This window comes from Jannaschia pagri (assembly GCF_019655435.1).
GTDB lineage: Bacteria > Pseudomonadota > Alphaproteobacteria > Rhodobacterales > Rhodobacteraceae > Jannaschia > Jannaschia pagri.
In genome coordinates, this window is the sequence record NZ_BPFH01000001.1 from 394,221 (window position 1) to 449,670 (window position 55,450).

The following is a 55,450-nucleotide window of genomic DNA, read 5'->3' on the forward strand; positions in this document are numbered from 1 at the left end:
GTAGTCGATGTGCATAGAAGCCTCCCTGGGGCGTTTTCGCGGACCGTAGGCCCAGGGGGAACAAAGGGCAATCGGCGTCCCGCGCGTGGCCTGAGCCCCCAAACACCTTCGACCAAGGTGCCGCATGACGTAACAGTCCTATGACAGACGCTTGGCGGTTTGGCCAATGGGGTGCTAGGGCGGCGACATCCTGCCTGGCTGCGATTCGAAAGGTCTGCCCATGCCCAGCACCGATCCCAAGCTCATGTCCGGTAACGCGAACCGACCCTTGGCCCAGGGCATAGCCCGGCGCATGTCCATGCACCGTGGTATGCGCGTTGGCCTGGTCGATGCGCGGGTCGAGCGGTTCAACGACGGTGAGATCTTTGTGGAGGTCTTCGAAAATGTCCGTGGCGAGGACATGTTCATCATCCAACCGACCTCGAACCCGGCCAACGACAACCTGATGGAACTGCTGATCATGGCCGACGCCTTGCAACGCAGCTCAGCCGGTCGGATCACGGCCGTCATCCCCTACTTCGGCTATGCGCGTCAGGATCGACGTACAAAGAGCCGGTCGCCCATTTCGGCCAAACTTGTTGCAAACCTCATCGCAAATTCGGGCGTGGAACGGGTTTTGACGATGGATCTACACGCAGCTCAGATCCAAGGGTTCTTCGACATTCCCGTCGACAACCTCTATGCGTCCCCGATTTTTGAGTTGGACGTCCGCCACCACTTCCAAGGGTCCATGGACGATGTGATGGTCGTCTCACCCGATGTGGGTGGCGTGACCCGCGCGCGGGAATTGGCCAAACGGATCAATGCCCCGCTATCCATCGTGGACAAGCGCCGCGAGAAGGCCGGCGAAGTGTCAGAGATGACAGTGATCGGCGATGTGTCCGGTAAGAAATGTATCATCGTCGACGACATCTGCGACACGGCGGGAACACTCTGTAAGGCAGCAGACGTCTTGATCGACGCAGGTGCGACAGAAGTTCACGCCTACATCACCCACGGCGTCCTCTCCGGCCCAGCGGTTGGTCGCATCACGAATTCCCGCCTCAAAAGCCTGGTCGTCACCGACTCCATCGACCAGCCCCAGCCTGTCTTGGACTGCCCGAACATCCGGGTCGTTCCGACGGCGCCCATGCTAACCCAAGCGATCCTGAACATCTGGAATGGCACCAGCGTGTCGTCTCTGTTCGATACCGACACGCTGGAGCCACTGTATGAGCCGTTCTACCCAAGCCTCGCGCTCGGACAGACGGCCTAGGCCATCAGTCCCAGAGGCTGAGCACCAAGAGGATCGGGGCGATAAAGCTCGCCCAGATCAGGAAAAACATCGAAGCACGACCGCTTTTGAGGTAGAGCGCCATGCCGGGTGCCTCCGGGTCTCCGGCGGGCATCGACTTGGTCGACTCATTGGCGTGTTGCGTGTGCGCTTGAACCTGGGCGCGGGCGTGGGCCATGGTCTCGGCCAAGCGGTTGCGATGAAACGACGTCTCATACACAGCGGCAAACCGCGTGTCGGCGGGCGCCGGTGCGACAACCCGGTCGCTCTGGTCGAAGTCTCTCTCCTGTAAGGCGTTCATGCCACTCTCCGTCTGTTGAACCATGGGAGATGGCGCGGGCCTGCGACTTGTCCACTGTCTCTCGGTCGCACCTGGGGAAGAGTGTGTTAAAGCACGATTGATCAACCTCATGGCGCAAGGCGTTGGTCAGGCACGTTCTACTTCGGTCTAAATGCGGGCCCTGAGCAAGGGAGGAATGCGCCCGATTGAGGCCCAGTTGAGACGATCGGTTTACAGTCGATTGCGTGCGTCAGCTCCACCGCGGCACCTGGCGTATTCTTCGGGAAAACATCACCGACGTTATACGCTATATTGCCCTGTGGGTCATATGGACCATGCGGCCAGGTCTTATATGCGGCAATGTAGATCCGATGATAATACGGGGCTTTGTCAGGGAAGCGCGCAGGTTCCGTGAAGAAATTTCGCCATGCCCCTGAAACGTGGTCCGACAATCCATCTCCATAGGCCGAATTGGGTTGAGCGCTGTAGGCATGAACCCAGATTTGGGCAAGCTCGTAAGACTGGCTTGGAGTCATATTCTCCAGGCCGACATAACAGGTTCGCCCATCAATCAGCACAGACACGGCATCGTTCGGCGGCGAGACGACAACACGAAATGCTTCGCGTCCGTTCCTGAGAACAACGGGTTGCGTCGAATAGCCGAAGCCTGCCTGTCGAAAGCTCCGTTCGCGATTGGTGAATGATCTACAAGCTCTCACGGCTTGTTTTGCGACGGCAAAGCTCTTGGCATCGGCTGGTGTCGTGCTGATGAACGTCGTGTCGACGGGCGGAATTCTGCAGCCAACCAGACCAAGCAAACAGAGCATTAAAGACAACTTTGACAAGGACATAACAACTCTCATTCGCAATTGGCGTCTGGGGTCTGGACTCGTTGAATGCCATAGCCAGTAAATCACGCGAGCGGCAAGGGATGGCAGTCATAATGGCCATTGGACACCTGTCGTATCGTGTCGCAGCGCGGCGCCAATCCTTTAGTCTGCCGAATAGTACTTCGATCACTGCCCAGCAGGGAGGGCGCAGCACTGACCCGAGAGGGACGGTTGCGGCGTTTATGGCGCCGCTTGTCGCATTTGACGGGCTACTTGCACTGCTTCGGCTCGGGATACAGGCGGGTATCCTTCTGTCTGTCCGTGCTTCTCCGAACCAATTGGCGCCGTAGCAACGGCCCCCGAGCAGCCGGAAACGATCGGACATGTTCACCGCTCGGTCTGCAAAGACTGACCCACGCCATCAGACGGAAATCAATGGGTCCTGACCCTAGTCAACGGCGTTCTCCTACGGTTTGTGCGATTTCAGTACCGGGGCGGCCTGGAACCGGCTAAGGCGCCGGGATGGACCCGTTTGAGATCTTTTTGATGGCCCCGCCTGGCCTGGAACACATCCTCGCCCAAGAGGTATCCGCCGCGGGTTTCAACGCCCCCACCGTCCATCCTGGCGGCGTCACCATCCAGGGCGGCTGGCCGGATGTCTGGCGCGCGAACCTGACGCTGCGCGGCGCTGGTCGGGTGCAGGCGCGCCTGGGCGCCTTCCGCGCCTTCCACTTGGCCCAGCTCGACAAACGGGCGCGCAAGTTTCCCTGGGGCGACGTCTTGCGCCCCGAGGTGCCCGTGCGCGTCGAGGTCGCCACCAACCGCAAGTCCAAGATCTATCACGCGGGTGCCGCCCAACAGCGGATCGAAACCGCCATCACCGAGGAACTAGGCGCCCCCATCGATCCCAAGGCGCAGGTCGTGATCCGGGCGCGGATCGACGACAATCTGGTGATCCTCTCGGTGGATACCTCCGGCGCGCCCCTGCACAAGCGCGGACATAAGGCCGCCGTGGGCAAGGCCCCGCTGCGCGAGACGATGGCGGCCCTGCTCCTACGGGCGAGCGGATTTACTGGGACAGAGGCCGTCGTGGACCCCATGTGTGGCTCCGGGACCTTTGTGATCGAGGCCGCCGAGATTGCTGCGGGGGTCCTGCCCGGTCGGGACCGCGCCTTTGCCTTTGAGCAGCTTGCAACCTTTGACCCAGACGCCTGGGCTGCGCTGCGGTCACAGACGCCGCCACCCCTGCCCGATCTGGCCTTTCACGGATCAGACCGGGACGCGGGGGCCTTTGCCCGCGCCCGCGACAATGCGGAGCGGGCGGGCGTGGCGCCCATATGCACATTCACCAAAGCCGTCGTCAGCGAGGCCACACCGCCAGAGGGTGAACCCGGTTTGGTCATCGTCAATCCACCCTATGGCGCGCGGATCGGGGATCGGAAATCCTTGTTCGGCCTCTACGCCGCCTTTGGGGCGCGTATGACCGAGGCCTTTCAGGGCTGGCGTGTTGCCATGGTCACAAGCGATGGCGGCTTGGCCAAAGCCAGTGGCCTTCCCTTTGCTTCCGAAAGCGCCCCCATCGCCCACGGTGGACTGCGGGTGAAGCTGTACCAGACGGCGGCCTTGGGCGGCTGATACGGGAAACCGCCCGCTAAAGGCTTCAGGCGATCTGCTTCAATGGGGCAACGGCCGCCGTTTTGGGAAGCGTCACGAAGATGATGGCCGTATCCGTGATCCCGTGGCGTTCCAGGCATGTGGGCAGGGCGCGGGGTGTGCAGGTCACCACTTGCTGATGCTCGGTCTGGGCATTGGCCACAACGCAGATCTCGATCCGGTCAGCCTGGGGCGCCGAGGCCAGCAGGCGTGACACATCCCCCGCCGCGCGGACCGCCATATAGAGCGCAACCCGCGTGCCCGGAACCAGGCGATCAAACCATTCGGGCGCCTCTGGGCGGATTTCTGAATGACCGGTCGTCAGCACGAGCGTATCGACCTTGCCACGCTCCGTCAGGACCTCGCCCGCCGCCGCTGCGGCCCCACTGGCCGAGGTCACACCGGGCACGATTTCGACCGGAATGTCTGCACCCTTGAGGGCCTCCAACTCTTCCGCCGCACGCCCGAACACGCCGGGATCACCGCTCTTGAGACGCACGACACGCTTTCCCTGGCGCGCCGTCGCCACGAGCATCGCCGTGATCCGCTCTTGCGGCCAAGCATGGCAGCCGGGGGCCTTGCCCACATAGACGCGCTCCGCGTCCCGGCGGGCAAGTTCCAGCACCTCGGGGTCGACCAAGCGATCGTAGAATATCACATCCGCTTCTTGCAGGCGCTGGACCGCGCGCAGCGTGATCAGATCCGCCGCCCCCGGTCCCGCACCGACGAGCGCGACACTGCCGCCCGCTTTCGCGCCAAAGTCTCCGGTGCGGATCGCATCTTTGATGAGCTGGGCGGCTTCCCGCTCGGCGCCACCGGCGTGGACCGCGCGGGGCGCGTCATTGAACACCCAACGCCACAGGTCGCGGCGCGCGCGCGGGCCCAAACGTTGCGCCGCCGAGGACCGAAGCCGCCCGGCCAGCGCAGCCAAGTCACCCAGGCGCGGCTCCAGTGCTTGTTCCATCCGGGTCTTGATTTGACGGGCCAGGACAGGTGCCGTGCCTTCCGTGCCAATGGCCACCACCACCGGGTCGCGGTCGACGATGGAGGGCGTGATCGCGTCGCATAGGTCGGGGCGGTCCACCACGTTGACCGTCGTCCCCGCCGCCTTGGCCAAGGCATGCAGCGCCCCATCGGCCCCCGCACAGCCAGTGGCCACGAACACGAGTGACGTGTCCGCGAAATGCGCGGCGGAGATCGGTCCAGCGTCGTGATGGACCCGACCAGCCGCCGCCAGATCGGCAAGTTCCTCTTCCAAACTGGGGGCGAGCACATCGATCCGTGCTTCGGTCTTCAGGATCAGTCGTGCCTTTTGCGCCGCCTGTTCGCCACCGCCAACAATAACCACACGGCGCCCGGCCATTTGCAGAAACATGGGAAACGTCTTCATGCGGTCATTCCTTCGGTGTCGTGGCGACGGCTCCAGAGGTCGCGGGCCAGGGTTTCGCAGGCGGCCATCGTGGGCTGAGCCTTTAGCGTCCAAAGGGCCAGCGCGGCCGTCCCCTGGATCGTGGCAATGGCGTAGTCGTCCGCTTCTGCTCCGTACCAAAGCGCCGACAAGTCGAGGGCGCGATCTGGGTCATGCAAGCGCCGCGCCTCATCCATCAATGGCGCCACGGGGTGTTCGATATGTTGGCCGTCGCGCAGGCCAAACAGGGTGCAAGGCTTGCCTGGGTTCCGTTCGAACTCACCACCGCCCCCCTTGATGACGGTCAAGTCGCTGTCACCCAACAGCTCCGCCGCGCAAGCCTGAAGGCTACGGTAAGACGGATGGAACACACCCTGAACCGTGGCGGGCGCGCCGCTGGGGTTCCACATGCGCAGGACCGTGTTGACACAAGACCGCAGACCCAGATCGTCGCGCAACCGCAACAGCCGGAAGGCGGGCGGGCACAGATCTTCCAACGGGGTATAGGTGACGCCGGGCCCAGCCATCGGCAATGCCGCGCGGAGATCGGCGGCATCCACTTGGTGCGAGTTCCAACCGTGCATTGAGACGGAGTAGCCCGCCAAGCTCACCACCCGCGCCGCCAAGAGGAACAGGGGCGCCCCCCGTGTGCGACCAGCCGCATAGGCGGGCCAATCCAGATCGGCGGGTGACAGGTCGCCCGTCACATGGGCGCGCAGGGCGGCGGTGAAGCCCGCTATCTCCTCCGGGACTTCACCGCGCAGACGCAGAACCATCAGAAGGCCGCCAACCGCCTCGGGCGCGGCGCGGCCTTCGAGGATCAACGCCATGGCCTCCTGCGCCTCCTCCCGCGTCAGGGGGCGGGCGCGGCCCTGGCCCCGCGCCACAATACGGACGTAGGGCCCCAGGCTCATTCCGCGGCCATTGGCACGCGGGCGGCGGCGATCAGAGCCGCCAGTTCCGGCTTGCAGGATCCGCAGTTGGTGCCCGCGCAGGTCTTGGCCCCAAGCGCCTCGACCGTGGTCGCGCCTTCGGCGACAGCCGCAAGCAAGGTGTTCCGTCCCACCTCGAAACAGGCGCAAACAGTCGCGCCAGGATCAGGACGGTCGCTGGGCACGCGGCCTGCCAGCGCTTGCAGCGGCGGCGTCTCGGTGCCGACTAGCGCGATCGCGTGGCTGCGGGCGACCTCCACCGGCGTGGGGGCGGCGAAAAACAAAGCAACGATGACCCCATCGCGGGACAGAGCAACGCGGACCCCACCGGTGGCCGGATCTTGCACCATGGAGACTTCGCCGTCGCTGATACCGGTTGCGGCGCGGGCCTCTGCCTCCCAATCCGAGGGCGCCTCGGTCCCGGCAAGTTCCACCTGCCACCCCGTGCGGGTGCGCGCCACGGCGGCATAGGCTTGGCGCGGGGCGAGTGGCACCACACTGGCCGCGAACCCGTACCAGGCCGCTGTGAACCGCTCGATCACAACGCCAGCCCCCTTGAGGGCGGGTTGGCCCGAGATCGGATCGACCGTCGAGGTCACGAGGCTGTTGACGGTGCTGCGGCTTGTCAGTTGGCGCGTCCAATGCATGGGCGCAAAAGGCTGTCCCGGTGCCACACGGTCGGTCACCAAGACGCGCAGGATCGCATCGCCCCGCCCGCTGCTTACGCGCACGAGATCCCCCACCGTAACCTCGGCCCGCGCGGCATCGTCGGGATGCACCTCCAGGTAAGGTTCCGCCAGATGGGCGCCCAACCGCGGGGCCTTACCGGTGCGCGTCATCGTGTGCCACTGATCCCGGTTGCGTCCGGTATTGAGCCTCAGACCCTGATTGCGTGGCTGCGGCGCGACGACGGGCAACATCTTGGCCTTTCCGTCGGCGTGGTAAAACGCCCCGTCTGCAAAGAAGCGGCGGTCATTGGCGGGCCATTGGGTTGGTTCCAAACCGGCATAATCAACACCTTCGAAGACGCTCAGATCCAGGTCGCGCGCAAAAGGTTCTGCGGCTTTGGATAGGGCAACATATTCGGCGAAGACGGCCTCTGGCGTCTCGAAATCAAAGGCATCGGCCCATCCCATACGGGCGGCCACGTCACAGATGATCTTCCAATCGGGGCGCGCGTCGCCGGGCACAGGCAAGAAGGCCCGTTGCCGCGAAATCCGACGTTCCGAGTTGGTGACCGTGCCGTCCTTTTCACCCCAACCGGCGGCGGGCAGCAGCACATGGGCCAAATCGCCGGTATCCGTGTTCTCCATAATGTCGGTCACGGCGACGAAGGGTACTTTGGCGATGGCAGCAGCCACCCCATCCGAGTCCGGCAGGCTGACCGCCGGGTTCGTGGACATGACCCAAAGCGCCTTGATCCGACCATCGGCGCAGGCTTGGAACAGATCGACGGCCTTCAAGCCTGCGTGGTCGGCCATGGTCGGACTGTCCCACGCGGTCTGAACACAGGCGCGATGGTCCGCGTTTTCCAGATCCAAATGGTTAGCAAGCATGTTGGCCAAGCCGCCAACCTCGCGCCCGCCCATGGCGTTTGGCTGCCCGGTGACCGAGAAAGGACCACACCCGGGGGTGCCAATCCGCCCCGTGGCCAGATGGCAGTTCAGGATCGCGTTTACTTTGTCGGTGCCGCAAGAAGACTGGTTCACGCCCTGACTATAGACGGTGACGACCTTCTGCGTACCTGTCCATTCGGCGTAGAAGGCTGCAAGGTCTTCGGCGCTCAGCCCCGAGGCGGTCGGGTCTTCGGCCTGTGCCTGGGCCAGCGCGGCATCGAAGCCGTTCACATGGGCGTCCACATAGGCACGATCCACAGCCCCGGTGCTGTCCAGATGGGCCAGCAACCCGTTGAAGAGGGCCGCATCGCCATCGGGCAAGATCCGCAGATGGACATCGGCCAGATCGGTCGTTGCCGTGCGCCGTGGATCGACGTTTATCACCCGCATCTCGGGCCGCGCCGCTTTCGCCGCCGCGATCCGCTGGTGCAGCACCGGATGGCACCACGCCAGGTTAGAGCCGACGAGTACGATCAGATCCGCCTCTTCCAGGTCCTCATAGGTGCCGGGCACGGTATCTGTGCCAAAGGCCCGCTTATGCCCCGCCACCGACGACGCCATGCAAAGCCGGGAGTTCGTATCGATGTTCGCCGAGCCGATGTAGCCCTTCATCAGCTTGTTGGCGACGTAGTAGTCCTCGGTCAGGATCTGGCCGGACACGTAGAAGGCCACGCTGTCGGGCCCGTGTTCGGCAATCGCATCGGAAAACGCGCGCGCCACCCGGTCCAAGGCGGTGTCCCAGTCGGTGGTCTGGCCATCTACCTTAGGCGACAGTAGCCGCCCGCTCAGGTCGATGGTTTCGCCCAAGGCCGAGCCTTTGGAACACAGGCGACCGAAATTCGCAGGGTGCTTCGGATCACCCTGGATGGTGCCGTCAGCGCCCGCGAGGACGCCGCAGCCAACGCCGCAATAGGGACAGGTGGTGCGTGTTAGAGTCATTCGGCGGCCACACGCGCGCGCAGGAACGCCGCTTCCAGCAGAATGCGCCCGTCTTCGACCCGCGCCGGGTAGGTGTTGACCCGGCCTTCGTCGGCACCCTGGGCCTCACCGGTTTCCAGCGAAAAGACCCAGTTGTGCAGCGGGCAGGTCACCGACGTGCCGTGGACGATCCCCTCGGCCAGAGGCCCGCCCTTGTGGGGGCAGGCATTGTCCAAGGCGTGGACCGTGTCGGCCCCCGTGCGGAAGACCGCGACACAGCCCAGGGCCGTCTTCACCACCCGCGCGCCCCGGACGGGAACGTCTTCGAGCGCACTCACATCGATCCAATCGGTCATTCGGCAGCCTCCAGCGACAGGTTTGCAAGGGGTTGATAGCTCTGGGGCTTTTCAGCAGCGTGCTGCGCCCAAGGATCATGGCGATAGACGGATTGACTAATCTCAAAGCGATCAACCAGCGCGGCGCGCGTGGCTTCGTCTTCGATCTGTTCCTTCACCCAATCCATGCCAACCTTGGCCAACCACTTATAGATCCGGTCCAAGTACTTGCCGTTTTCACGGTACAGCTGGGTCACGGCGCAGACGACGGCGATGGCCTCGTCTTCGGTCGGGACCTGGATCAATAGCTCCGTCTCTTTGACGTCCATACCGGCGGCACCACCGATGGAGACTTGGTAGCCCGAGTCCACGCAAATGATCCCGATGTCCTTGCAGGTCGCCTCGGCACAGTTCCGAGGGCAGCCCGACACCGCCAGCTTCAACTTGTGGGGCGTCCAGGCGCCGTGGAGGATCTTTTCAAGCTTGATGCCCAAGCCCGTGGAATCCTGGGTGCCAAACCGGCAGTGGTCGGTGCCCACACAGGTCTTCACCGTCCGCAGCCCCTTGGAATAGGCATAGCCGGAAACCATGCCCGCGTCGTTGAGGTCCTTCCAGATGGCTGGCAGATCCTCGCCCTTGACGCCCAACAGGTCGATACGCTGACCGCCCGTCACCTTGACGGTTGGCACGTCGTATTTCTCGGCGGCATCGGCTATGGCGCGCAGTTCAGACGGCGTGGTCACACCGCCCCACATGCGCGGCACGACACTGAAGGTGCCGTCCTTTTGGATGTTGGCGTGCTTCCGCTCGTTGATGAACCGGCTCTGCGGGTCGTCGGCGTACTCCAGCGGCCAATCGGCCAACAGGTAGTAGTTCAGCGCCGGGCGGCAGACATGGCACCCGTCAGGCGTTTTCCAGTCGCAGGCTTGCCAGACGGCGGGCATCGAGGTCAGCTTTTGCGATTTGATCATGCGCCGCACGTCTTCGTGGGTCATGTCGGTGCAGCCACACATCGTCTGGGCCGCTGGCATAACGAAATCGTCGCCCAGCGTGACGGCCAGAACCTGTTCCACAAGACCGGTGCAGGTCCCACAGGAAGCGGAGGCCTTGGTGGTCGCCTTGATGGCGCCTAGGTCCGTGGCTCCGGCCGCGATGGCGTCTTCGATCTGTCCTTTGCAAATGCCGTTGCAGCCACAGATCTCCGCGTCACGCGGTAAGGCTGCAACGGCCGCCAAAGGGTCCAGGGGGGCACCCCCCTGGTAGGCAGGCCCAAAGATGACAGTATCGCGCATCTCGGCGATGTTTTCCTTGTCCTTGATGAGGCCAAAGAACCAATTGCTGTCGGCGGTATCGCCATACATCACCGCGCCGACGATCACGTCGCTCTCGATCACCAGACGGCGATAAACACCCCGCGCCGGGTCACGGAAAACGATGTCCTCGCGCCCCTCGCCCTCAGCAAAGTCACCGGCGGAGAACAGATCACAACCCGTCACCTTCAGCTTGGTGGACAGTTCTTTCTGCACGAAGGCCGCGTCTTCGCCCAACAGGGTCTGGGCCGCGACCTTGGCTTGATCATAGAGCGGGGCCACCAGACCGAAGACCGCGCCGTTGTGTTCGACGCATTCGCCGACTGCCAGAACGTCCGGGTCCGAGGTGACCATCTGGTCATCCACGTGGATCCCGCGTCCGACGGCCAGACCGGCCTCTTTGCCCAGGGCGACGTTCGGGCGGATGCCCACCGCCATGACCAGCAGGTCGCAGGGCAACTCCGTTCCGTCATCCAGCAGCAGCGCGCGGACCTTGCCGTTTTCGCCCAGGATCTCCTTGGAGTTCGCCTGACACTTGACCGTGATGCCCTTGTCTTCCAGCGCCCGGCGCAGCAGGAAACCTGCGCTTTCGTCCAACTGACGCTCCATCAGGTGGCCCATGATGTGGATGACCGTGACGTCGACACCGCGCGCGGCCATGCCAGCGGCGGCTTCCAACCCCAGCAGACCCCCACCGATGACGACGACCTTATGGCCCGCGCCCATCTCCATCATCTTTTCGGTGTCTTCCAGATCGCGGTAGGCGATCACACCTTCCAGATCATGGCCCGGCAGCGGGATCATGAAGGGATTGGACCCGGTGCCCAACACCAGCTTGTCGTAGGAGAGCACCTCACCGCCCGGCGCGGTGACCGTTTTGGCGGCTGTGTCGATCCCCTCGACCCGCTGACCGAAGCGGCAATCGACACCATGCTCGGCGTACCAAGCGTCGTCATGGGTGACGATCTCTTCGTAGGTCTTGTCGCCCGCCAGAACGGGGCTGAGCATGATGCGGTTATAGTTTCCGCGCGGCTCCGAGTTGAAGAGAGTGATGTCATAGGCATCCGGGGCCTGCTCGACCAAGTGCTCCAGCACTCGGCCCGAGGCCATGCCGGCCCCGATCACGATCAGTTTCTGTGTCATGCTTGGGCCTCTTGCGTGCCATAGGCGGCGTCGATCATGACCGCCGAAAGGGTTCCATAAGCGGTGAGCCAGGCCTGCTTCACGTCGTCGGTGAAATCATCCTCAAGGCCTTGGGACAGCGCATAGATCAAGGCTGCCCCCACCGGTTGATAGTGCTCTGCCGTGACCCCGTAGCTCACGTGCTTGCGGGCCAGATCCTGCGCGACGGGGACAATCGGTCCCAGGTCGCGCAGGCCATTCACCACTACCGACAGCGTCGCCATCAGCTTGGCGCCCTGTTCGGTCATGTCGCCTTTGAACAGGGGACGGACCTCGGGGGCGATGGCGAACAGCCGGTCGTAGAAGATCGCCGCCGCCGCGTCCTGAATGGGGCGCACCTTGGCGAAACTGTCCTGCACGAGCGTGATCTGCTGCGGGGTCATGGCCGTTACTCCGCCGCGATGGCCGAGGGCTTGGCCTTCGGCTTGGGCTTCGCGCCGTGCTCATATTCCTCCAGGAAGTCGAGCACATCTTGGCGATAGGCGTAGTAGTCGGGATGCTCCAACAGGGCCTTACGGGTCCGCGGGCGCGGCAGGTCCACATCGACGATCTTGCCGATGGTGGCCTGCGGGCCGTTGGTCATCATGACCACCCGGTCAGCGAGCAGGATCGCTTCGTCCACGTCGTGGGTGACGCAGATCGCGGTGACCTTGGTCCGCGACCAGACCTCCATCAGAACTTCCTGCAGTTCCCAACGCGTCAAGCTGTCCAGCATCCCGAAGGGCTCATCCAGCAGCAGCAACTTGGGCGACAGGGCGAAGGCGCGGGCAATTCCGACCCGTTGCTTCATGCCGTTCGACAGATCAGCGGCCCCCTTGTCCATGCTGTCGGCCAGACCAACGCGTTCCAGGTAGTATTCCACCACGTCCTGGCGTTCGGCCTGGGACGCGCGCGGATAGACCTTGTCCACACCGATGGCCACGTTCTCCTTGGCGGTCAGCCAGGGGAAGAGGTTCGGCGACTGGAACACCACGGCGCGCTCTGGGTCGGCGCCCTCTACGTGGCGCCCATCCAGCTTGATGGCGCCCTTGGAGATGTCGTTGAGACCGGCGGCCATGGTCAGAACCGTGGACTTGCCGCAGCCCGAATGCCCGATCAGCGAGATGAACTCCCCCCGGTTGATCTTGAGGTCAAAGTCCTCGACCACCGTGAGCGGGCCCTTGGGCGTCGGATAGACCTTGTGCAACTGGCTGAAGTCCAGGAAGCGATCTTCGATCATCCCCTTCTGCGCATCGGCCACTGCGGACGGCAGTTCAGGATCAGCCGTCCCATGGATCGGCGTCACGTCGGGCAGAATGCGGGTGCCTTCAACCTTGGCCTCGATGCCCACGTCCATCAGATACTTCGTGACCTCAGCGCGGAGGGTCTTGAAGGTCTCGTTGTGGTTCATCTCCATCCGGTCGCGCGGACGCGGCAGGCTGACACGGAACTCCGCACCCAAGGTGCCGTCTGGGTTCAGGGCCACGATGCGGTCAGCTAGGATGATGGCTTCGTCCACATCGTTGGTGATCAGAACACAGGTCTTCTTGTCGGTCTGCCAGATCCCTTCGATCTCGTCGGCCAGGTTCGCACGTGTCAACGCGTCAAGCGCCGACAGCGGCTCATCCAGCAAAAGGACCTCGGGGTTCATGGCCAGCGCCCGGGCGACGTTCACCCGTTGACGCATCCCACCCGACAACTCCGCAGGACGGCGGGTGGTGGCATGGCCCAGACCAACCATTTTGACGTAATGGTCCACCTTCTCGGCCCGTTCCGCCTTGGACAGGCCCGGGAACATCGTGTCCACGGCCAGCGAGACGTTTCCGTTGACCGTCAACCAGGGCATCAAGGAATAGCTCTGGAAGATCACGCCCCGCTCGGGCCCCGGTCCGGTGATGGGCTGGCCCTTGCACAGGACCTCGCCCTTCGTTGGATGCTCCAGCCCAGCCATCAGGTTGATCAAGGTGGTCTTCCCCGTGCCGGAGAACCCCAGGAGGACGAGGAACTCGCCCTCCTCTACGCTCAGACTGATGTCCTTGAGGACCTCGGTCTTGCTGTCGCCTTCGCCGAAGCTCTTGGAGACGTTTTTGAACTCAATCATCGCCATGGCGCTCACCGATTGTTCGTGAAGGTGAACATGGACTGGAGGGCGTACATCACGCGGTCCAGCAGGAAGCCGATGATCCCGATGGTGAAGACGGCCACCATGATCTTGGCCAGCGACTGCGAGGAGCCGTTCTGGAACTCATCCCAGACGAATTTGCCCAGGCCGGGGTTCTGCGCCAGCATCTCGGCGGCGATCAGCACCATCCAGCCAACACCCAAGCTCAGGCGCAGACCGGTGAAGATCAGCGGCAGGGCCGAGGGCAGCACCAGCTTGGTGATCTTGGTCCAGGTACCCATTTTCAGCACGCGGCTGACCGACACGAGGTCCTTGTCGATGCTGCTCACACCCAGTGCGGTGTTGATCAGCGTCGGCCACAGCGAACAGAGCGTCACCGTGATGGCCGAGATGAGGAACGACTTGGAGAAGAGCCCGTCGTTGGACGCATAGACCGCCGAGACGATCATCGTCACAATGGGCAACCACGCCAAGGGCGAGACCGGCTTGAAGATCTGGATCAGCGGGTTCAACGCGGCGTTGGCCGTCTTTGACAGTCCCGCGGCGATGCCCAGCGGAATGGCCACGACCGACGCGATCAGAAAGCCAAAGAACACCGTCTTAATCGACGTCCAGATCTGATTGTAGTAGGTCGGCTTGCCCGTGTAGGCGCGCTCGCGCACCCGCTCAGGCTGTCCGTTGGCAATGAATTCAGCATTGCGCGCCTCTTGGCGCTCAAAGAAGGCGGCTTCCTTCTCGCGCTCGCGCACGGCGTCCGCATGCAGGTTTCCGACCTGCTCCCACACTTGAGCGGGTCCGGGCACGGCGCCCAGCGATGTCTGCACCTTGGGTGCCAGCACGGCCCAAGCGGTCAGGAACAGCGCGATGGCCAGCAGTGGCACACCCAGCAGCTGCCAGATGTCTTTCATCTGCGCCTTGGGGTTATCGCCTGCGAGGGCCTTGAGAACCGGCGTCAGCCAGGCCAGGCCCAGAACCTGAAACCAGCTGTCGGCCTTGTTGATGCGGGAAAACAGCCGCTCCTTGCGGGCTTCCCGGCTGAGGGTATCGGGGTCGATGGCGGTCATAACGTCTGTCCTCGGAGAGAGATGGGAGGGTGGGCGGGGCGAGGCTGCCAACAGGCAGCGAGCGTCGTCCCGCCCGACCCGGATCAGCCTTGGATCTCGTTGCCGACGATGATCTGCTCACCCTTCAGGCCGATCGGCAGGCTTTCGAGGTAGGCGTTGGGCGCGCGGCCGTCATAGGCGATGCCGTCGATGATATCTTCGGCAGGGGTCGGCGCCTTGAAGCCATCGCTGTCCCAGGGGAAGTCAGCTTCATTGGCGAGGCCTTCGTCCACCAGCAAGCGAGCGGCTTCCAGATAGATCTCGGGCTTGTAGACTTCCTTGGCGGTTTCGATGAACCACTCGTCGGACTTCGGCTCGGCGATCTGGCCCCAGCGGCGCATCTGGGTCAGGTACCAAATGGCGTCCGAATAGAAGGGGTAGGTCGCGTTGTAGCGGAAGAACACGTTGAAGTCGGGGATGTCCCGCTTGTCGCCCTTCTCGAACTCGAAGAAGCCGGTCATCGAGTTCGCGATCACATCGTAGTCGGCGCCGACGTACTCGGACCGCGACAAGATCTCCACCGCTTCGGGGCGGTTGGCGTTGTCGTTCTCGTCCAGCCAGATCGCAGCCCGGATCAGCGCCTTCGTCACGGCGAGGGTCGTGTTGGGGTTCTCAGCCGCGAACTCAGCGGACAGGCCAAAGACCTTCTCGGGGTTGTTCTTCCAAAGCTGGTAGTCGGTGATGACCGGAACGCCGATGCCTTTGAACACGGCCTGCTGGTTCCAGGGCTCACCCACACAGTAGCCAAAGATGGTGCCGGCTTCCATGGTGGCGGGCATCTGGGGCGGAGGCGTCACGGACAGCAGCACATCGGCGCCGATCTGACCGGAGATATCCTCGGGCGAGTAGTAGCCAGGCTCCAACCCACCAGCGGCCAACCAGTAGCGCAGCTCATAGTTGTGGGTCGAAACGGGGAACACCATGCCCATGTTGAAGGGGATGCCCTGATCTTTGTAGTCCTCAACCACCGGGGCCAGGGCCGAGGCGCTGATCGGGTGCTGGGGACGACCGTCATCCATCTTAGGGATATTCGGCTTCATCTGCTCCCAGATCTCGTTCGACACGGTGATGCCGTTGCCGTTCAGGTCCATCGAGAAGGGGGTGATGATGTGGGCTTCAGTGCCGTAGCCGATGGTCGCCGCGAGGGGCTGACCGGCCAGCATGTGCGCGCCGTCCAATTGGCCGCCGATGACGCCGTCCAGCAGAACCTTCCAGTTGGCCTGGGCCTCCAGGGTCACGAACAGGCCTTCGTCCTCGAAGTAGCCGTTCTCGTAAGCCACGGCCAGCGGCGCCATGTCGGTCAGCTTGATGAAGCCGAAGGTCAGCTCGTCTTTCTCAAGTTCCAGGTAGGCGGCGGCGGGCAAGGCCGTCAGGCAGGTCGTCGCCAGCGCGAGTGTCGCGAGAGTTTTCATGGAGGAGGTCCTTCACTTGCGGCCCACAAAGAGGCCTGGAAACGAAAAAACGCCGCGCGCAGTCACCGAGAGAGGGAGGGATCCCGGTGGATGCGAGCGGCGTTGCTCTGAAGAGGTAGATGTCGGCAGTGACACCTTGGTGCGGGCTGCGATGCCCTTAACGCTGTTGTGTCAGACCGCCTTTGAAGGGTCAAAATGGTGTTCCCGACAGAGGCCCGAAAAATGCCGCAATGCCGCGGCTGCCTATTTTTTGGTCAGGTTTTCGGGTGTCTGTCGAAAGTCCCGCCATCGAAAAAGGCATCTGGCCCCAGAATCATATGGCCTCGGCTAGAGGCAACGGCGGTCGCATGGCGCATGGCGCCTTCGACCTTTTCCGAGGCGCCTGGCAGATCCACACCGATCGGCCCGAGACTGTCGCGATATATGTCCGAGCGATAGAAATCGCGCGCACGCTCCTGCTCGGCGGCGTCGGCGCCCAGGCGCGCTGCGATCCACGCGGCTTGGCTGCGCCACGGGAATGTCGCCGTATTGCGATGGAACATCAGGAACCGATCCACGGGCACCGGGGCATGTCCCAACGCTGGGCTGAGTTGTCCCGAGAGGGCGGGGTCAATCGTTTCACGCGGCAAATCCAAATGCTCACTGCGCGCGAGGATCTCAACCGCCAACGATGTGTTACGCGGCGTGTCCAGCCAATGGGCCGCCGTATGGACCGCACGGATCAGCGCGCTGACGGTCTCCGGGTTCTCCGCAATCCACCCATGCCGCGCGGCTAGGACCTTTTCAGGCGCAAAGGCCCAGATCGCCCGGCCAGGCAGGACCAGATCAGCCACGCCCCGCGCAACAGCAGCAGACCCCCACGGCTCGCCCACCCAAAAGGCATCGAGCGTGCCTTGGGCCACGGCATCGGCCATGCGCGGCGGCGGAACGGTGACAATCTCAAACTGGCTGGCATCCAACTCCGGCGAGAACTCCACCCAATAGTCCAGCAACAGGCGGTGCATGGAATAAGGAAACGGCACGCCCACACGGATGGGGCTATCCTGGGCCTGGGCCAAGGCGCGGGCGGCAGCGACCGGATCGCCAAAGCCTGGATGGCTTGGCAGACGGGCCGCAAAGTCACGGGACAGGCCAAAAACGGTCCCGTTCACCGACAGAACCATCAACGCATCGACCTGGGCCGCCAACCCTCCCCACCCGAGCGACATGGCCACAGGCATGGGCGACAGCATCTGGGCGGCGTCCAGATGGCCCAGGGCCAGCATATCCCGCAGCGCTGACCATGACGGCTGTGGCAGCAAGGTCAGGGCAAGGCCCTCATCCTCGGCAAACCCCAGTTCCCGCGCAATCACCAAGGGTGCGCAGTCGATCAGCGGAACAAATCCGAGCGTGAGAGGAAGACTGCTCATGACAAGAGATCCGCTGCCGTGACGAGGGCCTGGGCCACCTCGATCACCTTGCGGCCCTGATCCATGGCGGTCCGGCGCAGCAGGCCATAGGCTTCTTCCTCGCCAATGCCGCGCTGTCGCATCAGGATGCCCTTCGCGCGGTCGATGGTCTTGCGATCCTCTAGCGCCCGCTTCGCCGCATCCAGTTCCGACTGCATTTGCCGCATGACGTGGAACCGCGCGATGGCGGTTTCGAGGACCGACTTAATCCGCGTCGGCGTCAGCCCGTCGACGACATAGGCGCTGACCCCAGCGTTCAGGGCAGCGCGAGTTAACTCGTCATCGGTTTGATCCACGAACATGGCCACCGGGCGCGCCTTGGGGTCACTGACCAGGCTGAGGTGCTCCAGCGTATCGCGATCCGGGTTTGCGATGTCGATCAGAACGATATCGGGCGAGATGGTCCGGATCGCCCGATCTAGCCCCGACACCTGTGCCAACGCATGGACATCGGACCACCCCGCTTCGACGAGGGCGTCTATGATTTGCCGGGCCCGATCCTCATCGGCCTCGACCACCAAAATACGGAGGCTTGTTTGCATAGGGGTTCTTTGGGTCCGTCTTCAGGGGCTCGCCAGCGGCAACCGCAACGGGCACGGAGGTGTCCGCGACACGTGCCATCAATTGAGGCGCAGGCGCCCGCGCTGCCTAGGGTTTCATCACTCTGAGGATGCCACCGTCCCATACGGTCGTGCAGATGCCCAAACGACGCGCCACGTCACGCCGCGCAGAGGGCCAGTGATCACCCCCGCCGCGCGCCACGGCGCCCTACACCCGTCGCGAGGGTCACGGCAAGGAAACAGGCGGCGGCCACACAAACGATGGACGGGCCCGCGGGCGTGTCGAACACATAAGCCGCACGCAGCCCCGCCACAGTCGAGAAACTGCCAATGGCTCCTGCAAGAATGGCCATCACTTCGGGTGTGCGAGACAGGCCCCGCGCCGCGGCGGCGGGGACGATCAGCATAGCTGCAATCAACAGAACGCCCACGACTTTGATCGCCACGGCGACCGTGATCGCCAAGGCAACCGTCAGAAACATCTCCTCCCGCCGGGGGTCGATGTCGCTCGCCCGGGCCAGTTCTTCGTTCAACGTCGACAGAAGCAGCGCCGACCATCGCCACGCCAGCAAGACCACAACCAGGGCCGCCCCGCCCCAGATCACCGCCAGATCCAGGCGGCCTACGGCCAGCAGATCGCCAAACAGATAGGCCATCAGATCAAGGCGGACGCCCGATAGAAAAGACACGGCCACAAGGCCCGCCGCCAGCGCGGAATGGGCCAACACGCCTAACAGCGTATCCATGCCATAGCCCCGGCCCGACAGAACCGTCACAGTGACCGCCATGGCCAGGGCAACAGCCACGGTCCCGACAAACACGGAGGTTTGCAGGGCCAAGGACAACGCCACGCCGAGCATGGCCGCGTGGGCCGTTGCATCTCCGAAATAGGCCATGCGGCGCCAAACCACGAAGCACCCCAGCGGCGCCGCTGCGCAGGCCACACCGACACCGGCCAGCGTCGCGCGAACCATGAAATCGTCCAACATTACTCAGCGGCCTCTCGCGCGTGAGCCGCAGCACCATGGCCGCACCCATCGTCGTGTTTGTGGTCATGGTCATGCCGGTAGAGCGCCAGCGCCCCGCCCGTGCCCGTTCCGAACAAGGCGCGGTATTCGGGCGCCGAGGCGACGACCTCGGGCGTGCCCTCGCAACATACATGGCCGTTCAAGCAGATGACGCGATCCGAGGTGCTCATGACCACGTGCAGTTCGTGACTGATCATCAAAACGGCACATCCGGTTTCGTGGCGGACCTGTTCGATCCGTTGATAGAACGCGGCGGACCCCGCCTGATCCAACCCCTGCGTGGCCTCGTCCAGCAGCAAAAGATCGGGTTTTCGGATCAAGGCCCGCGCCAGCAGCACCCTCTGAAACTGGCCGCCCGACAAATCCGCCATCTGACGGCGTTCCAGCGCCGCCACCCCGGCCGAGGCCAAGGCCGCGCGCACCGCCCCCGTCCCCCGACGCACCCCCGGCGCCAGGCGCATGAAGCGATCCACAGTCAACGGCAAGGTCGGGTCCACGTGCAGCTTTTGCGGCACATAACCAATGGTCAGCCCCGGAGCCCGCACGACCCGCCCGGACGCCGGGGTCAGGGCGCCAATTGCCGCCCGCAACAGACTGGTCTTGCCCGAGCCGTTCGGCCCAACAATGGTGACGATCTCACCCGGGGTCACGCTTAGGTTAACGTCGCGCAGGACCGTGTTACCGCCGTAGCGCAGCGTCAGATGCTGGAGGTCAATCAAGCTCATCGCGCGGCCTCGGCACATTTTGAGCAGACGCCGACGGTCTCGACCACCGTGCGTTCAATCTCAAATCCGGCAGCACTGGCAACGGAGCCAAGAACTTGGCGCAAGGGCTCCAACGGGGCTTCGGCCACCGCATCACAGACCTTGCAGATCATGAACGCCGGGTCCTGTCGGCACCCCGGATCAACGCAGGCCACAAACGCATTCAGACGCTCTATCTTATGGACAAAGCCATGGGCGGCCAAAAACTCTAGGGCCCGATAGGCAACTGGCGGTTGAGAGCCGAAGCCCGCAGCCCGCAACTCATCCAAGATCGCATAGGCGCCCATCGCCTTGTGCGCCCGCAACAGGACCTCCAGGGTTTTACGGCGCACCGGCGTCAGACGCAGCCCTTCGGCGGCGCTCCGACGATCAGCCGCCCCAAGGGCGGACGCAACGCAGATGGCGTGGTCATGGGAGGAAAACCCGATGGCTCCGCTCTCGGTCGTACCGGACCTGATCGCGTCCTTGGAATCGCTTGTCATGTTACTTTATATCATTTAAGGCGCCTTCGTGTTATAAAATAACAGGATCTCGAATGTCCAGAACGCTCCTCACGACCGTTGCCGCAGCTGCTTTGACCCCCCTGCCCGCCCTTGCGGAGGTGCCTCGCGTTGTCGTGGACATTGCGCCGGTTCATTCGCTTGTGGCGCAGGTGATGGAGGGCGTTGGCACCCCAGAGTTGCTGATCCCTGCGCTGGCCTCGCCACACGCCTATTCGCTGCGCCCGTCCGAGGCCCAAAGCCTTCAGGACGCGGAGGTCGTGTTCTGGATCGGCGAAGAGCTGTCGCCCTGGTTGGAGGGCGCCCTTGGGTCTTTGGCCGAAGATGCCGCCATCGTCGGTCTGCTGGACGCAGATGGCACCCGGACACTCCCGTTCCGCCAAGGCGCATCCTTCGACGCCCACGATCATGGTGACCACGACGACCACGGGCACGGGGATCACGCGGACGACGACCACCATGACCATGGTGAAGAAGACCACGCGGACCACGACGATCACGGTGACGAAGGCCATGCCGAACATGACGATCACCACCACGGCGACGAAGACCACGCCGAGCACGACGATCACCACCACGGCGAAGAAGATCACGCCGAGCATGACGAGCACGATCATGGCGAAGAAAAGCACGCCGAACATGACGATCACTACCACGGCGACGAAGACCACGCCGAGCACGACGATCACTACGAGGGCGAAGAAGATCACGCTGGCCATGAAGGCCATGACCACGATGGGACAGACCCGCACGCCTGGTTGTCCCCGGCAAATGCGGCGACCTGGCTGTCGCTGATCGCGAACGACCTGGCCGCGCGCGATCCGGAGAACGCCGAGACCTATCGTGCCAATGCCGCGACCGCCCAGACCGAGCTGAGCCAGTTGGTGGAGGAGATCAAGGTCGACCTCGCCCCCGTGGCCGATGTGCCGTTCATCGTCTTCCACGACGCCTACCAGTACCTTGAGGCAGACATCGGTCTTGCAGCAGCGGGCGCGATCTCGCTGGGGGATGCCAGTGACCCGAGCCCTGCGCGCCTGACGGAAATCCGTGACCGCCTCCGCGCGGACAACATCGCTTGCGTCTTGGCCGAGCCCCAGTTCAACCCCCGGTTGGTGGCTACGGTTGCCGAAGGATCGGATCTGAGCACGGGCATCATTGACCCGCTTGGCGCGGAACAAACGCCCGGGCCGGACCTCTATGCCGATCTGATGCGCGCCAATGCTGCGGCCCTGCTGGCCTGCCTGGGCGGCGAGGGATGACACGGTAGGGCATCTGCCCGCCCTGGATCAGGGCATCGGACGATGACGCGCCGCCAGCACCAAATCGGTGTGGGCGGCGTTTCTCTGTCAAGCCCACCGGACCGCGGCGCGAATCTAGGGTCGCGATGCCCACATGTGTTGGGGTTGTCGGAGGTCCCATGGGAAAAGAGATAACCGGTCTTTCGCCCGCTCGGGCTAAGCCCTTTCCCGGTCTGGCGGCTTGGGCGTGGTGGCCCATGGGTCGGAACGGTTTGCTTGGCGCCGCGTTGAACTCATCCGGGTTGACCTCACTGACCCGGAGACGACGAAACAACACGACAGGCGCACCCATGAAACTCCTGATGGTTCTCACGTCCCATGATCAACTGGGCGACACCGGTAAAAAGACGGGCTTCTGGCTCGAAGAATTTGCGGCCCCCTACTACGTGTTCAAAGATGCTGGCGTGGACATCACGCTCGCCTCGCCCAAGGGCGGACAGCCGCCACTGGACCCGTCCAGCGATGGCGATGACGCGCAAACGGAGGCCACGGAACGCTTCAAAGGGGATGCCGACGCCCAAGCCGCGCTGGCCCATACGACGCCCTTGGCGGACGTCTCGGCGGAGGGGTTCGACGCGATCTTTTATCCAGGCGGGCACGGCCCTCTGTGGGACCTGGCCGAGGATGCCGACAGCATCAAACTGATCGAGACCTTCGCCGCAACGGATCGTCCCATCGGCGCCGTGTGCCATGCCCCAGCCGTGTTCAAACACACAATGGGCCGGGACGGACGCCCCTTGGTCGCAGGCAAGTCGGTCACGGGCTTCACGAACACCGAAGAAGAGGCCGTTCAACTGACCAACGTAGTTCCGTTTTTGGTTGAAGACATGTTGAAGGACCGGGGCGCGACCTATCGGAAGGGCGAGGATTGGGCGTCCTTTGTCCGTGTTGATGGTAAGCTGGTCACGGGTCAGAACCCCGCTTCGTCAGAGGCTGCGGCCCGGGAACTGCTGGCATTGATCTGACGGGTCCTAGGGGCGGTACGCCAATCACCCCGTCGCTGTGGCCGAGGCGCGCTGAAGGCCTCGCCTTGTTCCGCTCCGGTCGTGATATGGCGCCTTGTTCAATGCCCTGAACGGAAGTCCACGGGATCACAGAAAAAGCGGTGACCAAGCCCTTGGAGCAAACAGAAGGCTTGGCGACCGGCCCTCATGCGAAAAGCTACGCCAAGGCGGCAACACCGTCTCCTTGGCGGTCGAACAAGCGACGATCTAAACAAGGACCCTACGCGATCCGACCGCTAGGTAACCGGCCCAAGCCCATCAACTGCGCCGTCACCCGTCCGTGGTGCCCGCTGGAACGGGGGCGGAGGCTCCCTGGGCGGCGGGTGCGCCACTTTGGGCTGCGTTGCCCGCCTCTGACGCCCCTTCCGGAGTCTTTTCGGCCAGAGCGCCAGCGTCCCAACGCCCCGTTTCCACCTCGCCGGTGGCATAGCGCATTGTGCCGGGACCCTGACGACGACCGGCGGCAAAGGCGCCCTCATAGACGTCGCCGTTGGCATAGGTTGCAACGCCTTCGCCTTCGATTTCGCCGTCGTTCCACCCGCCTTCGTACGTAAACCCGTCCGCCATGACGATCTTGCCCTGACCTTCGCGTTGGCCACGCACGAACTGTCCCTCGTAGACGGTTCCATCGGCATAGGTCGCTTTGCCCTGACCGTGGCGCAGGCCTTGGGCCCAATCGCCTTCGTAGCGGTAGCCGTCGGTAAAGGTCATTACGCCGGTGCCATGGTTCTGGGCGTTCACAAACTCACCCTCGTAGACCAGTCCATTGGGGTATTCGGCGCGCCCCATGCCGTTGATGACACCCGCCGTCCAACCGCCTTCATAGGTTGCCCCATCGACATAGGTGATCTTGCCTTCGCCATCCGCCAGGTCATCCGCGAAGGTGCCCACATAGACTGAGCCGTCTGGATAGGTTACCTCGCCCGTGCCCTCGATCCGGCCCTCGACCCAGGACCCGGTATAGACATAGCCATCCGTCCCTGTGAACGTGCCCTGACCGTGTCTGCGGTCTGCGGCAAAGTCCCCTTCGTAGGTATCGCCGTTCGCATAGGTAACACGGCCTTGCCCTTCGCGCTGACCGGCAACAAGAGTGCCCTCATAGATATCCCCATTGGGCTGGGTCAGCTTTCCTTCGCCATTGATCTGGCCGTCGAGCCATGCCCCGTCATAGATCAGCCCGTCGGGCGTCCGCAGAACACCCTGTCCCGCCCGCACGTTACCAGCCATCTCGCCTTCATAGGTCGACCCGTCCGGATAGGTTATGCGGCCCGTCCCTTCCTTGACGCCCGCGACCCAACCGCCCTCGTAGCGATAGCCGTTGGGCGCCTCCATCACGCCTTCACCGTCGTGTAACGCATTGACGAAGCTGCCGGTGTAGCGGGTCCCGTTGGCGTAGTCGGCCACGCCCTCGCCCTCGATCCGACCGTCAACCCAACCGCCCGTGTAGGTTCCGCCATCGGCGAAGGTAATCATCCCCTCGCCGTTCGGCTTGCCCGACGCAAAACTGCCTTCGTAAATCGAGCCGTCGGGAAACCGTGCGCGCCCCTGTCCGCGGATCTCGCCCGCGACCCATTCGCCGCTGTATTCATACCCCGATGGCAAGGTGTAAGTGCCGGTCCCGTCCTGCTTCCCGTCCTTGAAGGTCCCTTCGTAGACGCCACCGCCTTCGTACTGCTTGGTGACGACCTCCTGCGCGCTCGCCAGCCCCGTTGCCGCAATCAGCGCCAAGCCCAGCGTCCATACCTTCTGTCGCGCCATGAGGTCCCCACCTGCCACCCGGATCTATGTTGCGCGCAACGCTAGGCCGTCCCTGGCCCGGTCGCAACATCCCAGTTGGCAGACGTGACGCTTCGGCGCTTCCCCCCATCGGTCTGCCGCGCTAGGTCACGCCGCGTAGCTGTTTCCCGGAGGCCGCGATGCCCGACACCTTTCGCCTGACGCTGGCCCAATTGAACCCAACCATGGGGGACCTCGCGGGCAATGCCGCAAAGGCCCACGCCGCCTGGGAGCAGGCCAAGGCCGCAGGCGCCCAGATGGTGGCCCTGCCCGAGATGTTTCTGTCGGGCTATCAGCCCCAGGACCTCGTGCGGAAACCGGCGTTCGTTGCCGATGCCGCCAAACACCTGGCCCAACTCATTGCCGATTGTGCCGATGGGCCAGCCCTGGGGATCGGTACGCCCGTTTGGCCGGATGGGGCCGACAAACCGATGAACGCTTGGGTCGTTGCCCAGGGTGGCCGTGTGGTGGCCGAGGTCGTGAAACATCACCTGCCCAACTACAAAGTCTTTGACGAGAAAAGATATTTCGACAGCGGCGACGTCTCAGGGCCCTATGTGGTCGACGGCATCCGCATCGGAACCCCCATCTGCGAAGACGCCTGGTTCGACGATGTGACCGAGACCCTCGCCGAGACGGGGGCCGAGATCTTGGTGGTTCCGAACGGATCCCCCTATTTCCGTGGCAAGCAAGACGTGCGCTACGGCCATATGGTCGCGCGTGGGGTCGAGACGGGGCTGCCCGTTGTTTACCTCAACCTGACTGGTGGACAGGATGATCAGATTTTTGACGGCGCCTCCTTCGTGCTGAATCCCGGTGGCAAGCTGACCCACCACTTGCCCGCTTTCGAAGACGCCGTGGTGCATGTGGATTTCGACAGGACGCCCGACGGCTGGCGCGCGCGGGATGGCGACAAAGCGCCCCAGCCCGAGGGGCCCGGTGCCGACTACCGCGCCATGGTCGTCGCGCTGCGCGATTACATGACCAAGGCCGGGTTCTCCCAGGCGGTTCTGGGCCTGTCGGGGGGTGTCGACAGTGCCATCGTCGCGGCCATCGCCGCCGACGCCCTGGGGCCGGAGAACCTGCGCTGCGTCATGCTGCCGTCGCGCTACACTTCAGACCACTCGCTCGAGGACGCACGCGGTGTGACCGACCGACTGGGCTGTCGCCTCGACACCGTTCCCATAGCCCCCGCCGTAGAGGCCATGGGCGACATGCTGGCGCCCCTCTTCGAAGGCCGCGCGGCGAATCTGACCGAAGAAAACATCCAATCGCGCATTCGCGGCATGACCCTCATGGCCCTGTCCAACAAGTTTGGTGAGATGCTCCTGACCACAGGCAATAAGTCTGAGGTCGCGGTGGGATACGCCACGATCTACGGAGACATGTCAGGCGGCTACAACCCGGTGAAGGATCTCTACAAAACGGATCTCTTCGAGGTCTGCCGCTGGCGCAACGCCAACACTGTCGATTGGTTCAAGGGTCCCTCCGGAGAGGTCATGCCCCAACGCGTCATCGACAAGCCCCCGACAGCCGAGTTGCGCGCAGACCAGAAAGACGAAGACAGCCTGCCGCCCTATCCGGTGCTGGACGACATACTGAAACGGCTCATCGACGAGGAACACTCCGTTCCCGAGATCTGCGCCGCGGGCCACGACCATGCGACCGTCAAACACGTGGAGTGGCTGGTCTATCTGTCGGAATACAAGCGCTTCCAATCGGCCCCAGGCGCCCGGCTCTCCCAGCGCGCGTTCTGGCTTGATCGCCGCTATCCCATCGTAAACCGCTGGCGCGATCCAGGGTAAGGGACGCTGCGGCCTTCGGAGGGCTCAAGCCTGCGACAGGGTGGCCGTGGGCGACTTCTGCTAAGGCCGAGGCATCCCCGAAGAGGACCTCCTAGACGCTGGCCAAAGCCGATGTCTTGCGCCAGGACGGACTGGCCCTTCTAATCGTCCAGCCTCTTTTCCCGACTCCTGCTGTCCCGGCACTACCAATTCGCGCGGGCGTGACACAGCGGGATCGTGCGTCCTCCGTTCGCAGAAGCGACGCGGCACCCGGAAACGACGTGGCACGGGCTGGGCCGCCTCATCCGTCCGAAACCCCAATCCAGTCGCGCGCCTCCCAGCAACCCAACCCAATCAAAGACAGTGTCCACGTTGGCCTAGGTTCTACATCTTCTTGAGACGCGCTGGGCTCTAAAGCCTCCCCAGTTGCGTTCAAGGAAAGCCTAATCCATCCGACGGACCTCAGCGGAGCACCGGCCCCATCCACGCCCCACAAGCTCCCGTTAACCGGTCGCGTGCCCGCACCCCAGCATCCGTCAGCCCCTCGTACCGATCTTCGATTTCCAGCCCAACATCAGACCCTCCGTCACCGGACCCGTGCCGACACTCCGCGCAAAATAGTCTCACATACTAAATACCTAAGCTTCTTCTCGGCAAAATACCTCCGGGGGTCCGGGGGCTGGCCCCCGGTCCGACCGGCACCAGAGAGCAACCGGCAATGAAGCATGTCCCAAACGTGTTCACTCCACTACAAAAAGCCGGGGGCGCAGCCCCCGGCGGATCGGACCGCGTTAGCGGTCCGATGCAAGGGCCTTAGGCAGTGACCATGCCCTTGGCACGCGCCAGCTCGGTCACACGCTTTTGCAGTTTCTCGAAAGCCCGCACCTCGATCTGGCGGATGCGCTCCCGGCTGACGTCGTATTTGGCGGACAGATCTTCCAGAGTGACCGTCTCTTCCGAGAGCCGTCGTTGGGTCAAAATATCCCGCTCGCGCTCATTGAGGGCGTCCATTGCTTCGCCCATCAGCGCCACGCGGGAGTCGTACTCGTCCTTCTCAGCGTAATCGCCAGCCTGGTCGGCGTCGTCATCGGCGAGCCAGTCCTGCCACTGGGTCGAGGTATCCCCATCGGAGCCGACCATCACGTTGAGCGACGCATCCCCGCCCGACATGCGCCGGTTCATGGAGGTCACCTCTTCCTCTGTGACACCCAGATCGTTGGCGATGCGGGTCACGTTTTCGGGGCGCAAGTCACCGTCTTCCAAGGCGCCGATACGGTTCTTGGCCTTACGGAGGTTGAAGAACAGCTTCTTCTGCGCGCTCGTCGTGCCCAGCTTGACCATGGACCAGGACCGCAGGACGTATTCCTGAATGGCCGCGCGAATCCACCACATGGCGTAGGTCGCCAGTCGGAAGCCCTTCTCGGGGTCGAATTTCTTGACGGCCTGCATCAGACCCACATTGGCCTCGGAAATCACTTCGGCCTGGGGCAAGCCATACCCCCGGTACCCCATGGCGATTTTCGCGGCGAGGCGAAGGTGGGACGTTACTAGTTGATGGGCCGCAGCGGTATCTTCGTCTTCGACCCAGCGCTTGGCGAGCATGTATTCCTGCTCCGGCTCAAGCATGGGAAACTTGCGAATCTCTTGCAGATAACGGTTCAGCCCCTGTTCGGGTGAGGGGGCCGGAAGGTTGGCGTAGCTGGCCATGGGTAGGTTCTCCCTCATGTTAATGGGCTTAACACCCTCCTCGACGAAGTGGGGACAGCCCGTCCTTGTTTCAAGTTGTCGCAGACACATTGTTGGTTCGTCTGCCCATGTGATCGTATAATCTACGCACACACGGACTGATAGGTTCCATTTTCGCAGGTATACCTGCAAATTCGCACAAATCTGCATGGCCCTTCGCGGCGAACACTGAGCACCCGGCACAGTGCAAGGCCGGGCTTCCAAACCCTCTGACAGACCTCTGGCGGAAACGGTCGTGCATCGGAAATCCGTAAGTGGATCAAACAGAAACAATGCCGCAATCCGGTCTTGAAACGGTCGATCCGAGACCCTGCGCCTTCCTCAGTGACGAACAAATTCGATGCAAATTGACGTTAAGGGCAACGCATTGTTCCGCAGCGATCTTGCCATCGTGATGCGGACTTAGAAGGTATTACGAGGGCTTCTCATGGCATATTTGTGCTTTCCAGCGGCAATCATCACCGCAGCCACACTCCTCGCGGGGGCTGCGTCTGCGGCGACCGTTGTGTCGGGAAATGTCTGCGAGTTTGACGGAAATCCAACGCCGTTTGGCGGAACCTGTGACTACAGCTCGAAAGACTACAACACTTCCGTTTCAGCCGATTCCTTCACGCTGGCGGGCGAGACGTCCTTCTACGGCTACGTCGCCCACGTCAAAAACAAGGGCTACTCCGATGGGTGGACCGTCGACTTCGGCGCCAAGTCCTATCAGGTGGATTTCAACTGGCAGGCGATCACTCAGAACTTCGACGGCATCTTGAACGTTCAAGAGGTCTCCAACGGCACAACGTCGGCTTTGTCCTTCAGCACGGCCAACGGACCAACGGGATCCTTTGATCTGGGCCGCTTGAACGGCGTGTGGACGTTCGACTTCAACCCCGTCGCAGGGGTATTCAGCGGCAACCCGCGAGAGGAAGGCAACTGGGACCTGCAAGTGGCTGCGGTTCCGCTGCCTGCGGCTGGGGTCCTCCTCCTGGCAGCCTTCGCGGGACTCGGGGCCATGGGTGCCCGGCGCCGGACCGAAGCCGCCGCATAGCACCAGATGACTCCCGTAGATACCGCTGCCCGGGTCGATACCGGGGCGGCGGCTATCCTGCGAGCTATGCGCGGAGCGCTGCGACCAGCGCCTGGAAATCCGCAGGCGGCTCTGTCTCAAAATCAAGGCGGCGCCCGGTAACGGGGTGCTCAAACCCCAGGGTCGCCGCATGCAAGGCCTGCCGTGCAAACCCCGCAATGGCCGCGGCGGCCACCGGACGGGATCCCTTGACCTTCCGATGCCCGCCATACGTCGGATCCCCGATCAGCCCATGGCCCGCATGGGCCATGTGAACGCGGATCTGATGGGTGCGACCCGTTTCAAGCTGGCAATTCACCAAAGCCGCGATGTCGAAGGTTTCGACCATGCGAATGCGTGTCACGGCATGGCGCCCGCCCTCCCAGGTCACGGCCTGACGCTGACGGTCGGTCCGATGGCGGTCTAGCCGCGTGGTGATCTTGAGCGTGGCGCCGCCCTCCCAGCTCAACCCACGCAGCCCGCGCAGCCGCGGATCGGCCGGGTCCGGAACGCCGTAACAGACCGCCAAATAGCGGCGAGAGGCCGTGTGGTCCGCGAACTGGGCCGCAAGGCCGTGATGCGCCGCATCAGACTTCGCCACCACAAGCAGGCCAGACGTATCCTTGTCGATGCGGTGCACAATCCCAGGGCGACGCGCGCCACCGACCCCGGACAAGGCGCCCCCGAAGTGATGCAGCAGCGCGTTGACCAAGGTGCCGCCCGGCGCGCCGGGCGCCGGATGCACGACCATGCCAGCCGGTTTGTTCACCACGAGCAGATCCGCGTCCTCGTGCAGGATATCCAGCGGGATGGCCTCGGGCCGCGTCTCGATATCTTCAACAGGCGGGAGGCTGACATCAATGGTGTCGCCCGCGACCACGCGGGTCCGTGCCATCGCCGGAGCCCCGTTGACCCGCACCGCGCCCGCTTGCAGCAGTTTGGTCAAGCGCGACCGGCTCAGATGGGCCTCGGCTGGCACGTCACGCGCGATTGCCTTATCGAGGCGCGACGGCGGATCGGCCGCGATGACAAAGGTAACGGTATTGCCTGACGACATGGACGAAATCCCGGAACCGGCCAACCTGCGCTTTCTGCGACGGCTGGTGACCGTATTGACGGCGGTGATGATCATCGGGCTGGTAACGGTGATCGGCCTGCTTGTCCAACGCCTGCGCCTGCCCTCGGTCCCTGTGCCCGAGGCCCTGGCGCTGCCGGACGGCACAGAGATCCATGCCGTCACCCAAGGCCCCGGCTGGTGGGCCGTCGTCACGGGAGATGGGCGGATCCTGCTGTACGACGGAGCCGGCACGTTCCATCAGGAAATTGTCGTAACCCTGCCCCAGACGGCAGAGGAATGACCCCGCGCCTAGGGTGCCCGATGGCGTCGACGGGGCTCGACGTGGGACGCCCGTAACGCTCAGACGAGCAACGGACCGACACTTGGCCAGAGCGAGGCGACCAAAAGCCCGGCCATCGCCCAATTGAACGCCCGTAGGCGTCTGGGCGATGTGAGGATCCGCCGCATCCGAACCCCAAGGACCAACCAACAGCAGATGGACGGAAGGTTAATCACGGTGAAGACGACCGCGACGGGGAGCACAGCCAAGGCGCCCCCGCCGCTGTAGAGCGTCACCGCCGTCAGGGCCATTGTCCAAGCCTTTGGGTTTACCCACTGGAACAGCGCCGCCTGGAGAAACGTCATGGGGCGCCCCTTGGCACCGGCAACGTCCGGCGCACTGGCATGGGCAATCTTCCAGGCGAGCCACAAAAGGTAGACGACCGATATCGTCGCCAGGAGCGGGCGCAGCATCGGAACGGCCTCAAACGCCTGGGCAAGGCCCAGGCCGACCAGCACGATCATCGCGCCAAATCCACCAGAAATCCCAAGCGCATGGGGCCAAGATCGCGCCACCCCAAAATTGGCGCCCGAGGCCATGATCATCAGGTTATTCGGGCCGGGCGTGATGGACGACACGAAGGCGAATCCCGCGAGGCCAAGGAACAGGTCATAGGTCATAGCCGTCACGATGCCCTGTGGGGTGCGGAAGATGCTTGCAAAGATCGCGCGGCTTGCGAATACTTCACAAGAAATGACGCCTATTGATACGTATGACGACAAGATCTTGCGCGCTTTGTCGTGCGACGGCCGGATCACAAACCAAGCCTTGGCCGCGCGGATTGGACTCTCGCCCTCAGCGACGTTGAGACGCGTTCAGGCGCTGGAAGCGGCGGGGATCATAGCGGGATATCGCGCCGTCTTGAGCCCGGAAAAGCTGGGTGTGGGATTTACCGCCTATATCGCGGTCGGCCTGAACGACCACACCAAGGCCGGTCAGGAAGCCTTTGAACGTGGCGTCGCCCGCGCGCCAGAGGTCCGTGAATGCCATAACATCACCGGCTCGGTCGAATACTTGTTGCGCGTGGAGGCGACGGACCTGGCCGCGTATAAGCACTTCCATACGGATGTGCTGGGCGTCTTGCCACAGGTGGCATCGCTGACGACCTATGTCGTGATGGGATCGCCCAAGGATGAGCGCGCTTAGAGCTTGCCAGGTGTGATGACCGTTGCCGTTGCGTCGGCATATTTTTGGAACATCGATATGGGGGGTACGCGCCGGGCCGCAGGTGGCGCGCCCGTTCAGGCGTCAGGTTGGCCGAGCGCTTTCACGGGCCCGTGTCGATGGCATCCCACGACATGGTCGTTCACTATGCCAACGGCCTGCATCCAAGCATAAACGATTGTCGGCCCGCAGAATTTGAACCCCGCCCGTTTCAGGTCTTTTGAGATCTGCTCAGACAGGGGCGTCTTGGCAGGGACCTCTGCCAGGGAAGCACGGTCTGGTTGCAGGGGGACGCCCTCCACATAGGCCCAACACCAGGCGGAGAAGTCTTCGATGGCGAGGTATGCACGCGCATTGCCGATGGTTGCTTCGATCTTGCCGCGGTGGCGCACAATTCCGGGGTCTGCGACCAAGCGCTCAACATCGTCGGCACCCCACTTGGCGATGATCTCTGGCAGGAAGCCCTGGAAGGCCGCGCGAAACCCCTCTCGCTTACGCAAGATCGTGATCCAGGAGAGGCCCGCTTGGAAACCCTCCAGCATCAGCATTTCCCAAAGCATCCGGCTGTCACGCTGCGGCACGCCCCATTCGGTATCGTGGTAGGCCTCGTAAAGCGGGTCATCGCCGACCCAACCGCATCGTTCCATGGCGCCCTCGCTCGTTTCGGGGTGGTCTGCGCCATGGGAGAGAGCCGCGCAACAGGCAAGGGGCGCTTAACCGGACCGAAAGGAATGCCGTGCCATACCGCAAGGGTCTGGTCAGGAGGGGTCGGGGTGCGACACCGCTTTAATGAACCGGGGTCCGAGGATCCGCTTACCTTCGCGGTCTCGGAACGGGATCGCGGCACGCTTGAGATGGTGCGCGACGCGTTGGCGGCGGGCAACGTGATGCTCGCCTACCAGCCCGTCGTTGGGGTCGCGACCGGACAACCGGCCTTTTACGAAGGACTGATCCGGGTGTTGGATGACACCAACCGCATTATTCCGGCGGGTCAGTTTATGGGCGTCGTCGAGACCCAGGAGCTCGGGCGGGAAATCGACGTAGCAGCCCTGCGCTGCGGGCTGGGGGCCCTGTCGCGTCATACGAGCCTACGCCTGTCCATTAACATGTCGGCCCGATCCATCGGTTATCCGAAGTGGATACAGGTCCTCAAACGCTGGCTGACGCGGGACCCGACCATTGGCGAGCGCCTCATCCTCGAAATTACGGAAACCTCGGCGATGCTGGTGCCGGAGTTGGTGAAAACCTTCATGGCGGAACTTCAGGACAAAGGGATTACCTTTGCGCTGGACGACTTTGGCGCCGGGCAAACCTGCTTCCGCTCCCTGAAAGAGATGTATTTCGACATCGTCAAAATCGACGGCAGCTTCGTGCGTGGCTGTGACAAGACGCCTGACAATCAGTGCATCCTAGAGGCGCTGATTGCCGTTGGGCGAACCTTTGACATGTTCACCGTGGCAGAGTCGGTCGAATCACGTGCAGAGGCACAATTCCTTGCCCAGGCGGGCGTAGAGTGCCTGCAAGGGTACTACTATGGTGCTCCGGAGACCAAACCTGCTTGGATGACACCGGAGGGGCGTGGCACCCCGGTCGCCGCACAAAAACGGTCAGGATAGCGCAAACACCCCATGTTGGAGGTGTCCAAAGCGCTGCTGACGGCCAACAAGGGCGCAGCAGGGGGCGCAACGGCCCACCGCGCCAGGGAGACACCGTAAACTCTGCAACACCGCATACCTGTCCAGATCATTTGCGCGACAGAGTCCGACTTGCTAAGGCTCGGCCCGTATTCCCGTGCCGGGGGTCCTCTGCCAGCGAGGCCGACGCCCCGCCCCCCGCGCATGCAGAAAGGACGACCCTGAATGACTAACGTCGTGATCGCCTCCGCCGCCCGCACCGCCGTCGGCAGCTTCCTTGGCTCCTTTGCGAGCACGCCAGCCCATGAACTTGGCCGCGCCGTCATCGAAGAGGTCGTCGCCCGCGCCGGGGTCGACAAATCAGAAGTGTCCGAGACGATCCTCGGTCAGGTGTTGACGGCCGCACAGGGCCAGAACCCCGCGCGCCAGGCGCATATCAACGCGGGCCTGCCGCAGGAATCCGCCGCATGGGGCATCAACCAAGTCTGCGGGTCGGGCCTGCGCGCCGTGGCCCTGGGCGCCCAACACATCATGCTGGGCGATGCCTCGGTCGTCGTGGCCGGTGGCCAGGAAAGCATGTCGCTCAGCCCCCACGCCCAGGCCGTCCGCGCCGGGCAAAAGATGGGTGACATGAAGCTCATCGACACGATGATCAAAGACGGCCTCTGGGACGCCTTCAACAACTACCACATGGGACAGACCGCCGAGAACGTCGCCGAGAAGTGGCAGATCAGCCGCGACCAACAAGACGAATTCGCCGTTGGGTCGCAGAACAAGGCCGAAGCCGCGCAGAAGGCCGGTAAGTTCGACGACGAGATCGTCAGCTACACCATCAAGACCCGCAAGGGTGACATCGTGGTCGACAAGGATGAGTACATCCGCCACGGCGCCACCATGGAAGCCATGCAGAAGCTGCGCCCTGCCTTCACCAAGGACGGCTCGGTCACCGCGGCCAACGCATCTGGCCTGAACGACGGTGCCGCTGCGACCCTGCTGATGTCGGCCGACGACGCCGAAAAGCGTGGGATCGAGCCGCTGGCCCGCATCGCCTCCTACGCGACGGCCGGTCTGGACCCGACGATCATGGGCGTGGGCCCGATCTACGCCTCGCGCAAAGCGCTGGAAAAGGCGGGCTGGTCCGTGGACGACCTGGACTTGGTCGAAGCCAACGAAGCCTTCGCCGCCCAGGCCTGCGCCGTGAACAAGGACATGGGCTGGGATCCGTCGATCGTGAACGTGAACGGCGGCGCCATCGCCATCGGCCACCCCATCGGGGCCTCGGGCTGCCGCGTGCTCAACACCCTGCTGTTTGAGATGAAGCGCCGCGATGCCAAGAAGGGCCTCGCCACGCTGTGCATCGGTGGCGGTATGGGCGTCGCCCTCTGCGTTGAGCGCCCCTGAGCCAGGACGGGGTGCCGGATAGCTGGCGCCCCACTCGCCATGGCCACGGTGGCGCATAGCGATGAGGCTCAACCGAGCCGAAGAGCGATGACCCGACGGACACGCGCTTCGGCTCGTGACTTGCTCGTCCACATGCACGGTCACGTCCTGTTGCCTACCGCGCGAGGCAGCGTCAATTCTGCCGGTACCGGACACGACATGTCGCGCAGCGCTAGGAGACGGAAGAACAACACCCGTCCGCTCTGTGGTCTGCGCATCGACAGCGACCGCGACCACCAACTTGCGCCGCGCAGCACACATTCCGGCCCTCTATCTAAAAACACAATCTCTCGTGGTATCTGGCGCACATTGCCCATGGGCGACAAATGCCCCCCAAAACCCTGCCTGATAGCGCAAAAACATCGCGGCAGCGACCCGCCGCCCTTGCGGAGAGGGCAGGACATGGGCCATGCAGGCGCCAGATGTCCGCGAAACAAAATATCCTTAGCCAGACATAGGAGGAAACATCATGTCTCGTATCGCACTCGTTACCGGTGGTAGCCGTGGCATCGGCGCCGCCATTTCCAAGGCACTCCAGGCCGATGGCCGCACCGTTGCAGCAACCTATGCCGGGAACGACGAGAAGGCCGCCGCCTTTACCGCCGAAACTGGCATCAAGACCTACAAGTGGAACGTGGCCGACTACGACGCCTGTCAGGCAGGGATCGCTCAGATCGAGGCAGACCTCGGCCCCGTCGATATCTTGGTGAACAACGCTGGCATCACCCGGGACGCGCCGTTTCACAAGATGACCCCGCAGCAGTGGCATGAGTGCATCGACACCAACCTGACCGGCGTCTTCAACATGACCCACAACGTCTGGGGCGGCATGCGCGAGCGGAAGTTCGGGCGGATCGTGACGATCAGCTCGATCAACGGCCAAAAGGGTCAGTTCGCCCAGGCAAACTACGCCGCGACGAAGGCCGGTGACATCGGCTTCACCAAATCCCTGGCCCAGGAAGGCGCCCGCGCCAACATCACCGCCAACGTGGTTGCTCCCGGGTACATCAACACCGACATGATGAGCACGATCCCCGAAAAGGTCATGGATGCCATCGTGGGGGGCATTCCGGTCGGCCGTTTGGGCGAAGCCGAGGAAATCGCGCGCTGCGTTGCCTTCCTGGCATCCGACGATGCGGGCTTCATCACCGGGTCGACCATTTCCGCCAACGGCGGCCAGTACCTGTCGTAAGCGACCCAAATGGTGTGCGGTCACCCCGCCACCCATGAAGGAGGCCCGGCCCCAGATGGGGACCGGGCCTCTTCGGTCAAGCCGCAGGCGTTGGCACGCTTCGGCAGGGCCGGAAACGCTTATGCCGTGCGGGTCGATCCAACCTGGGACCAGCGCGGCAGGCGGAACGTCAGCAGCGCGCGGAAAGCGGCGGCGCGTTCCCGACGGGCGAGGGCGAAGGCTTCGTCGTAGGTGCGTGTGGTATGCGTCTCGAACATATCGGCTATTCCTTTATGTGAAGCGTTTGTTATCTGACCCCAATATGATCCCTACTATTCAAACGCACAAACGAGACTTTCCAAAGTCTCAATTCAGATATACTTAAGTGACATGCCTGAACGCCTACCGCCCCTGACCGCCCTTCGGGCCTTTGAAGCCGCCGCACGGCATCTGTCCTTTCAAGACGCCGCCGCAGAACTCTCGGTGACGCCAGCCGCGCTCAGCTTTCAGATCAAGTCGCTGGAGGAGCATCTGGGCGCCCCGCTCTTCCATCGCTCAAATCGCAAAGTTGATCTGACCGAAGCGGGACTCGCCCTGTCCGGGCCAGCGTCAGAGGGCTTCCAAGCCCTTGCATCGGGCTGGCGCGCCGCAAAACGGGTGCTGGACAGCGGTCTTTTGACGGTGACGGCGGGTCCGGCCTTTACCTCAAAGTGGTTGGCGCCGCGCTTGTTCGCCTTTGCCCAACAACATCCCCAGATTGAGCTTCGCTTCGCCGCGACACTGCGCATGTTGGACTTTGCGACCGATGACATCGATATCGCGATCCGCTTCGGCCCGACAGACAGCAGCGGGGAAGAGCGACTGCATAAGGCGATGGAAATCGAAGAATGGGTGACGCCAATGATGCACCCGGACTTGGCGTCTCAATACCCAACGCCCGAAAGCTTGCTGACGGCCCCGATCATCTTCGACGATTCAATCGCGTTTCTTCAGAACTCGGTCGGCTGGCGGGAGTGGTTTGCCGCGGCTGGGCTCGTGGCCGACGACCTCCATGGCCCTCACTTCAGCCAAGCGGATCACGCAATCGACGCCGCACAGTCCCGGGCGGGCGTCGTCCTGGGGCGGGTCTCCTTGGCGGAGGCATCACTGCGGAAGGGACAGCTCGTGGCGCCCTTTGCGCTGGCGCTGGTTCCACGAGCCCGGTTTCGGGTCTTGTGCCCCAAGGGCGCGGAAACCCGTCCCAACACGCGCGCCTTTCTCGATTGGTTGGGTGGGGAGGTAAAGCGCATGGATGACCATCGTGCCGGGCGTGACATGGTGGACGCCTAGGTCCCCGGCCAATAAAAAGGCCCGCAAAGCGCGGGCCTTGCCGTTCTAAGGAACCGGCAGGTGTCAGTGGGCTGTTGCGGCACCCAAACGTTCGATTTGCTGTTTAATCGCCAGCTTCCGCTTTTTCATCTCGCTCAGGGCAATACTGTCCGCCGCTGGATTTCGCTGTTCTTCTTCCACCTGTCGGGAGAGTGTCTCGTGCTTCTTTCGCAGTTCTTGTAGGTGCGAGTTGAGCGACATGGCAGTCTCCTATGTTGTTGAACCTCTCCAAAACAGCACGGGTGTCATAAGCCTGTCACGCAAATTCCCCTCCGCAGTGCAGAATGTTGCAGCGGACTTTAGCTATGCCAGCGACAATGTAGCGCCTTCGCGGAGAATTTGATCAGCCTGTGCCCCATACCCAGGCCCTCCATCCCCGCGATGCAAGATCAGCGGGGGCAACAGGGCAAGGGGCGCGCGCGCGTTCTTAGTACCCTGAACAATAACGCGTTTTGCAGTCGTGTCCGGCTGTGCGGCAATGGGCAGAACGCGGACTCGGCCCAGAGCGGCCGCCACCTCTGGCAAGATATCGCCCAGCCGGTCCGCCCGAGCGATGACCGTCATCGTCCCCTTCGGCGCCACCCGTTTACATGCGAGTCGCACCCAACGCGCCAAATCACCGAGCGCGCCTTCGCGCAGGCCAGCTTCGCGCCCTTGGTTTGTCGCGGCGGATCCGGCCCCCGCCACGAAATACGGGGGGTTTGTCAGAACATGATCCCATTGCCGCGCGCGGACCTCATCCGGCAGGGCAAAGACATCGGCCTGTACAACCTCGGCCGGCCCATTTCGTTGCGCGAGCGGGATCAAATCCGCCTCGCGCTCCACTCCGGTCAAGGCAAGGTCGGGGACCCGCGCCGCGAGGCAGTACATGGCCACCCCTGCCCCACAGCCCAGGTCTAGGATGCGTTGCCCGGACTGAGCCGGAACAGCGGCCGCCAACAGCACCGCGTCGGAGCCTGATCGGAACCCGTCGCGCGGTTGATACAGATGCAGACGCCCGCCCAGAAAGGCGTCCCGCGTTGTCGTCATTCCGACACCGCGACCCCGTTGTCGCGCATTGTGGCCCGGGCCAGGAACAAATCCCGGTCCGCCACCATCATGCGGCGCGGCAGCACACCGATGGACCCTTCGAGGGCCGAGATATTGGCGTCCAGAACGAAGCAGTCTATACCCTCGCCGTTCAGGAGGGCGGAGGCAAAGGCAATGATCGTCGGATCGTTGGTGCGCAGCAGTTCCTTCATGGTGCAACAGGTATGGGGCCGCTGGCCCCTTGTCGAGACGGGGACCCCAATGACAGACGCCAAGCCGATCAAACCCCACGAAAGGCTTGCCGCCGCCTGTGCCGCCGAGATGGAGGCCGTGAACGGGTTGATCCGCACGCGCATGGCGTCGGAACACGCGCCCCGCATCCCAGAAGTCACCGCCCATCTGGTCGAGGCTGGGGGGAAACGCGTCCGGCCCCTGCTGACGGTGGCCTGCGCCAAGATGTGCGGTGTCGAAGGAGACGATCACATCAAGCTGGCCGCGACGGTGGAGTTCATTCACACGGCGACCTTGCTCCATGATGACGTCGTGGATGAAAGCGACCAGCGGCGCGGGCGGCCCACGGCGAACCTGCTGTGGGACAATCAATCCAGCGTGCTGGTGGGCGATTACCTCTTTGCGCGCTCATTTCAGTTGATGGTGGAGACGGGGTCGCTGCGCGTGCTGGACATCCTATCCGGTGCGGCGGCGACCATTGCCGAAGGCGAGGTCCTCCAACTGACGGCGGCGCGCAATTTGGCGACCACAGAGGCGACCTACCTCCAGGTGGTGCGCGGCAAGACCGCTGCCCTGTTTGAGGCGGCTGCCGAAGTTGGCGGCGTCGTCGCCGGCGCGCCTGAGGAGCACGTCCGGGCGCTCGCCACCTTTGGCGACGCCCTTGGGATCAGCTTTCAAATGGTCGACGACTGGCTGGACTACGGCGGCGCGGGGGATGATATCGGCAAGAACCTGGGCGACGATTTCCGCGAAGGAAAGCTGACGCTGCCGGTGATCCGCGCCATCGCACGGGGCGACGACGCCGAACGGGCGTTCTGGCGCGACGCCTTAGAGCGCGGGAAATCCGACGATCTGGACCGCGCCCGCGAAATTCTGGCCCGCCACGGCACCCTGGAGGAAACACGCCTGGAGGCCTTGGCTTGGCGGGACAAAGCAAAGGCAGCCTTGGCCGCGCTGCCGTCCAGCGATCTGCGCGATATGCTGGGGGACCTGGCCGACTACGTCGTCGCCCGCGCCAACTAGCGCCGCGTGAGCTAAGTCAGCCGCACGGGGCGCACCCACCACCCTGGGTGGTCCAAGCGGCTGGCCGCCTCTGCTGCGCGCGCCTCCGAGGGATAGAGCCCGAAGCATGTGGCGCCGGACCCGGACATCCGGCTGACGGAGGCGCCGGTAGCGGCAATCCGGTCCAACACCTCACCGATGACCGGCGCGATGGCCCTTGCGGAGGCTTCCAGATCGTTGCGTTGCGCAGCGATCCAGCTCAGGACGTCACAGGTGTTCGAAAGGTCCGGGAAGACCACATGGCCTGGATGAGACGTACTCGATAACCCAGCGAAAACGGCCCCCGTCGGAACCGCCACGCCTGGATTGACCAGCACACCATGGAGCGGCGGCAGGTCTAGCCCGGTCACGCGGTCTCCGATCCCTTGCATACGGGCGGCGCGCGCCCGCAGGCAAACCGGCACATCCGCCCCCAGCGCGAGCGCCTGATCGTCCGTGGGCGCGGCCCCGACCAATCGCAAGACCGCCGCCGCGTCCGACGACCCGCCACCGATTCCGGCCGGATGGGGCAAGTTCTTTTCCAAGGTGACGGCCCGCGACTGCCCCACAACAGCCAGCGCACGGCGGACCAAGTTCCCATCGTCCGTGGGCACACCCGTGGTGAAAGGACCCGTCACCGTCAGGCTGTCACCCGGGGCAACAGACAGACGGTCCCCCACATCGGCGAAGACCACGAGGCTGTCGAGCAGGTGATAGCCGTCGGGGCGCCGACCCGTCACATGCAGCGTGAGGTTCACCTTTGCGGGCGCAAAACCCGGCTCTTGGGTCGTCATCGGTTGGGGTCAGTCCTGCGCGGCCTCAATGGGACCAACGCCGCCTTCTTCTTCGAGAACGACATCCAAACCCACCTCCAACTTGCGCCGGATACGCTTGACGTCTTCCTCCGTCTCAGGCTCGAGGGACAGGGCGCGGTGCCACTGGAATTCGGCTTCGCGCTTGCGGCCAACGACCCAGAGCACATCGCCCAGGTGGTCATTGATTGTTGGGTCCAGAGGCGCCAGATCCACCGCACGCTCCATCGGCTCAACTGCTTCTTCGAAGCGCCCAAGACGGTAGAGAACCCAGGCCAGACTGTCGGTGATGTAGCCGTCTTCTGGCCGGGCCTCCACGGCCCGTTCGATCATGTCGAGCGCCTCATCCAGCTTGATGCGCTTTTCCACAAGACCGTAGCCGAGGTAGTTCAACACCTGCGGATGATCGGGGTTCAGTTCCAGCGCCTTGCGGAAATCGGCCTCAGCTAGCGCCCACCTGTCCGTCCGTTCATAGGTGATGCCGCGCACGTAGTAGAGATACCAGTCTCGGTCGCTCTCCTCTTCGATCAGGTCGATGGCACGCTCGTAAGCGACAGAGGATTCCTGGAAGCGATCGAGCCGTCGCAGCGTGTCCCCAAAGGCCGACCAGACCACCTGACGGTCCGGATTGGTCTTAGTGAGCGCCGAGAGCACCTCTACCGACGCATCGTCCTTGCCCGCCGACAGCAGCACGCCAGCACGGGTGATTTCAGCGCCAAAGAACGACGGATGGTCGCGCGGCACCCGATTCAGCACGTCATTGGCCAGGGTGAAACGATCCTGCTCCTCCAACAATTCAGCCGTGAGGACGAGAGCATCCAAATGGTCCGGGCGCAGGGCATTGGCGGCGCGGGCGGATAAAAGGGTGAAGGTCGACGACGTTTCACCGGCAAAGATCGCGGCCAAGGTGAAATAGGCTTCGGCCAATCCGTCGGGCACTTGTGTGATGAAGCTCCAACCGACGTCGTCACCCGCCTCGATACGCTCTGCCAGCGATTGCAGGACAGGGCTGTTCGTTGCACCGTTGGCCCGCGCCAAAAGTTCGGTCGCGTCGGCGTCTCGGCCCAATTCCATCAGCACTTGGGCATGCGCCTCGATACCGCGCGTGGTCAGGTTCAAAGTTCCGTGGGCACGGCCGGACAGGATGTCATCCGCACCCTCAAAATCGCCCGCCATGGCCAGCGCATAGGCGTGGTGGATACGGGCCAAGGGTGCAAATCCTGCGGTCTGAGCGAGCGCATCGAACGCCTCGGCCACGCCTTCGGGGTCGTCGTCCGCCGCGGTGATCCAAGCGCGGATAAGCCCATCCAGGAGCGCACCGGACACGCCCCGTTCATCGAGCAACCCTAGCGCCTCGTCATAGTCGCCTTTCGTCAACGCCGACACCAGCTTGGCGCCATCCGCGAATTGGCTTTGAAAGCCGCCAGCTTCCAACGCCTCGGCGGCCTGCGCGGCCCGGTCCACATTGCCCAGGGCCGCATAAATCACGACCGCGTTCTCCAGGATCCGTGGGGAACTGACACCGCGTGCAAGCAATTGATTATAATAGTTCGCAGCGGCAGCGTAGTCGTTCGAATACCCAGCAATACGCGCCGCAAGATAGGGCCCGGCAAGCCCTTGGGCCTGCGCGATCTGTGGGAGGGTCACGGACAAGCTCAGCGTCGCGCTGAGAAGGAGAGAGCGGATCATGGGCATCCTTTAGACGGGGCTACGCGTGCGGATTGCCCTTCACGCTAGGCGCCCGGAGCCAAGGATGCAACGCGCCAGGCTGCGACACCGCCGCCTAGGCATGTCACAACCATTTGAGGCCCGTTCCGCTTGATCAGCGGCCCAAGCATACGCCTGGGCTCGCAAGTGTTTTCACATGTTGGGGTAATTCGGTCCGTCGCCACCTTGGGGCGTCGTCCAGACGATGTTCTGGGACGGATCCTTGATGTCGCAGGTCTTACAATGGACGCAGTTCTGGAAGTTGATCTGGAAGCGCGCCGATGGCCCCTCCCCTACGAACTCGTAGACGCCAGCGGGGCAATACCGCTGCGACGGGCCGTCATAGCGCGCCAGGTTCACGTCGACGGGAACCTTTACGTCCTTCAGCTTTAGGTGCGCAGGCTGGCTTTCCTCGTGGTTTGTGAAGCTGAATGCGACGTTGGTCAGACGATCAAAAGACAGCACACCATCGGGTTTGGGGTAGTCGATGGGCGTATGGCCGTAGTGGGTCTCGGTCGCCTCGGCGTCGGACTTCCCGTGCTTTTGCGTGAAGGGGGACCAACCAAATAGATTGTTCATCCACATGGAGGCGCCGCCGACCGTCAGAGAGGCGACCAAACCGTAGTTCGACCACAAGGGTTTCACGTTGCGCACGGCCTTGAGGTCCTTGCCGATGGCACCGGTCCGCACCTCGGTATCGTAGGCGTCCAGCGTGTCGCCCTCGCGGCCGGCTTCCAATGCCTCATGGGCGGCTTCGGCTGCGGCTTTGCCCGACAGCATCGCATTATGGTTGCCCTTAATGCGCGGCACGTTGACCATACCGGCCGCACAGCCCAGCAGCGTGCCACCTGGGAACGCCGTTTTGGGCAGCGATTGCCAGCCGCCTTCGGTAATCGCACGCGCGCCATAGGCGACGCGCTTGCCGCCCTCCAGCAGCTCCGCAACCATTGGATGATGCTTAAAGCGCTGGAACTCCATGTAGGGGAAGACGTAAGGGTTCTTGTAGTTCAGGTGGACCACAAACCCCACGTAGACCTGGTTGTTGTCCAGGTGATAGATGAACGACCCACCACCGGCGTTCCCGCCCAAGGGCCAGCCCATGGTGTGCACGACTTTGCCGGGCTGATGTTTAGCTGGGTCGATTTCCCAGATTTCCTTCATGCCGATGCCGTACTTTTGCACGTCGCTGTCGGCGTCCAGGCCGTATTTGGCGATGACCTGCTTGGACAGAGACCCGCGCACGCCTTCGCCCAGCATCACGTATTTGCCGTGCAGCTCCATTCCTGGCTCATAGCCTGGGCCCTGGGTGCCGTCGGGGTTGAGGCCGAACTCACCGGCGACAACGCCCTTCACGCGGTCGCCGTCGTACACAAGCTCAGAACAGGCCATGCCGGGGAAGATCTCGACACCTAGCTCCTCGGCCTGTTCGGCCATCCAGCGACAGACGTTGCCCATGGAGACGACGTAGTTGCCGTGGTTGTTCATCAGGGGCGGCATCACGGCGTTTGGCATCCGGACGGAGCCTTCTTCGCCCAAGATGTAGAAGCTATCGGAGGTGACAGGCACGTTCACGGGGGCGCCCCGGTCCTGCCAATCCGGGATGAGCGCATCGAGGCCCGACGGGTCGAGCACGGCACCAGACAGGATATGCGCCCCAACCTCGGAGCCTTTTTCCAGAACGACCACCGACCGCTCCGGGTCCAACTGCTTGAGCCGGATCGCTGCCGACAGCCCCGCAGGACCGGCACCGACGATCACGACGTCGTATTCCATGCTCTCGCGTTCGACAGATTCGGACATTCCTCGGACCCCTTCAATCATTCGAGCCTCGTATGGGGACCGCGCCTCCAGGCGTCAATCGGGACGCAACATCATGTCGCGGTGATAGGGGGGTAAACGCAACGTTCTTTGCCACCCGTTGCGCCCTGACGTTCCGATTGGCGTCGTGGGGGCGCGGCAAAACGCCTGTGCGCAAGGTTTGCAGGGGCGACAGGCTCCGCTACATGCGCCTCAACCTGATCAATGAGGAAAGCCCCCCATGTCTCCGTTTCGCATCGTGATGGCAATCCTTTGCGTTTTGGGCGTTGTGCTGCCCATGCGCTACTTCTTGCCCTGGCTGGCCGAGAACGATTGGAGCCTCGCCGCCATGCTGGATGCCTGGCACGTCAGTGACGCGACCTCTGGCCTGGTCTGGGACCTCACGGTTGCCGCGATCACATTGACAGTCTGGATCGCTTGGGAATGTATCACGCGACGGAATTGGGTCGGCCTGATCGCAATCCCGGCAACCTATATGGTCGGCGTCTCGCTCGGCCTGCCCCTCTACCTTTTGCTGAGACTACCCTAATGGACCATTTTCTTTACCGTGACGGGGTGCTGCACGCCGAAGACGTGCCCCTGACCGAGATCGCGCGCAGCGTCGGCACACCCGCCTACGTCTATTCGGCCGCAACCCTGCTGCGGCACTACAGCCTGTTCGATGAGGCCCTGGCCTGGGGTCCGCACTTGGTGTGCTACGCGGTGAAAGCGGCGAGCAACGTCGCGATCCTCAAGTTGCTGGGCGACGCCGGTGCCGGGATGGATGTCGTATCCGAGGGCGAGTATCGCCGCGCCCGCGCCGCAGGCGTTCCCGGTGACAGGATCGTCTTTTCTGGCGTGGGAAAAACCGAGACCGAGATGCGGCACGTCTTGGCCGATGGTGTCCGCCAGATCAACATCGAGAGCGAGCCGGAAATGCGCCTGCTGTCGCGGGTTGCGGCCTCCATGGGGGTCGAGGTGCCCGTGACCGTGCGCGTGAACCCGGACGTCGACGCGAAGACACATGCCAAGATCGCCACCGGCCGGGCCGAGGATAAGTTCGGCATTCCCATCGCGAAGGCTCGGCAGGTTTATGCCGAAATCGCGACCCTGCCCGGGCTCCGCGTGGTCGGGATCGACGTGCACATCGGGTCGCAACTGGTGGACCTGGATCCGTTTCGCCAGGCCTACCGCAAGGTCGCGGACCTGACCGAAGCCTTGCGTGCCGATGGGCACAGCATTGAACGTCTGGACCTGGGCGGCGGGCTGGGTATTCCCTACGCCCGCTCGAACCTGGCCCCGCCCGTGCCCATGGAATACGGCGAAGTCATCAGGGATGAAGTGGGCCACCTGGGATGCGAGATCGAGATCGAGCCGGGGCGCCTGATCGCGGGCAACGCGGGCATCCTGATGACCCAGACAATCTTTGTAAAAGAAGGCGAGGGACGGGATTTCCTGATCGTGGATGCCGCCATGAACGATCTGATCCGGCCAGCCATGTACGGCGCGCACCACGACATCGTTCCCGTGCGGGAAGCTGCACCGGGCGTCGAGCAGCAGCCCTATGATATCGTCGGACCCGTCTGCGAAAGCGGCGATACCTTCGCCAAGGGCCGCGACATGGTGCCGCTGAGCGCCGGGGATCTGATCGCCTTCCGCTCCGCCGGAGCTTACGGCGCGGTCATGTCCAGCGAGTACAATTCACGGCCATTGATCCCCGAGGTTCTTGTCCAAGGGGATCAATACGCGGTGATCCGCCCGCGTCCGACCTTTGACGAGATGATTTCCCGCGATACCATACCCGAATGGCTGGCACCCGCCTGAGGGCGCCACCCCCAACCGGGAGAGACCAGTGGCCAAGGACAAACAGCGGGACGGGGCGCTTTTACGTAAGCTGAGGCTAACACATATGGGCATGTGGGCCGAGCGCATTGCCCGCTCCTTCTGGCCCGCCTGGACCGCAGCCATTCTTGGTTTGGCCGTCTGGTCAGCCGATGCCGTCCCGCCACTATGGTCTGTGACCCTGCTTGGCCTGCTGGCCCTTGCGACTGTGATCCTCCTGGTCGTGGGCCTTCGCGGGTTCCGTCGGCCAACCGCGCAGGACGCCCGTGACCGGCTGGATGCGACCTTACCGGAACGCCCCCTGGCCACGCTAGATGACGATCAAGCCATTGGCGCTGGCGATGCGGCCTCTGCCGCCGTGTGGGCCGCACACCAACGGCGCATGGCTGACCGGCTGTCCGCCGCCCGCGCGGTGTCCCCGGATCTACGGGTGTCGCGCCGCGATCCCTACGCGCTGCGCTACGTCGCGCTACTGCTGGCAGCCGTTGGCCTGACGTTCGGCACCGTCTTGCGGGTGCCCGAGGTCCCGACCGTCGCCGGTCCTGCCGCTGCGCTCGCGACAGGTCCTACATGGGAAGGCTGGCTTGAGCCGCCGCGCTACACGGGCCTGCCCACGCTGGCTCTGTCGGAACTTGACCCCGGCGTTGTCGAAGTGCCTGAGGGAACGCGCGTCACCCTGCGTCTCTATGGCGAAGTGGGCGCTCTGGCTGTGACAGAAACCGTCTCGGGCCGCGATATCACAGAGCCGAGCGCGCCTATCCAGGACTTCACCGTCGTGCAATCGGGCACGCTATCCATCGATGGCGGGGCGGAGGCGCCGCTCTGGACTCTGACCGCGACGCCAGATTCGGCACCGGAGATCGCGCTCGACGGGGAACCGGGGTTCGAGCATCCCGATCTGGTAACGCTGCCCTGGCGCGCGGGCGATGACTACGGCGTCGTCTCCGCCGAGGTGACCATCGCGCTGAACCCAGATGCCAGCGACCGCGCTCACGGGCTGGCCGCCGCCCCAGAACCGCGCGAACCGCTCACCCTCGATATGGCGCTCCCGATCTCTGGCGATCGGAGCGAAGTGATAGAGATCTTTCGCGGGGAGCTGACGAAGCATCCCTTTGCCGGGATGCCCGTGACAACCACCCTCCGCGCCAGCGATGCGGCGGAGCAGACCGGCGAAACCGTGCAGGATATCATCCTGCCGGGTCGCGCGTTCTACGACCGCGTGGCGGCGGCGCTGATCGAACAGCGGCGCGACCTGTTCTGGTCGCTCGATAACCAGACGCGCGTGACGCAAATCCTCCGGGCCATCACCTGGAAGGCGGATGAGGTCTTCAACAACCCCTCCGCTTTTCTGGTCACCCGCATGGCGCTGCGCCGTTTAGAGGCCGACACCCTGACGCCCGAGACCCGGGACGAAGTGGCAGAAATGCTCTGGGAAGCCGCTATTCGCCTCGAGGAAAATTCCCTCGACAGCGCATTGGAGCGCCTGCGTCAGGCGCAGGAACGGCTGTCCGAAGCCATCCGCCAAGGCGCCTCCCCCGAGGAAATCGCCCGCCTGACAGAAGAAATGCGCCAGGCGATGGATGAATACACCCGCCAACTGGCCCAGCAGCAGCCGCAGCAGGGACAGCAAAGCCAGCAGCAGGCTCAAAACGGCGAAAGCCAGGAAATCACCCCCGATATGCTCGACCAAATGATGGAGCGCATTGAGGAGTTGATGCGCCAAGGTCGCACGGCCGAGGCCCAGGAGCTGCTGCAGCAACTCCAAGAGATGATGGAAAACCTGCAAGTGACCCAAGGCCAGCCCGGTCAGGGTGGCGAGGGTCAGCAAGGGCAAGGTCAACAAGCCATGGAAGGGCTGCGCGACCAGTTGCGGGAGCAGCAGGGCCTCTCCGACGATGCGTTCCGAGAACTGCAGGAGCAGTTCAATCCCGACGCCCAGGCTGGCGAAAGCTCCGAAAACCAGGGCCGCAGCGGCGGTCAGGGCAGCGGGCAACAGCACACCGACCAGGGCGGGCAGAGCGATCAACCCCAAGGCCAGCAGGGCGAAGGGCAAGACCAGGCCCAAAACCAAGGCCAAGGCGGCGCGCAGCAGGGTGAAAACGGCGGTGCCGAGGCGCTGGCCCGTCGGCAGGAAGCCTTGCGCCAGCAATTGGGCGATTTGCGCAACAACTTGCCTGGGGCAGGGACAGAATCGGGGCAAGCCGCGCGCGACGCGCTCGGGCGGGCGGAGCGCGCCATGCGCGAAGCAGAGCGAGACCTGGCCGAGGGGAACCTGGGCGGTGCCCTGGACGACCAAGCCCAGGCCATGGACGCCCTGCGCGATGGCATGCAGGAACTTGGCCGAGCCCTAGCGGAAGAGCAGCAAGGCGAACGTGGCGAAAACCGTGGTCAGGCGTCGAGCCAAGAGGGGGACGGCTTCCGCCGCGATCCCCTGGGCCGTCAAAGCGGCGAAGGCGCACAACTCGGCACGGACGAGAGCCTGCTGGGCGACGGTCCGGACGCTGCGCGTCGCGCGCGCGACTTGATGGACGAAATCCGGCGTCGCTCCGGTGAGCGGGAACGCCCCGAGGTCGAGTTGGATTATCTGAGACGGCTTCTAGACCGTTTCTGACCCATGGCGGTGCTGGCGGCTCACAGCCCCCTACCCCGCAAGCGCCGTCATGACGCCTGCGGTCCTCGGCAACGTAGGTTGGCGGTGGTTCGGTAGACTATCCGTCAGCCAGCACCGCCGCTGCCAAACCTTCGATTTGCGTTTCCAAGGCGACGCGCAGGCTATCCACCCAGGCCGCATATCCCTGCAGCGGTCTCGCCAGTTCTGGGACGGCCTCAGCCAAGGGGATGGCAAACAGGTAGACCGCGACTGCCGCAACCGCGACCATCACCATTGTCCCAAACCCTAGCCCGAAGCCCGCCGCGCCGCGTTTGGTCGCTACGGGGGTCTGGTCGTCGTCGAGGGCATCGCTGTCGGTGGAAACGCGATCATCGGGGCGCAGTGACGAGTTTATTTCCTCGATATCCGGCAGCAGATCCCGACGCGCGGCCCGGCGTTGTCCAGCCAGATCATCCGCGTCCTCAAGATCGTCATCGAAATCGGTCCCCTGGCCGTCCTCCGACTCCGCATCGCGAAGGGCCATTGCGATCACATCGGCCATGTCGTCATCGGCAACGTCGGTGGGCGCGGCCATGGCCCCGGTCATGGGTCGGGGCGGCGCATCGCCCTGTCGCGCTGGCGGCGGCGCGGGGGGCGCGATATCCGCCGCCTCCGCCTCCCTTGAGCGGGCAATAAGGGCTGCGGCCGCCATGCGCTCACGCTCGGCGGCGGCAGCCGCGCGGAGATCAGCGCCCGTCTTTTCAACCGGTTCAGGGACCACGTCGTCAACCGGCGCGGACGGCTCTGGCGCGACCTCGGCAGGCGGCGACATCGGGCGGCGACGACGCTCTGCAGCACGCTTCCGGGCCTCGTGTGCGCGTTCTTGCCGCAGAATATCCAGTGTCTTCTCGTCTGCCATCGGGCGGCGTGGCGCGGGTTCAGGTTCTGGCTTGGGCTGCGGATCAGGTTCTGAGGCAACGGGCGCATCGTCTACGCTCGGAGCCTGCGGCGGGTCCTCGGCGGCTGCCTGCGCAACGGGCTCAGCCGATTGACGGGAGCTGTCGATGGCCCGCCTAACCTGTGCGGTCGCCCCGCCCGTCTCTGCGCGGGCACGTCCTTCCTGAAACCAGGTCGTTGCGCAATTGGAGCACTGGACCTCCCGACCATCGACGGGGATCATATCGGCGGGCACTTCGTATTGCGCGTTGCAATTGGGACAAGTCAGACGCATCGCAGCTGCTCTATGTCCTTTTCGTTGCGGCAACAATCCTGCTCAAGGCGCCCTACTGAACACGAAGTGTCAACCCCTTCTCGCCGCCGGGTGGCCGGAACCCCGGTGAGCGCGCATGATTGCGTCGCGCGGGCCGCTGGTGCAGAAGAGGCCGCGAGAGAGCGCCGGGGGACAGGCTACACCGTGATCGAACTCAAGGGCGCAGGGTATTCCTACGGCGGGGACGGCATTCTGGGCGGGGTCAACCTGAGACTGGATGGCGGCTCATTCCATTTTCTGACGGGTCCGTCCGGGGCTGGGAAAACCACCCTGTTAAAGCTCTGCTACGGCGAGTTGAAACCTTCGCAAGGCCAAGTGGATTTGTTCGGCCACGACAGCCGCACCATCGACCGCGATGGGCTGGCCCGCGTGCGGCAGAGGATCGGCGTCGTGCATCAGGACTGCCGTTTTCTGGACCATTTGCCCATGGCCGAGAACCTGAGCCTGCCACTCACCGCCTCGGGCCGCGAGTCGGCCGCAGATGCGGACAGCCTCCGGCAACTTCTGGCTTGGGTCGGTCTGTCCCATCGGGCCCATGCCCTCCCACCAGAATTATCCGGCGGCGAACGGCAACGGGCGGCCCTGGCCCGCGCCATTATTATGGACCCCGAGGTCATCATTGCCGACGAGCCCACCGGCAACATCGATTGGGAGATGTCCCAGCGGCTTCTGACCCTGCTCGCGGAATTGAACCGCTTGGGCAAAACGATCCTCGTAGCGACCCATGACCTCGCGCTGATCCGGGCCGCCAAGTCGCAAGTTGCCGCAAGGGTCCTGCGTCTGGCAGGTGGCCAATTGCAACTGGCGGGGTCGGACCTGTGAGCGCGGCCCAACGCGCGCTTGCCACGGTGCTAGAGCTTCTAATCGGCGATCGGCAGGCCGACCGCGCCGTGCCGCCCACTGGGTTTACCGTCTGGCTGACGGTGCTGACTGCGGGCGCAATGGCCTTTCTAGCGGTCTTTGCCCTGGCCTTGACCCTGGCAACCGGGCGGCTGGCGGATCGCTGGGCCGATAGCCTGGCCCAAGCGGTCACCATTCGGATCTCGGCACCCGCCGAGCAGCGGCAGGCCCAGACAGACGCCGTGCTGCGCATCCTGGAAACGACGCCCGGCGTGGCCTCGGCCCGTGCCTTACAGACGACGGAACAGGCCGCCCTGCTGGAGCCGTGGCTTGGCCCGGACCTGCCCATTGATCGCCTCCCCCTGCCCCGTCTGGTTGAGGTGGTGGGCGACGATTTGGACGCCCAGGGCCTGCGGCTGCGTTTGGCGGCCGAGGTGCCGGGCGCGATCCTCGACGACCACACCCGCTGGCGCGCGCCCCTTGTCGAAGCGGCCAGCCGTCTGCGCTTGCTTGGCTGGACGGCGCTAATCCTGATCGCTGGGATGCTCGGCGCAATGGTGACCTTAGGCGCTCAGGCGGCGCTTGCGGCCAATACGGAGGTGATCCGCGTGTTGCGCTTGGTCGGGGCCCGCGATGCCTATGTGGCCCGCGCCTTCACCCGCCGCTTTACCCTACGCGCGCTGACCGGGGCCGCAGGGGGCGCCTTGCTGGGGACGCTGGCCGTGGCCGCATTGCCCTCGACCGATGCGGCCGGTGGGTTCCTGACCGGGCTGTCCTTCGCAGGCTGGGGCTGGTTGCTGCCCCTCCTGATCCCACCCTTCGCGGCCATAACGGCCTTTGCCGCCACCCGCCGCGCGGCGCTTCGCGCCCTGGCCCGTTTCGAGTAAGGTTTTAGGATGCAGATGCTCCGCTCGATCCTCTTTAACGTCGTGATGTACGTCTGGATGGCTGTGATCGGCGTCCTCTATGCGCCCTATGCGCTGATCTCGCGGGAGGGCGCGCGCGCCGGTTGCGACACCTATGCACGCCATGCGCTCTGGCTACTGGACAAGATCGTCGGTCTGCGAACCGAAGTCCGTGGCACCCCCCCGACCGGTGAGGCGCTGGTCGCCGCCAAGCATCAGTCCTTTCTCGATATCTTCATCATCTGGACGGCCATGCCACGCGGCTTTTTCATCATGAAAGCCCTCCTGCGGTTTGCGCCCTTCTTGGGACAATACGCCCTCCGGCTAGGGTGCATCCCGGTCCATCGCGGGAAGCGGGCCGAGGCGATCAAGCGCATGTTGGCAGAGGTTAAGTCCGGTGAGCGGGCGGGCGGTCAGCTGCTGATCTACCCCCAAGGTACGCGCGTCGCACCGGGCGTGAGTAAACCGTACAAGGTGGGGACCTATGCCCTCTATGAGCAATTGGGGCAGTCCTGTGTGCCGGTTGCCACGAATGTGGGTGTGTTTTGGCCCAAACGCGGATTGCTGCGAAAGCGCGGCCTGGCCGTGGTGGAGTTTCTTGAACCGATCCCCCCAGGCCTGGATCGCGCGACCTTCATGGCGACTTTGGAGGAGCGGATTGAGACCGCGTCGAACGCCCTGATGGTCGAGGCAGGATTTCCCATGCCGCACGTCGAGCCGCCTTTGGGCGCTGCGAAGCCCCAGGACGGATAGCGCAACCGACCAATGCTGCGGTGTCGGCGCTCTTCCGTGGCGCCCTCAGCGGCGCCACGGTCTCAACTCGTGAAAACGACTGCCCACAGCCCGCCAACAGACAGTTGCGCCACGGCCAGGCCCACAACCAACGTCCGCAGCGACCAAGAGGGAAAGCGCCGCCAGATCCAAACTGCCAAGGCCAAGGTCACCATGACCTCAATGGGCGCGATCCAATGTGCGCCGTGCTCCGTGTCCCAATAGCTGACGGGCGACGCAAAGACCCAATCTGTGATGGGCCAAAAGTGGGCACGCCCGTCGTCGTGGTGCAGCGGGAAGTCCAGCGCCACATGGAGCAAGGCCGCGCCCGCTAAGGCCCAAATCCAAGGGCGCCTAAGCCAAATGCCAAGACCCAGCACGATCCCCCAAAGCACGGCGGAATTGTCGATGGCAAAGATCGTCTGCCATAGGTCGGAGAAATAAAGCGTTCCGAACACGACGTCCGGCGGATACCCCAAGGCCAAGGCACCGCCCGCTAACAGGTACAGCGACAGATCCGGGATCAACGCCCCCACGAGGGCTGCCCTGGTCACGCGGGGCGCGTCGGGCTTGCCGAAGGCGGCCAGACCGAAGATGAGATGTGCGGGCGTGTTCATCGGGCGCCACCTAGCGCGGGGACAGGCAAATGGCACGGGCAATCATGATCCAGGGCGCGGGCTCCAACGTGGGCAAGTCCATGCTGGTCGCGGGCCTGTGCCGACACTTCGCCCGTCAGGGGCTGCGGGTGCGACCGTTCAAACCTCAAAACATGTCCAACAACGCCGCCGTCACCGCCGATGGGGGCGAGATCGGACGCGCCCAAGCCCTCCAAGCGCTGGCCTGTGGTGTGGAGCCCTTGGTGGATATGAACCCGGTTCTTCTAAAGCCGGAATCTGACACGGGCAGCCAAGTGATCGTCCAGGGCAAGCGGCTGGCAACGGTGCGCGCGCGGGCCTATGCCAAGTTGAAGCCACAGCTTCTCAAGGCCTGCCTAGAAAGCTTTCACCGGCTTTCCAACGACGCGGACTTGGTGATCGTCGAAGGGGCCGGAAGCCCGGCGGAGATCAACCTGCGGGCGGGCGACATCGCCAACATGGGCTTTGCCGAGGCAGCAGGGGTCCCTGTTATCCTGGCGGGCGACATCGACCGAGGCGGCGTCATCGCCCAGCTTGTCGGGACGCGGATGGTGCTGCCCCCGGACGATGCGGCGCGGATCAAGGGCTTCCTAGTGAACAAGTTCCGAGGGGATGTGACCTTGTTCGATGACGGGATGACGGCAATCGCCGATCGGACAGGCTGGCCCCCCCTGGGTGTAGTGCCCTGGTTCGACCACGCGCACCGGCTGCCCGCCGAGGATATCTTGGACATCCGCTCCAGCCAACGGGACGGCGCGTTTCGCATTGCCGTGCCACGATTGCGCCGGATCGCCAACTTCGACGATTTGGACCCGCTCTCTGCCGATCCAGCGCTGTCGGTCGACGTCGTCCCACCGGGGCGTCCCCTGCCCGTCTGCGACCTTATCCTGATCCCCGGATCCAAGACCACCATCGACGACTTGGAGGCCTTTCGGGCCGAAGGCTGGGACATCGACCTGGCAGCCCATGTCCGGCGCGGGGGACATGTGTTGGGCATTTGTGGCGGGTATCAGATGCTGGGCCGTCGGATATCCGATCCCGAGGGGCTGGAAGGGGCACCGCGCGAAGTCGCCGGTCTTGGCATGTTGGACATCGAAACCACGATGCAGCCGCGCAAGCACCTCAACCGAGTGCGCGCACAGGACCTTGCCTCTGGGGCGGAGGTCAGCGGCTATGAGATCCACTTAGGCGAGACCACAGGCCCGGATACGCAAAACGGATGGTTGGTACGTGGCGGTGAGGTCATCGGCGCGGCCAGCGCAGACGGGCGTGTCCGCGGTTGCTACCTCCATGGATTGTTCTCGGAGGATGGGTTTCGGCGCGCCTATCTGGCGCGATTGGGGGCGCAGGCGTCGGACATGGACTACGGGACCGGCGTTCAGGAAACCCTCGATAGACTGGCCGATCACCTGGCCGATTGTCTGGACACATCGGCGATCCTCGACCGAGCGGCGCCAATCCGGCGGCCCGTGGCGTCATAAGGATTGTCCCTTGAAAAACCCATGGTACTGTCCCGACAACGAAACTTTATTTCAACTTTGGAGCGATCCATGACCCGCCTGACATTTGTCAAAGCCGCCGCCCTGTTTCTTGGCCTCTCGACCTCTGCTGCCGTGGCCGCCCAATGCGGCAACGACGGCAGCGGCTTTGAGCGGTGGAAGCAACAATTCGCCCAAGAAGCGGCAGCGACCGGTATCGGCCAGCGCGGCCTGCAAGCGCTCGCCAACTCGCGCTATGCGACGCGCACCATTGCAGCGGACCGCAACCAACGCGGCGTGCGCTATGCGCTCAATGACTTCATCCGCATTCGCTTGGGGTCCCTGGACGGGTTTGCGGCTCAGGCGACGCGGCGGTTGAACCAGAACCGCGCGTTCTTCCAGTCGTTGGAGCAACGCTATGGCGTGCCCGCCGGTATTCTCTTGGCCATCCATGGGATGGAGACGGGTTTCGGCCGGAACATGGGCAATGAGAACGTCGTCTCGTCGATCCTGACTGTGGCCTACGATTGCAGACGATCGGATTTCTTCACCCCGCACGCTCTCGCGGCCTTACAAATGGTGGATCGCGGAATGCTCTCACCCTCGCAAAAGGGCGCCGCCCATGGGGAGCTGGGGCACACGCAGTTCCTGCCCGGAAACGCCATGCGCTACGGTGCGGACGGGAATGGCGACGGGCGCGTGGATTTCTACAGCATGGCCGATGCCATGGCCTCAACCGCGAACTTCCTGCGCCAAAAAGGCTGGCAGCCCGGTCAACCGTTCCAAGAGGGTACGCGCAATTTCCGTGTGTTGAATGACTGGAATGCTGCGACCGTTTACCAGCAGGCGATTGCCCTGTCGGCGGCGCGCATCAAGTAAGGGGCGACCCAATTTTCAAGAAAATTGGTCCCCCGTCGGCGCGTCGTGCTGGCGGGGGGTACACCGTGCTGACGGTGGGTCCAGTCGGGCACGGTAACTGTCTATCTAAGTCAAACGTACGGGTGGCGGGACTC

Annotated in this window: 52 protein-coding genes, 1 tRNA gene and 1 pseudogene (2 of these 54 only partly in view); 21 read left to right on the forward strand and 33 right to left on the reverse strand. The window is 63.7% G+C overall.

All coding sequences use genetic code 11. The features are described 5' to 3' along the window. On the reverse strand, positions 1 to 15 hold the 5' end (the start) of the coding sequence (locus K5R33_RS02020; RefSeq protein WP_220747295.1) for a 2-hydroxychromene-2-carboxylate isomerase. It extends 579 nt beyond the left edge of the window; only the first 15 of its 594 coding nucleotides appear in the window; its start codon is at positions 13 to 15; its stop codon lies off the left edge, out of view. A 205-nt stretch (positions 16 to 220) separates the two neighbouring features. Here K5R33_RS02020 and K5R33_RS02025 point away from each other — a divergent pair, with 205 nt between their 5' ends. Continuing rightward, positions 221 to 1,255 carry a ribose-phosphate pyrophosphokinase gene (locus tag K5R33_RS02025; protein ID WP_220747296.1) on the forward strand — a complete coding sequence of 345 codons (1,035 nt, stop codon included), beginning with the start codon at positions 221 to 223 and terminating at the stop codon, positions 1,253 to 1,255. A 4-nt stretch (positions 1,256 to 1,259) separates the two neighbouring features. Here K5R33_RS02025 and K5R33_RS02030 read toward each other — a convergent pair whose 3' ends face one another. The 3 genes and pseudogenes from K5R33_RS02030 to K5R33_RS18975 all read right to left on the reverse strand — a co-directional run. Beyond that, a complete protein-coding gene (locus K5R33_RS02030; protein WP_220747297.1) occupies positions 1,260 to 1,574 on the reverse strand; it encodes a hypothetical protein in 315 nt (104 codons plus the stop codon). 137 nt (positions 1,575 to 1,711) lie between these two features. Next, positions 1,712 to 2,404, reverse strand: coding sequence for a hypothetical protein (locus K5R33_RS02035; RefSeq protein WP_220747298.1), 693 nt, complete (start codon positions 2,402 to 2,404; stop codon positions 1,712 to 1,714). Between the two features lie 51 nt (positions 2,405 to 2,455). After that, positions 2,456 to 2,750: pseudogene (locus tag K5R33_RS18975) on the reverse strand (hypothetical protein); the annotation flags it as partial. A 155-nt stretch (positions 2,751 to 2,905) separates the two neighbouring features. On the opposite strand from K5R33_RS18975, the gene K5R33_RS02040 reads away from it, so the two are divergent. Next, positions 2,906 to 4,018, forward strand: a complete 1,113-nt coding sequence (locus tag K5R33_RS02040) for a THUMP domain-containing class I SAM-dependent RNA methyltransferase (protein WP_220747299.1) — start codon at positions 2,906 to 2,908, stop codon at positions 4,016 to 4,018. A 25-nt stretch (positions 4,019 to 4,043) separates the two neighbouring features. Here K5R33_RS02040 and cysG read toward each other — a convergent pair whose 3' ends face one another. The 14 genes from cysG to K5R33_RS02110 all read right to left on the reverse strand — a co-directional run bounded on the left by cysG (position 4,044) and on the right by K5R33_RS02110 (position 20,635). Beyond that, entirely contained in the window at positions 4,044 to 5,426 is a 1,383-nt protein-coding gene (cysG, locus tag K5R33_RS02045) for a siroheme synthase CysG (protein WP_220747300.1), read from the reverse strand. Next, a complete protein-coding gene (locus K5R33_RS02050; RefSeq protein WP_220747301.1) occupies positions 5,423 to 6,358 on the reverse strand; it encodes a glycosyl transferase family 3 in 936 nt (311 codons plus the stop codon). The genes cysG and K5R33_RS02050 overlap by 4 nt, the downstream gene beginning before the upstream one ends. Beyond that, entirely contained in the window at positions 6,355 to 8,931 is a 2,577-nt protein-coding gene (locus tag K5R33_RS02055) for a nitrate reductase (RefSeq protein WP_220747302.1), read from the reverse strand. The genes K5R33_RS02050 and K5R33_RS02055 overlap by 4 nt, the downstream gene beginning before the upstream one ends. Further along, the gene (nirD, locus tag K5R33_RS02060; protein WP_220747303.1) at positions 8,928 to 9,266 is read right to left on the reverse strand and encodes a nitrite reductase small subunit NirD; all 339 of its coding nucleotides are present in this window, start codon (positions 9,264 to 9,266) and stop codon (positions 8,928 to 8,930) included. Before nirD ends, K5R33_RS02055 begins: the two co-directional genes overlap by 4 nt. Next, positions 9,263 to 11,698 carry a nitrite reductase large subunit NirB gene (gene nirB, locus K5R33_RS02065; RefSeq protein WP_220747304.1) on the reverse strand — a complete coding sequence of 812 codons (2,436 nt, stop codon included), beginning with the start codon at positions 11,696 to 11,698 and terminating at the stop codon, positions 9,263 to 9,265. The genes nirD and nirB overlap by 4 nt, the downstream gene beginning before the upstream one ends. After that, positions 11,695 to 12,120, reverse strand: a complete 426-nt coding sequence (locus K5R33_RS02070) for a globin family protein (protein WP_220747305.1) — start codon at positions 12,118 to 12,120, stop codon at positions 11,695 to 11,697. The genes nirB and K5R33_RS02070 overlap by 4 nt, the downstream gene beginning before the upstream one ends. A gap of 5 nt (positions 12,121 to 12,125) precedes the next feature. Continuing rightward, a complete protein-coding gene (locus K5R33_RS02075) occupies positions 12,126 to 13,823 on the reverse strand; it encodes an ABC transporter ATP-binding protein (RefSeq protein ID WP_220747306.1) in 1,698 nt (565 codons plus the stop codon). 5 nt (positions 13,824 to 13,828) lie between these two features. Further along, on the reverse strand, positions 13,829 to 14,902 hold the full coding sequence (locus K5R33_RS02080; protein WP_220747307.1) for an ABC transporter permease: 1,074 nt from the start codon (positions 14,900 to 14,902) through the stop codon (positions 13,829 to 13,831). An 83-nt stretch (positions 14,903 to 14,985) separates the two neighbouring features. Continuing rightward, positions 14,986 to 16,353: a CmpA/NrtA family ABC transporter substrate-binding protein gene (locus K5R33_RS02085; protein WP_220747308.1), complete on the reverse strand. Its 1,368-nt coding sequence runs from the start codon at positions 16,351 to 16,353 to the stop codon at positions 14,986 to 14,988. 254 nt (positions 16,354 to 16,607) lie between these two features. After that, on the reverse strand, positions 16,608 to 17,762 hold the full coding sequence (locus K5R33_RS02090; RefSeq protein WP_220747309.1) for a CmpA/NrtA family ABC transporter substrate-binding protein: 1,155 nt from the start codon (positions 17,760 to 17,762) through the stop codon (positions 16,608 to 16,610). After that, on the reverse strand, positions 17,759 to 18,343 hold the full coding sequence (locus K5R33_RS02095) for an ANTAR domain-containing response regulator (RefSeq protein ID WP_220747310.1): 585 nt from the start codon (positions 18,341 to 18,343) through the stop codon (positions 17,759 to 17,761). Before K5R33_RS02095 ends, K5R33_RS02090 begins: the two co-directional genes overlap by 4 nt. A 200-nt stretch (positions 18,344 to 18,543) precedes the next feature. Continuing rightward, a complete protein-coding gene (locus K5R33_RS02100; protein ID WP_220747311.1) occupies positions 18,544 to 19,350 on the reverse strand; it encodes a metal ABC transporter permease in 807 nt (268 codons plus the stop codon). Beyond that, complete coding sequence (locus tag K5R33_RS02105) at positions 19,350 to 20,114, reverse strand: ATP-binding cassette domain-containing protein (protein ID WP_220747312.1); 765 nt, start codon at positions 20,112 to 20,114, stop codon at positions 19,350 to 19,352. The genes K5R33_RS02100 and K5R33_RS02105 overlap by 1 nt, the downstream gene beginning before the upstream one ends. Beyond that, the gene (locus tag K5R33_RS02110; protein ID WP_220747313.1) at positions 20,111 to 20,635 is read right to left on the reverse strand and encodes a Fur family transcriptional regulator; all 525 of its coding nucleotides are present in this window, start codon (positions 20,633 to 20,635) and stop codon (positions 20,111 to 20,113) included. The genes K5R33_RS02105 and K5R33_RS02110 overlap by 4 nt, the downstream gene beginning before the upstream one ends. 53 nt (positions 20,636 to 20,688) lie before the next feature. Between K5R33_RS02110 and K5R33_RS02115 the strand changes: the two genes are divergently transcribed. Next, positions 20,689 to 21,912, forward strand: a complete 1,224-nt coding sequence (locus tag K5R33_RS02115) for a zinc ABC transporter substrate-binding protein (RefSeq protein WP_220747314.1) — start codon at positions 20,689 to 20,691, stop codon at positions 21,910 to 21,912. Positions 21,913 to 22,241: 329 nt separating this feature from the next. Beyond that, positions 22,242 to 22,916: a type 1 glutamine amidotransferase domain-containing protein gene (locus K5R33_RS02120; RefSeq protein WP_220747315.1), complete on the forward strand. Its 675-nt coding sequence runs from the start codon at positions 22,242 to 22,244 to the stop codon at positions 22,914 to 22,916. A gap of 309 nt (positions 22,917 to 23,225) precedes the next feature. Here the strand turns inward: K5R33_RS02120 and K5R33_RS02125 are convergent, their stop codons facing one another. Then, positions 23,226 to 24,713, reverse strand: coding sequence for an MORN repeat-containing protein (locus K5R33_RS02125; protein WP_220747316.1), 1,488 nt, complete (start codon positions 24,711 to 24,713; stop codon positions 23,226 to 23,228). Positions 24,714 to 24,871: 158 nt separating this feature from the next. Here K5R33_RS02125 and K5R33_RS02130 point away from each other — a divergent pair, with 158 nt between their 5' ends. After that, the gene (locus K5R33_RS02130; RefSeq protein ID WP_220747317.1) at positions 24,872 to 26,536 is read left to right on the forward strand and encodes an NAD+ synthase; all 1,665 of its coding nucleotides are present in this window, start codon (positions 24,872 to 24,874) and stop codon (positions 26,534 to 26,536) included. Positions 26,537 to 27,328: 792 nt separating this feature from the next. Here the strand turns inward: K5R33_RS02130 and rpoH are convergent. After that, positions 27,329 to 28,222, reverse strand: a complete 894-nt coding sequence (gene rpoH / locus K5R33_RS02135) for an RNA polymerase sigma factor RpoH (protein WP_220747318.1) — start codon at positions 28,220 to 28,222, stop codon at positions 27,329 to 27,331. 466 nt (positions 28,223 to 28,688) lie between these two features. On the opposite strand from rpoH, the gene K5R33_RS02140 reads away from it, so the two are divergent. After that, positions 28,689 to 29,297: a VPLPA-CTERM sorting domain-containing protein gene (locus tag K5R33_RS02140; protein WP_220747319.1), complete on the forward strand. Its 609-nt coding sequence runs from the start codon at positions 28,689 to 28,691 to the stop codon at positions 29,295 to 29,297. A gap of 64 nt (positions 29,298 to 29,361) precedes the next feature. Here the strand turns inward: K5R33_RS02140 and K5R33_RS02145 are convergent, their stop codons facing one another. Beyond that, entirely contained in the window at positions 29,362 to 30,372 is a 1,011-nt protein-coding gene (locus K5R33_RS02145) for an RluA family pseudouridine synthase (RefSeq protein ID WP_220747320.1), read from the reverse strand. Here K5R33_RS02145 and K5R33_RS02150 point away from each other — a divergent pair. After that, positions 30,341 to 30,673, forward strand: coding sequence for a DUF6476 family protein (locus K5R33_RS02150; RefSeq protein WP_220747321.1), 333 nt, complete (start codon positions 30,341 to 30,343; stop codon positions 30,671 to 30,673). The genes K5R33_RS02145 and K5R33_RS02150 overlap by 32 nt on opposite strands. Positions 30,674 to 30,732: 59 nt before the next feature. Here K5R33_RS02150 and K5R33_RS02155 read toward each other — a convergent pair whose 3' ends face one another. Beyond that, complete coding sequence (locus K5R33_RS02155) at positions 30,733 to 31,332, reverse strand: LysE family translocator (protein ID WP_220747322.1); 600 nt, start codon at positions 31,330 to 31,332, stop codon at positions 30,733 to 30,735. A 73-nt stretch (positions 31,333 to 31,405) separates the two neighbouring features. On the opposite strand from K5R33_RS02155, the gene K5R33_RS02160 reads away from it, so the two are divergent. Beyond that, positions 31,406 to 31,858: an Lrp/AsnC family transcriptional regulator gene (locus K5R33_RS02160; protein ID WP_220747849.1), complete on the forward strand. Its 453-nt coding sequence runs from the start codon at positions 31,406 to 31,408 to the stop codon at positions 31,856 to 31,858. A 95-nt stretch (positions 31,859 to 31,953) separates the two neighbouring features. Here K5R33_RS02160 and K5R33_RS02165 read toward each other — a convergent pair whose 3' ends face one another. Continuing rightward, positions 31,954 to 32,523 (reverse strand): DNA-3-methyladenine glycosylase I, encoded by a 570-nt coding sequence (locus K5R33_RS02165; RefSeq protein ID WP_220747323.1) that lies wholly within the window; start codon positions 32,521 to 32,523, stop codon positions 31,954 to 31,956. A 126-nt stretch (positions 32,524 to 32,649) separates the two neighbouring features. Here K5R33_RS02165 and K5R33_RS02170 point away from each other — a divergent pair, with 126 nt between their 5' ends. From K5R33_RS02170 to phbB, 3 genes are all read left to right on the forward strand, one after another. Further along, positions 32,650 to 33,492: an EAL domain-containing protein gene (locus K5R33_RS02170; RefSeq protein WP_255576084.1), complete on the forward strand. Its 843-nt coding sequence runs from the start codon at positions 32,650 to 32,652 to the stop codon at positions 33,490 to 33,492. A 243-nt stretch (positions 33,493 to 33,735) separates the two neighbouring features. After that, entirely contained in the window at positions 33,736 to 34,911 is a 1,176-nt protein-coding gene (locus K5R33_RS02175; RefSeq protein ID WP_220747325.1) for an acetyl-CoA C-acetyltransferase, read from the forward strand. 508 nt (positions 34,912 to 35,419) lie between these two features. Further along, entirely contained in the window at positions 35,420 to 36,142 is a 723-nt protein-coding gene (gene phbB / locus K5R33_RS02180) for an acetoacetyl-CoA reductase (protein ID WP_220747326.1), read from the forward strand. Positions 36,143 to 36,261: 119 nt separating this feature from the next. Here the strand turns inward: phbB and K5R33_RS02185 are convergent, their stop codons facing one another. After that, a complete protein-coding gene (locus K5R33_RS02185; RefSeq protein ID WP_220747327.1) occupies positions 36,262 to 36,399 on the reverse strand; it encodes a hypothetical protein in 138 nt (45 codons plus the stop codon). A gap of 112 nt (positions 36,400 to 36,511) precedes the next feature. Between K5R33_RS02185 and K5R33_RS02190 the strand changes: the two genes are divergently transcribed. Then, a complete protein-coding gene (locus K5R33_RS02190; protein ID WP_220747328.1) occupies positions 36,512 to 37,450 on the forward strand; it encodes a LysR substrate-binding domain-containing protein in 939 nt (312 codons plus the stop codon). A 63-nt stretch (positions 37,451 to 37,513) separates the two neighbouring features. Here the strand turns inward: K5R33_RS02190 and K5R33_RS02195 are convergent, their stop codons facing one another. The 3 genes from K5R33_RS02195 to K5R33_RS02205 all read right to left on the reverse strand — a co-directional run bounded on the left by K5R33_RS02195 (position 37,514) and on the right by K5R33_RS02205 (position 38,730). Further along, positions 37,514 to 37,690: a YdcH family protein gene (locus K5R33_RS02195; protein ID WP_220747329.1), complete on the reverse strand. Its 177-nt coding sequence runs from the start codon at positions 37,688 to 37,690 to the stop codon at positions 37,514 to 37,516. A 102-nt stretch (positions 37,691 to 37,792) separates the two neighbouring features. Next, positions 37,793 to 38,518 carry a tRNA1(Val) (adenine(37)-N6)-methyltransferase gene (locus tag K5R33_RS02200; RefSeq protein WP_220747330.1) on the reverse strand — a complete coding sequence of 242 codons (726 nt, stop codon included), beginning with the start codon at positions 38,516 to 38,518 and terminating at the stop codon, positions 37,793 to 37,795. Next, entirely contained in the window at positions 38,515 to 38,730 is a 216-nt protein-coding gene (locus K5R33_RS02205) for a putative signal transducing protein (RefSeq protein ID WP_220747331.1), read from the reverse strand. The genes K5R33_RS02200 and K5R33_RS02205 overlap by 4 nt, the downstream gene beginning before the upstream one ends. Before the next feature lie 49 nt (positions 38,731 to 38,779). On the opposite strand from K5R33_RS02205, the gene K5R33_RS02210 reads away from it, so the two are divergent. Continuing rightward, positions 38,780 to 39,772: a polyprenyl synthetase family protein gene (locus K5R33_RS02210; RefSeq protein WP_220747332.1), complete on the forward strand. Its 993-nt coding sequence runs from the start codon at positions 38,780 to 38,782 to the stop codon at positions 39,770 to 39,772. Between the two features lie 11 nt (positions 39,773 to 39,783). Here the strand turns inward: K5R33_RS02210 and K5R33_RS02215 are convergent, their stop codons facing one another. From K5R33_RS02215 to K5R33_RS02225, 3 genes are all read right to left on the reverse strand, one after another. Next, entirely contained in the window at positions 39,784 to 40,584 is an 801-nt protein-coding gene (locus tag K5R33_RS02215; protein WP_220747333.1) for a 4-(cytidine 5'-diphospho)-2-C-methyl-D-erythritol kinase, read from the reverse strand. A gap of 9 nt (positions 40,585 to 40,593) precedes the next feature. Continuing rightward, positions 40,594 to 42,291: a tetratricopeptide repeat protein gene (locus K5R33_RS02220; RefSeq protein WP_220747334.1), complete on the reverse strand. Its 1,698-nt coding sequence runs from the start codon at positions 42,289 to 42,291 to the stop codon at positions 40,594 to 40,596. A gap of 171 nt (positions 42,292 to 42,462) precedes the next feature. After that, positions 42,463 to 44,109: an electron transfer flavoprotein-ubiquinone oxidoreductase gene (locus K5R33_RS02225; protein ID WP_220747335.1), complete on the reverse strand. Its 1,647-nt coding sequence runs from the start codon at positions 44,107 to 44,109 to the stop codon at positions 42,463 to 42,465. 238 nt (positions 44,110 to 44,347) lie between these two features. Here K5R33_RS02225 and K5R33_RS02230 point away from each other — a divergent pair, with 238 nt between their 5' ends. Genes K5R33_RS02230 through K5R33_RS02240 form a run of 3 tightly spaced genes read left to right on the forward strand, consistent with a single transcriptional unit; the run spans position 44,348 to position 48,559 of the window. After that, positions 44,348 to 44,656, forward strand: a complete 309-nt coding sequence (locus K5R33_RS02230; RefSeq protein WP_220747336.1) for a DUF2834 domain-containing protein — start codon at positions 44,348 to 44,350, stop codon at positions 44,654 to 44,656. Beyond that, complete coding sequence (gene lysA, locus K5R33_RS02235) at positions 44,656 to 45,930, forward strand: diaminopimelate decarboxylase (RefSeq protein ID WP_220747337.1); 1,275 nt, start codon at positions 44,656 to 44,658, stop codon at positions 45,928 to 45,930. Before K5R33_RS02230 ends, lysA begins: the two co-directional genes overlap by 1 nt. 28 nt (positions 45,931 to 45,958) lie before the next feature. Further along, positions 45,959 to 48,559: a TIGR02302 family protein gene (locus K5R33_RS02240; protein WP_308442974.1), complete on the forward strand. Its 2,601-nt coding sequence runs from the start codon at positions 45,959 to 45,961 to the stop codon at positions 48,557 to 48,559. Between the two features lie 97 nt (positions 48,560 to 48,656). Here the strand turns inward: K5R33_RS02240 and K5R33_RS02245 are convergent, their stop codons facing one another. Continuing rightward, a complete protein-coding gene (locus tag K5R33_RS02245; RefSeq protein ID WP_220747338.1) occupies positions 48,657 to 49,769 on the reverse strand; it encodes a zinc-ribbon domain-containing protein in 1,113 nt (370 codons plus the stop codon). A gap of 183 nt (positions 49,770 to 49,952) precedes the next feature. Here K5R33_RS02245 and K5R33_RS02250 point away from each other — a divergent pair, with 183 nt between their 5' ends. Genes K5R33_RS02250 through K5R33_RS02260 form a run of 3 tightly spaced genes read left to right on the forward strand, consistent with a single transcriptional unit; the run spans position 49,953 to position 52,306 of the window. After that, positions 49,953 to 50,630, forward strand: a complete 678-nt coding sequence (locus K5R33_RS02250; protein ID WP_220747851.1) for a cell division ATP-binding protein FtsE — start codon at positions 49,953 to 49,955, stop codon at positions 50,628 to 50,630. Continuing rightward, the gene (locus K5R33_RS02255) at positions 50,627 to 51,535 is read left to right on the forward strand and encodes a cell division protein FtsX (protein ID WP_255576080.1); all 909 of its coding nucleotides are present in this window, start codon (positions 50,627 to 50,629) and stop codon (positions 51,533 to 51,535) included. The genes K5R33_RS02250 and K5R33_RS02255 overlap by 4 nt, the downstream gene beginning before the upstream one ends. Before the next feature lie 9 nt (positions 51,536 to 51,544). After that, the gene (locus tag K5R33_RS02260; RefSeq protein WP_220747339.1) at positions 51,545 to 52,306 is read left to right on the forward strand and encodes a lysophospholipid acyltransferase family protein; all 762 of its coding nucleotides are present in this window, start codon (positions 51,545 to 51,547) and stop codon (positions 52,304 to 52,306) included. Between the two features lie 62 nt (positions 52,307 to 52,368). Here the strand turns inward: K5R33_RS02260 and K5R33_RS02265 are convergent, their stop codons facing one another. Continuing rightward, entirely contained in the window at positions 52,369 to 52,941 is a 573-nt protein-coding gene (locus tag K5R33_RS02265) for a cobalamin biosynthesis protein CobQ (RefSeq protein ID WP_220747340.1), read from the reverse strand. Between the two features lie 29 nt (positions 52,942 to 52,970). Here K5R33_RS02265 and K5R33_RS02270 point away from each other — a divergent pair, with 29 nt between their 5' ends. Both K5R33_RS02270 and K5R33_RS02275 read left to right on the forward strand, forming a co-directional pair. Beyond that, positions 52,971 to 54,440: a cobyric acid synthase gene (locus tag K5R33_RS02270; RefSeq protein ID WP_220747341.1), complete on the forward strand. Its 1,470-nt coding sequence runs from the start codon at positions 52,971 to 52,973 to the stop codon at positions 54,438 to 54,440. 69 nt (positions 54,441 to 54,509) lie between these two features. Then, positions 54,510 to 55,316 (forward strand): lytic murein transglycosylase, encoded by an 807-nt coding sequence (locus K5R33_RS02275; RefSeq protein WP_220747342.1) that lies wholly within the window; start codon positions 54,510 to 54,512, stop codon positions 55,314 to 55,316. A gap of 117 nt (positions 55,317 to 55,433) precedes the next feature. Here K5R33_RS02275 and K5R33_RS02280 read toward each other — a convergent pair. Beyond that, positions 55,434 to 55,450, reverse strand: a tRNA-Leu gene (locus K5R33_RS02280); it runs 66 nt beyond the window's last position.

What these genes read in the sequence shown, in the direction of transcription:
- K5R33_RS02160 (WP_220747849.1), top strand. Translation starts at nt 31,406, where the DNA reads ATGACGCCTATTGATACGTATGACGACAAGATCTTGCGCGCTTTGTCG.
- K5R33_RS02090 (WP_220747309.1), bottom strand. Translation starts at nt 17,762, where the DNA reads ATGAGCAGTCTTCCTCTCACGCTCGGATTTGTTCCGCTGATCGACTGC.
- K5R33_RS02275 (WP_220747342.1), top strand. Translation starts at nt 54,510, where the DNA reads ATGACCCGCCTGACATTTGTCAAAGCCGCCGCCCTGTTTCTTGGCCTC.
- K5R33_RS02185 (WP_220747327.1), bottom strand. Translation starts at nt 36,399, where the DNA reads ATGTTCGAGACGCATACCACACGCACCTACGACGAAGCCTTCGCCCTC.
- K5R33_RS02245 (WP_220747338.1), bottom strand. Translation starts at nt 49,769, where the DNA reads ATGCGTCTGACTTGTCCCAATTGCAACGCGCAATACGAAGTGCCCGCC.
- K5R33_RS02105 (WP_220747312.1), bottom strand. Translation starts at nt 20,114, where the DNA reads ATGAGCTTGATTGACCTCCAGCATCTGACGCTGCGCTACGGCGGTAAC.
- K5R33_RS02050 (WP_220747301.1), bottom strand. Translation starts at nt 6,358, where the DNA reads ATGAGCCTGGGGCCCTACGTCCGTATTGTGGCGCGGGGCCAGGGCCGC.
- K5R33_RS02140 (WP_220747319.1), top strand. Translation starts at nt 28,689, where the DNA reads ATGGCATATTTGTGCTTTCCAGCGGCAATCATCACCGCAGCCACACTC.
- K5R33_RS02120 (WP_220747315.1), top strand. Translation starts at nt 22,242, where the DNA reads ATGAAACTCCTGATGGTTCTCACGTCCCATGATCAACTGGGCGACACC.
- K5R33_RS02260 (WP_220747339.1), top strand. Translation starts at nt 51,545, where the DNA reads ATGCAGATGCTCCGCTCGATCCTCTTTAACGTCGTGATGTACGTCTGG.
- K5R33_RS02205 (WP_220747331.1), bottom strand. Translation starts at nt 38,730, where the DNA reads ATGAAGGAACTGCTGCGCACCAACGATCCGACGATCATTGCCTTTGCC.
- lysA (WP_220747337.1), top strand. Translation starts at nt 44,656, where the DNA reads ATGGACCATTTTCTTTACCGTGACGGGGTGCTGCACGCCGAAGACGTG.
- K5R33_RS02145 (WP_220747320.1), bottom strand. Translation starts at nt 30,372, where the DNA reads ATGTCGTCAGGCAATACCGTTACCTTTGTCATCGCGGCCGATCCGCCG.
- K5R33_RS02030 (WP_220747297.1), bottom strand. Translation starts at nt 1,574, where the DNA reads ATGAACGCCTTACAGGAGAGAGACTTCGACCAGAGCGACCGGGTTGTC.
- phbB (WP_220747326.1), top strand. Translation starts at nt 35,420, where the DNA reads ATGTCTCGTATCGCACTCGTTACCGGTGGTAGCCGTGGCATCGGCGCC.
- nirD (WP_220747303.1), bottom strand. Translation starts at nt 9,266, where the DNA reads ATGACCGATTGGATCGATGTGAGTGCGCTCGAAGACGTTCCCGTCCGG.
- K5R33_RS02085 (WP_220747308.1), bottom strand. Translation starts at nt 16,353, where the DNA reads ATGAAAACTCTCGCGACACTCGCGCTGGCGACGACCTGCCTGACGGCC.
- K5R33_RS02100 (WP_220747311.1), bottom strand. Translation starts at nt 19,350, where the DNA reads ATGTTGGACGATTTCATGGTTCGCGCGACGCTGGCCGGTGTCGGTGTG.
- cysG (WP_220747300.1), bottom strand. Translation starts at nt 5,426, where the DNA reads ATGAAGACGTTTCCCATGTTTCTGCAAATGGCCGGGCGCCGTGTGGTT.
- K5R33_RS02220 (WP_220747334.1), bottom strand. Translation starts at nt 42,291, where the DNA reads ATGATCCGCTCTCTCCTTCTCAGCGCGACGCTGAGCTTGTCCGTGACC.
- rpoH (WP_220747318.1), bottom strand. Translation starts at nt 28,222, where the DNA reads ATGGCCAGCTACGCCAACCTTCCGGCCCCCTCACCCGAACAGGGGCTG.
- nirB (WP_220747304.1), bottom strand. Translation starts at nt 11,698, where the DNA reads ATGACACAGAAACTGATCGTGATCGGGGCCGGCATGGCCTCGGGCCGA.
- K5R33_RS02210 (WP_220747332.1), top strand. Translation starts at nt 38,780, where the DNA reads ATGACAGACGCCAAGCCGATCAAACCCCACGAAAGGCTTGCCGCCGCC.
- K5R33_RS02265 (WP_220747340.1), bottom strand. Translation starts at nt 52,941, where the DNA reads ATGAACACGCCCGCACATCTCATCTTCGGTCTGGCCGCCTTCGGCAAG.
- K5R33_RS02200 (WP_220747330.1), bottom strand. Translation starts at nt 38,518, where the DNA reads ATGACGACAACGCGGGACGCCTTTCTGGGCGGGCGTCTGCATCTGTAT.
- K5R33_RS02080 (WP_220747307.1), bottom strand. Translation starts at nt 14,902, where the DNA reads ATGACCGCCATCGACCCCGATACCCTCAGCCGGGAAGCCCGCAAGGAG.
- K5R33_RS02130 (WP_220747317.1), top strand. Translation starts at nt 24,872, where the DNA reads ATGCCCGACACCTTTCGCCTGACGCTGGCCCAATTGAACCCAACCATG.
- K5R33_RS02165 (WP_220747323.1), bottom strand. Translation starts at nt 32,523, where the DNA reads ATGGAACGATGCGGTTGGGTCGGCGATGACCCGCTTTACGAGGCCTAC.
- K5R33_RS02175 (WP_220747325.1), top strand. Translation starts at nt 33,736, where the DNA reads ATGACTAACGTCGTGATCGCCTCCGCCGCCCGCACCGCCGTCGGCAGC.
- K5R33_RS02230 (WP_220747336.1), top strand. Translation starts at nt 44,348, where the DNA reads ATGTCTCCGTTTCGCATCGTGATGGCAATCCTTTGCGTTTTGGGCGTT.
- K5R33_RS02150 (WP_220747321.1), top strand. Translation starts at nt 30,341, where the DNA reads ATGACAAAGGTAACGGTATTGCCTGACGACATGGACGAAATCCCGGAA.
- K5R33_RS02195 (WP_220747329.1), bottom strand. Translation starts at nt 37,690, where the DNA reads ATGTCGCTCAACTCGCACCTACAAGAACTGCGAAAGAAGCACGAGACA.
- K5R33_RS02075 (WP_220747306.1), bottom strand. Translation starts at nt 13,823, where the DNA reads ATGGCGATGATTGAGTTCAAAAACGTCTCCAAGAGCTTCGGCGAAGGC.
- K5R33_RS02095 (WP_220747310.1), bottom strand. Translation starts at nt 18,343, where the DNA reads ATGCAAACAAGCCTCCGTATTTTGGTGGTCGAGGCCGATGAGGATCGG.
- K5R33_RS02110 (WP_220747313.1), bottom strand. Translation starts at nt 20,635, where the DNA reads ATGACAAGCGATTCCAAGGACGCGATCAGGTCCGGTACGACCGAGAGC.
- K5R33_RS02190 (WP_220747328.1), top strand. Translation starts at nt 36,512, where the DNA reads ATGCCTGAACGCCTACCGCCCCTGACCGCCCTTCGGGCCTTTGAAGCC.
- K5R33_RS02070 (WP_220747305.1), bottom strand. Translation starts at nt 12,120, where the DNA reads ATGACCCCGCAGCAGATCACGCTCGTGCAGGACAGTTTCGCCAAGGTG.
- K5R33_RS02125 (WP_220747316.1), bottom strand. Translation starts at nt 24,713, where the DNA reads ATGGCGCGACAGAAGGTATGGACGCTGGGCTTGGCGCTGATTGCGGCA.
- K5R33_RS02035 (WP_220747298.1), bottom strand. Translation starts at nt 2,404, where the DNA reads ATGTCCTTGTCAAAGTTGTCTTTAATGCTCTGTTTGCTTGGTCTGGTT.
- K5R33_RS02055 (WP_220747302.1), bottom strand. Translation starts at nt 8,931, where the DNA reads ATGACTCTAACACGCACCACCTGTCCCTATTGCGGCGTTGGCTGCGGC.
- K5R33_RS02025 (WP_220747296.1), top strand. Translation starts at nt 221, where the DNA reads ATGCCCAGCACCGATCCCAAGCTCATGTCCGGTAACGCGAACCGACCC.
- K5R33_RS02225 (WP_220747335.1), bottom strand. Translation starts at nt 44,109, where the DNA reads ATGTCCGAATCTGTCGAACGCGAGAGCATGGAATACGACGTCGTGATC.
- K5R33_RS02040 (WP_220747299.1), top strand. Translation starts at nt 2,906, where the DNA reads ATGGACCCGTTTGAGATCTTTTTGATGGCCCCGCCTGGCCTGGAACAC.
- K5R33_RS02115 (WP_220747314.1), top strand. Translation starts at nt 20,689, where the DNA reads ATGTCCAGAACGCTCCTCACGACCGTTGCCGCAGCTGCTTTGACCCCC.
- K5R33_RS02155 (WP_220747322.1), bottom strand. Translation starts at nt 31,332, where the DNA reads ATGACCTATGACCTGTTCCTTGGCCTCGCGGGATTCGCCTTCGTGTCG.
- K5R33_RS02215 (WP_220747333.1), bottom strand. Translation starts at nt 40,584, where the DNA reads ATGACGACCCAAGAGCCGGGTTTTGCGCCCGCAAAGGTGAACCTCACG.
- K5R33_RS02270 (WP_220747341.1), top strand. Translation starts at nt 52,971, where the DNA reads ATGGCACGGGCAATCATGATCCAGGGCGCGGGCTCCAACGTGGGCAAG.